Source organism: Qingrenia yutianensis (genome assembly GCF_014385105.1).
GTDB lineage: Bacteria > Bacillota > Clostridia > UMGS1810 > UMGS1810 > Qingrenia > Qingrenia yutianensis.
In genome coordinates this window covers 1-55,610 of the sequence record NZ_JACRTE010000012.1, presented here as the reverse complement: position 1 = coordinate 55,610, position 55,610 = coordinate 1, and the positions used below count along the sequence as shown (strand labels likewise).

General features: G+C 44.0%; 54 protein-coding genes, 2 tRNA genes, 1 other RNA gene and 1 pseudogene. 15 read left to right on the top strand and 43 right to left on the bottom strand.

The window, feature by feature from the left end:
* The first annotated feature begins 664 nt into the window (after positions 1 to 664).
* The 3 genes from H8706_RS09240 (at position 665) to H8706_RS09230 (ending at position 3,444) form a co-directional block, all read left to right on the top strand.
* Entirely contained in the window at positions 665 to 1,957 is a 1,293-nt protein-coding gene (locus H8706_RS09240) for an O-acetylhomoserine aminocarboxypropyltransferase/cysteine synthase family protein (RefSeq protein ID WP_262432401.1), read from the top strand.
* A gap of 35 nt (positions 1,958 to 1,992) precedes the next feature.
* The gene (cysK, locus tag H8706_RS09235) at positions 1,993 to 2,925 is read left to right on the top strand and encodes a cysteine synthase A (RefSeq protein WP_178348018.1); all 933 of its coding nucleotides are present in this window, start codon (positions 1,993 to 1,995) and stop codon (positions 2,923 to 2,925) included.
* Positions 2,926 to 3,006: 81 nt separating this feature from the next.
* Positions 3,007 to 3,444 (top strand): RrF2 family transcriptional regulator, encoded by a 438-nt coding sequence (locus H8706_RS09230; RefSeq protein ID WP_262432400.1) that lies wholly within the window; start codon positions 3,007 to 3,009, stop codon positions 3,442 to 3,444.
* 36 nt (positions 3,445 to 3,480) lie between these two features.
* Here H8706_RS09230 and H8706_RS09225 read toward each other — a convergent pair whose 3' ends face one another.
* The 18 genes from H8706_RS09225 to rsxC form a co-directional block, all read right to left on the bottom strand.
* Positions 3,481 to 4,509: an aldose epimerase family protein gene (locus tag H8706_RS09225; protein WP_262432399.1), complete on the bottom strand. Its 1,029-nt coding sequence runs from the start codon at positions 4,507 to 4,509 to the stop codon at positions 3,481 to 3,483.
* 187 nt (positions 4,510 to 4,696) lie between these two features.
* Positions 4,697 to 5,368, bottom strand: coding sequence for a carboxylesterase family protein (locus tag H8706_RS09220; RefSeq protein WP_262432398.1), 672 nt, complete (start codon positions 5,366 to 5,368; stop codon positions 4,697 to 4,699).
* Between the two features lie 29 nt (positions 5,369 to 5,397).
* On the bottom strand, positions 5,398 to 6,177 hold the full coding sequence (locus tag H8706_RS09215; RefSeq protein WP_262432397.1) for a TPM domain-containing protein: 780 nt from the start codon (positions 6,175 to 6,177) through the stop codon (positions 5,398 to 5,400).
* Between the two features lie 10 nt (positions 6,178 to 6,187).
* Complete coding sequence (locus H8706_RS09210) at positions 6,188 to 6,751, bottom strand: LemA family protein (protein ID WP_262432396.1); 564 nt, start codon at positions 6,749 to 6,751, stop codon at positions 6,188 to 6,190.
* Between the two features lie 66 nt (positions 6,752 to 6,817).
* Entirely contained in the window at positions 6,818 to 7,687 is an 870-nt protein-coding gene (locus H8706_RS09205) for a DNA-3-methyladenine glycosylase family protein (RefSeq protein WP_262432395.1), read from the bottom strand.
* 1 nt (position 7,688) lies between these two features.
* Complete coding sequence (locus tag H8706_RS09200) at positions 7,689 to 8,276, bottom strand: toprim domain-containing protein (protein ID WP_262432394.1); 588 nt, start codon at positions 8,274 to 8,276, stop codon at positions 7,689 to 7,691.
* 10 nt (positions 8,277 to 8,286) lie between these two features.
* Positions 8,287 to 9,855, bottom strand: a complete 1,569-nt coding sequence (locus tag H8706_RS09195; RefSeq protein ID WP_262432393.1) for an ABC transporter substrate-binding protein — start codon at positions 9,853 to 9,855, stop codon at positions 8,287 to 8,289.
* A 2-nt stretch (positions 9,856 to 9,857) separates the two neighbouring features.
* A complete protein-coding gene (locus tag H8706_RS09190; protein ID WP_262432392.1) occupies positions 9,858 to 10,625 on the bottom strand; it encodes a TIGR00282 family metallophosphoesterase in 768 nt (255 codons plus the stop codon).
* A 33-nt stretch (positions 10,626 to 10,658) separates the two neighbouring features.
* A complete protein-coding gene (locus H8706_RS09185; protein ID WP_178348009.1) occupies positions 10,659 to 11,225 on the bottom strand; it encodes a hypothetical protein in 567 nt (188 codons plus the stop codon).
* A 20-nt stretch (positions 11,226 to 11,245) separates the two neighbouring features.
* Positions 11,246 to 12,814, bottom strand: coding sequence for a hypothetical protein (locus H8706_RS09180; RefSeq protein ID WP_262432391.1), 1,569 nt, complete (start codon positions 12,812 to 12,814; stop codon positions 11,246 to 11,248).
* A 105-nt stretch (positions 12,815 to 12,919) separates the two neighbouring features.
* A complete protein-coding gene (locus tag H8706_RS09175; RefSeq protein WP_178348007.1) occupies positions 12,920 to 13,573 on the bottom strand; it encodes an HAD family hydrolase in 654 nt (217 codons plus the stop codon).
* Positions 13,574 to 13,587: 14 nt separating this feature from the next.
* On the bottom strand, positions 13,588 to 14,658 hold the full coding sequence (gene mnmA, locus H8706_RS09170) for a tRNA 2-thiouridine(34) synthase MnmA (protein WP_262432404.1): 1,071 nt from the start codon (positions 14,656 to 14,658) through the stop codon (positions 13,588 to 13,590).
* Positions 14,659 to 14,689: 31 nt separating this feature from the next.
* Entirely contained in the window at positions 14,690 to 15,484 is a 795-nt protein-coding gene (locus H8706_RS09165; protein ID WP_262432390.1) for an RnfABCDGE type electron transport complex subunit B, read from the bottom strand.
* 24 nt (positions 15,485 to 15,508) lie between these two features.
* Positions 15,509 to 16,090, bottom strand: a complete 582-nt coding sequence (gene rsxA, locus H8706_RS09160; protein WP_178348005.1) for an electron transport complex subunit RsxA — start codon at positions 16,088 to 16,090, stop codon at positions 15,509 to 15,511.
* Positions 16,087 to 16,698, bottom strand: coding sequence for an electron transport complex subunit RsxE (gene rsxE, locus H8706_RS09155; RefSeq protein ID WP_262432389.1), 612 nt, complete (start codon positions 16,696 to 16,698; stop codon positions 16,087 to 16,089). Before rsxE ends, rsxA begins: the two co-directional genes overlap by 4 nt.
* Complete coding sequence (locus H8706_RS09150; protein WP_262432388.1) at positions 16,699 to 17,274, bottom strand: RnfABCDGE type electron transport complex subunit G; 576 nt, start codon at positions 17,272 to 17,274, stop codon at positions 16,699 to 16,701.
* Positions 17,275 to 18,225: an RnfABCDGE type electron transport complex subunit D gene (locus H8706_RS09145; protein WP_262432387.1), complete on the bottom strand. Its 951-nt coding sequence runs from the start codon at positions 18,223 to 18,225 to the stop codon at positions 17,275 to 17,277.
* An 11-nt stretch (positions 18,226 to 18,236) separates the two neighbouring features.
* The gene (gene rsxC, locus H8706_RS09140; protein WP_262432386.1) at positions 18,237 to 19,556 is read right to left on the bottom strand and encodes an electron transport complex subunit RsxC; all 1,320 of its coding nucleotides are present in this window, start codon (positions 19,554 to 19,556) and stop codon (positions 18,237 to 18,239) included.
* A 194-nt stretch (positions 19,557 to 19,750) separates the two neighbouring features.
* Here rsxC and H8706_RS09135 point away from each other — a divergent pair, with 194 nt between their 5' ends.
* The 5 genes and pseudogenes from H8706_RS09135 to H8706_RS09115 all read left to right on the top strand — a co-directional run bounded on the left by H8706_RS09135 (position 19,751) and on the right by H8706_RS09115 (position 24,923).
* Positions 19,751 to 22,693 (top strand): acyl-CoA dehydratase activase, encoded by a 2,943-nt coding sequence (locus tag H8706_RS09135; RefSeq protein ID WP_262432385.1) that lies wholly within the window; start codon positions 19,751 to 19,753, stop codon positions 22,691 to 22,693.
* Complete coding sequence (locus H8706_RS09130; RefSeq protein ID WP_262432384.1) at positions 22,694 to 22,909, top strand: hypothetical protein; 216 nt, start codon at positions 22,694 to 22,696, stop codon at positions 22,907 to 22,909.
* A pseudogene (locus tag H8706_RS09125) lies at positions 22,831 to 23,184 on the top strand (2-hydroxyglutaryl-CoA dehydratase); the annotation flags it as partial. The gene H8706_RS09130 and the pseudogene H8706_RS09125, both read left to right, overlap by 79 nt.
* Positions 23,185 to 24,495 (top strand): 2-hydroxyacyl-CoA dehydratase, encoded by a 1,311-nt coding sequence (locus tag H8706_RS09120; RefSeq protein WP_262432383.1) that lies wholly within the window; start codon positions 23,185 to 23,187, stop codon positions 24,493 to 24,495. It begins immediately after the preceding pseudogene.
* A gap of 41 nt (positions 24,496 to 24,536) precedes the next feature.
* Positions 24,537 to 24,923, top strand: a complete 387-nt coding sequence (locus H8706_RS09115; protein WP_178347423.1) for a VOC family protein — start codon at positions 24,537 to 24,539, stop codon at positions 24,921 to 24,923.
* Positions 24,924 to 24,963: 40 nt separating this feature from the next.
* Here H8706_RS09115 and H8706_RS09110 read toward each other — a convergent pair whose 3' ends face one another.
* Positions 24,964 to 25,770, bottom strand: a complete 807-nt coding sequence (locus H8706_RS09110) for an AraC family transcriptional regulator (RefSeq protein ID WP_262432382.1) — start codon at positions 25,768 to 25,770, stop codon at positions 24,964 to 24,966.
* Positions 25,771 to 25,922: 152 nt separating this feature from the next.
* Here H8706_RS09110 and H8706_RS09105 point away from each other — a divergent pair, with 152 nt between their 5' ends.
* On the top strand, positions 25,923 to 28,262 hold the full coding sequence (locus H8706_RS09105; RefSeq protein WP_262432381.1) for a glycoside hydrolase family 2 TIM barrel-domain containing protein: 2,340 nt from the start codon (positions 25,923 to 25,925) through the stop codon (positions 28,260 to 28,262).
* 72 nt (positions 28,263 to 28,334) lie between these two features.
* Here H8706_RS09105 and H8706_RS09100 read toward each other — a convergent pair whose 3' ends face one another.
* Positions 28,335 to 28,640, bottom strand: coding sequence for an MGMT family protein (locus tag H8706_RS09100; protein ID WP_262432380.1), 306 nt, complete (start codon positions 28,638 to 28,640; stop codon positions 28,335 to 28,337).
* A gap of 57 nt (positions 28,641 to 28,697) precedes the next feature.
* The gene (locus H8706_RS09095; protein WP_262432379.1) at positions 28,698 to 29,381 is read right to left on the bottom strand and encodes a C40 family peptidase; all 684 of its coding nucleotides are present in this window, start codon (positions 29,379 to 29,381) and stop codon (positions 28,698 to 28,700) included.
* A gap of 525 nt (positions 29,382 to 29,906) precedes the next feature.
* Between H8706_RS09095 and dusB the strand changes: the two genes are divergently transcribed.
* The 5 genes from dusB to H8706_RS09070 are packed head-to-tail and all read left to right on the top strand — an operon-like array spanning position 29,907 to position 34,558.
* Positions 29,907 to 30,881 (top strand): tRNA dihydrouridine synthase DusB, encoded by a 975-nt coding sequence (dusB, locus tag H8706_RS09090; protein WP_262432378.1) that lies wholly within the window; start codon positions 29,907 to 29,909, stop codon positions 30,879 to 30,881.
* Positions 30,882 to 30,900: 19 nt separating this feature from the next.
* Positions 30,901 to 31,680 (top strand): type III pantothenate kinase, encoded by a 780-nt coding sequence (locus tag H8706_RS09085; RefSeq protein WP_262432377.1) that lies wholly within the window; start codon positions 30,901 to 30,903, stop codon positions 31,678 to 31,680.
* Entirely contained in the window at positions 31,673 to 32,140 is a 468-nt protein-coding gene (locus H8706_RS09080) for a hypothetical protein (protein WP_262432376.1), read from the top strand. Before H8706_RS09085 ends, H8706_RS09080 begins: the two co-directional genes overlap by 8 nt.
* Positions 32,137 to 33,576 carry an aminotransferase class I/II-fold pyridoxal phosphate-dependent enzyme gene (locus H8706_RS09075; RefSeq protein ID WP_262432375.1) on the top strand — a complete coding sequence of 480 codons (1,440 nt, stop codon included), beginning with the start codon at positions 32,137 to 32,139 and terminating at the stop codon, positions 33,574 to 33,576. The genes H8706_RS09080 and H8706_RS09075 overlap by 4 nt, the downstream gene beginning before the upstream one ends.
* Positions 33,577 to 33,586: 10 nt before the next feature.
* The gene (locus H8706_RS09070) at positions 33,587 to 34,558 is read left to right on the top strand and encodes a biotin--[acetyl-CoA-carboxylase] ligase (RefSeq protein WP_262432374.1); all 972 of its coding nucleotides are present in this window, start codon (positions 33,587 to 33,589) and stop codon (positions 34,556 to 34,558) included.
* Positions 34,559 to 34,630: 72 nt separating this feature from the next.
* Here H8706_RS09070 and H8706_RS09065 read toward each other — a convergent pair whose 3' ends face one another.
* From H8706_RS09065 to rpmH, 22 genes are all read right to left on the bottom strand, one after another.
* Positions 34,631 to 37,492: an S-layer homology domain-containing protein gene (locus tag H8706_RS09065; RefSeq protein WP_262432373.1), complete on the bottom strand. Its 2,862-nt coding sequence runs from the start codon at positions 37,490 to 37,492 to the stop codon at positions 34,631 to 34,633.
* A 163-nt stretch (positions 37,493 to 37,655) separates the two neighbouring features.
* Positions 37,656 to 38,405 (bottom strand): S-layer homology domain-containing protein, encoded by a 750-nt coding sequence (locus H8706_RS09060; RefSeq protein WP_262432372.1) that lies wholly within the window; start codon positions 38,403 to 38,405, stop codon positions 37,656 to 37,658.
* 41 nt (positions 38,406 to 38,446) lie between these two features.
* Positions 38,447 to 38,656: a hypothetical protein gene (locus tag H8706_RS09055; RefSeq protein WP_262432371.1), complete on the bottom strand. Its 210-nt coding sequence runs from the start codon at positions 38,654 to 38,656 to the stop codon at positions 38,447 to 38,449.
* A 406-nt stretch (positions 38,657 to 39,062) separates the two neighbouring features.
* Positions 39,063 to 39,139, bottom strand: a tRNA-Met gene (locus H8706_RS09050).
* A 128-nt stretch (positions 39,140 to 39,267) separates the two neighbouring features.
* Positions 39,268 to 39,356: transfer RNA gene (locus H8706_RS09045), tRNA-Leu, on the bottom strand.
* Positions 39,357 to 39,449: 93 nt separating this feature from the next.
* Positions 39,450 to 40,427 (bottom strand): M42 family metallopeptidase, encoded by a 978-nt coding sequence (locus H8706_RS09040; protein WP_262432370.1) that lies wholly within the window; start codon positions 40,425 to 40,427, stop codon positions 39,450 to 39,452.
* A 6-nt stretch (positions 40,428 to 40,433) separates the two neighbouring features.
* Positions 40,434 to 41,471, bottom strand: coding sequence for a M42 family metallopeptidase (locus H8706_RS09035; protein ID WP_262432369.1), 1,038 nt, complete (start codon positions 41,469 to 41,471; stop codon positions 40,434 to 40,436).
* Positions 41,465 to 42,496, bottom strand: a complete 1,032-nt coding sequence (locus H8706_RS09030) for a M20/M25/M40 family metallo-hydrolase (RefSeq protein ID WP_262432368.1) — start codon at positions 42,494 to 42,496, stop codon at positions 41,465 to 41,467. Before H8706_RS09030 ends, H8706_RS09035 begins: the two co-directional genes overlap by 7 nt.
* A gap of 42 nt (positions 42,497 to 42,538) precedes the next feature.
* Complete coding sequence (murD, locus tag H8706_RS09025) at positions 42,539 to 43,951, bottom strand: UDP-N-acetylmuramoyl-L-alanine--D-glutamate ligase (RefSeq protein ID WP_262432367.1); 1,413 nt, start codon at positions 43,949 to 43,951, stop codon at positions 42,539 to 42,541.
* A 24-nt stretch (positions 43,952 to 43,975) separates the two neighbouring features.
* Positions 43,976 to 44,335: a sulfite exporter TauE/SafE family protein gene (locus H8706_RS09020; RefSeq protein WP_262432366.1), complete on the bottom strand. Its 360-nt coding sequence runs from the start codon at positions 44,333 to 44,335 to the stop codon at positions 43,976 to 43,978.
* A complete protein-coding gene (locus H8706_RS09015) occupies positions 44,336 to 44,689 on the bottom strand; it encodes a sulfite exporter TauE/SafE family protein (protein ID WP_178348538.1) in 354 nt (117 codons plus the stop codon).
* A 114-nt stretch (positions 44,690 to 44,803) separates the two neighbouring features.
* Positions 44,804 to 45,035, bottom strand: a non-coding RNA gene (ssrS, locus tag H8706_RS09010) — 6S RNA.
* 123 nt (positions 45,036 to 45,158) lie between these two features.
* Positions 45,159 to 45,938, bottom strand: a complete 780-nt coding sequence (locus tag H8706_RS09005) for an ECF transporter S component (protein WP_262432365.1) — start codon at positions 45,936 to 45,938, stop codon at positions 45,159 to 45,161.
* A gap of 210 nt (positions 45,939 to 46,148) precedes the next feature.
* The gene (gene noc, locus H8706_RS09000) at positions 46,149 to 46,979 is read right to left on the bottom strand and encodes a nucleoid occlusion protein (RefSeq protein WP_178348536.1); all 831 of its coding nucleotides are present in this window, start codon (positions 46,977 to 46,979) and stop codon (positions 46,149 to 46,151) included.
* A gap of 113 nt (positions 46,980 to 47,092) precedes the next feature.
* On the bottom strand, positions 47,093 to 47,758 hold the full coding sequence (gene rsmG, locus H8706_RS08995; protein WP_262432403.1) for a 16S rRNA (guanine(527)-N(7))-methyltransferase RsmG: 666 nt from the start codon (positions 47,756 to 47,758) through the stop codon (positions 47,093 to 47,095).
* A 32-nt stretch (positions 47,759 to 47,790) separates the two neighbouring features.
* A complete protein-coding gene (gene mnmG / locus H8706_RS08990) occupies positions 47,791 to 49,659 on the bottom strand; it encodes a tRNA uridine-5-carboxymethylaminomethyl(34) synthesis enzyme MnmG (RefSeq protein WP_262432364.1) in 1,869 nt (622 codons plus the stop codon).
* Positions 49,660 to 49,677: 18 nt separating this feature from the next.
* A complete protein-coding gene (mnmE, locus tag H8706_RS08985) occupies positions 49,678 to 51,039 on the bottom strand; it encodes a tRNA uridine-5-carboxymethylaminomethyl(34) synthesis GTPase MnmE (protein WP_262432363.1) in 1,362 nt (453 codons plus the stop codon).
* A 124-nt stretch (positions 51,040 to 51,163) separates the two neighbouring features.
* On the bottom strand, positions 51,164 to 51,784 hold the full coding sequence (gene jag, locus H8706_RS08980) for an RNA-binding cell elongation regulator Jag/EloR (protein WP_316636914.1): 621 nt from the start codon (positions 51,782 to 51,784) through the stop codon (positions 51,164 to 51,166).
* Positions 51,785 to 51,835: 51 nt separating this feature from the next.
* Positions 51,836 to 52,693, bottom strand: a complete 858-nt coding sequence (locus H8706_RS08975; protein ID WP_394354554.1) for a YidC/Oxa1 family membrane protein insertase — start codon at positions 52,691 to 52,693, stop codon at positions 51,836 to 51,838.
* Between the two features lie 129 nt (positions 52,694 to 52,822).
* Positions 52,823 to 53,041: a membrane protein insertion efficiency factor YidD gene (gene yidD / locus H8706_RS08970; protein WP_178348532.1), complete on the bottom strand. Its 219-nt coding sequence runs from the start codon at positions 53,039 to 53,041 to the stop codon at positions 52,823 to 52,825.
* The gene (rnpA, locus tag H8706_RS08965) at positions 53,028 to 53,369 is read right to left on the bottom strand and encodes a ribonuclease P protein component (protein ID WP_262432362.1); all 342 of its coding nucleotides are present in this window, start codon (positions 53,367 to 53,369) and stop codon (positions 53,028 to 53,030) included. Before rnpA ends, yidD begins: the two co-directional genes overlap by 14 nt.
* Positions 53,370 to 53,432: 63 nt before the next feature.
* Complete coding sequence (gene rpmH, locus H8706_RS08960; RefSeq protein WP_178348530.1) at positions 53,433 to 53,567, bottom strand: 50S ribosomal protein L34; 135 nt, start codon at positions 53,565 to 53,567, stop codon at positions 53,433 to 53,435.
* 394 nt (positions 53,568 to 53,961) lie between these two features.
* Between rpmH and H8706_RS08955 the strand changes: the two genes are divergently transcribed.
* Positions 53,962 to 55,449 carry an N-acetylmuramoyl-L-alanine amidase family protein gene (locus H8706_RS08955; RefSeq protein WP_262432361.1) on the top strand — a complete coding sequence of 496 codons (1,488 nt, stop codon included), beginning with the start codon at positions 53,962 to 53,964 and terminating at the stop codon, positions 55,447 to 55,449.
* Positions 55,450 to 55,610 lie beyond the last annotated feature (161 nt).

The window sequence follows — 55,610 nt, the reverse complement described above, 5'->3', positions numbered from 1 at the left end:
TCAATAAAAGTATTTTAATGCAAATCTCATTTGCATCAACGTTTTATTTCAGTTTGTTTAGCTCATTACTAAACTTGGCTTAAAGCTTGTGTTAGCTTTAAATTTTAACTCAATTCTCTATTAACGAGAACCTCTCTTTGCTGTTCAATTTTCAAAGACCAAAATTTTAAACTGTCAATCCCAAAGCTGTTATCTTTCTAAAGCGCTGCATCAGCTGCAACTTTTATAGAATACCACATCTTTGATACTTTGTCAACACTTTTTTTCATTTTTTTGAAATTTTTTTCAAATCTTCAAAATCTCAAAAGTGCCGTCCTCAAAGGTGCTTTATCAATATACCACATCGCGGACGGCTTGTCAACACTTTTTTACAAAAAAATCAATATTTTTTAAAATATACATTATTATATCACTTATTTAGTGAAAACCGCCGAAAAAATTTTTCAAAAAATTTTGGAAAAACTATTGACAAATTGAAATAAAGGTGATAACATATCAAACAGATAGGTTTTATGTGTAATTGATTTCGGAGGTGTTTATATGAAAATGATAAGATTTTTTATGTTTCGTATGCGCCCGTGCGGTGCGAGGGATATGTGTTGACTTCATTATAATAGATAAAACTTTAAACCGAAAAATATTACATAGAAAAGAGGAAATAAAAATGGCGGAAATTAAAGATACATCAAAATGGGGATTTGAAACCAAACAACTGCACATAGGTCAGGAGCTCCCCGACCCTGCAAGTGACGCGCGTGCAGTGCCGATTTATCAGACAACTTCTTACGTATTTAAAAATTCAGCCCACGCGGCGGCGCGTTTTTCGCTTGCGGACGCCGGAAACATCTACGGCAGACTCACAAACTCCACACAGGACGTTTTTGAAAAACGAATTGCCGCACTTGAAGGCGGTGTTGCGGCGCTTGCGGTTGCATCGGGCGCGGCGGCGATAACATATACAATAGAAAATCTTGCCGAGGGCGGCGGTCATATTGTTGCGCAAAAAACAATTTACGGCGGAAGTTACAATCTTTTGGCGCACACTCTCACAAAATACGGCATTAAGACAACGTTTGTCGATATTCATAACCTCGACGAGGTTAAAAACGCGATAACTCCCGATACAAAGGCAATTTTTACCGAGGCGCTCGGCAATCCGAACAGCGATATTCCAAATGTTGAGGAACTTTCAAAAATCGCGCACGACAATAAAATTCCTCTTGTTATCGACTCGACTTTTGCAACGCCGTATCTTTTCAGACCGATTGAACACGGCGCGGACATAGTTGTTCACTCGGCGACGAAATTCATCGGCGGTCACGGCACAACGCTCGGCGGTGTTATCGTTGACAGCGGTAAATTTGACTGGGAGGCAAGCGGAAAATTCGCGTCGCTCACCGAGCCGAACCCGAGCTATCACGGCGTTTCGTTCACAAAAGCGGTCGGCGCGGCGGCGTTTGTCACAAAAATCCGTGCAATTCTTCTCCGTGATACAGGCGCGGCAATCTCGCCGTTTAATGCATTTTTGCTCTTGCAGGGTCTTGAAACCTTGTCACTGCGCGTTGAGCGTCACGCGGAAAATACAAAAAAGGTGCTTGATTTTCTTGCAAATCACCCAAAAGTTGAAAAAGTTAACCACCCTGCGCTGCCCGACCACCCCGATCACATGCTTTATGAAAAATATTACCCCAACGGCGGAGGTTCGATTTTCACATTCGATATAAAAGGCGGTGCGAAAGAGGCACAGGAATTTATCGACAAGCTTGAAATTTTCTCACTTCTCGCAAACGTTGCGGACGTGAAATCGCTGGTAATTCACCCGGCGTCAACCACACATTCCCAGCTTTCGGAATCAGAGCTTGCCGAGCAGGGAATTAAGCCCAACACAATAAGGCTTTCAATCGGAACGGAAACGGCAATCGACATTATCGCCGACCTTGAACAGGCGTTTAATTAAATATAAATTTAAAAATATAATTAGGAGGGTTTAATATGAAAATTTATGAAAAAGTTACTGATTTAATCGGCGGTACACCGCTTATGGAGCTTAAAAATTACGAAGAAAAGAAAAATCTTGACGCAAAAATTCTTGCAAAGCTTGAATATTTCAACCCTGCCGGAAGCGTTAAAGACAGAATTGCAAAAAAAATGCTTGATGAGGCAGAAAAGAGCGGACTTTTGAAACCCGACTCGGTAATTATCGAGCCGACAAGCGGAAACACAGGTATAGGTCTTGCGTCGGTTGCGGCGTCGCGCGGATACAAAATAATCCTCACAATGCCCGAAACAATGAGCGTTGAAAGACGAAATCTTCTCAAAGCGTACGGTGCGCAGATTGTTCTCACCGACGGTGCAAAAGGTATGAAAGGCGCGATTGCAAAGGCTGACGAACTTGCGGCAGAAACACCGCACAGCTTTATTCCCAGCCAGTTTACAAATATGTCAAACCCGGCGGCACACATTGAAACGACCGGTCCCGAAATTTGGAACGACACCGACGGAAAGGTTGACATTTTTGTGGCAGGCGTCGGCACAGGCGGTACAGTATCGGGCGTCGGCGAATATTTGAAGTCGAAAAATCCGAACGTTAAGGTTGTTGCGGTTGAGCCTGCAACCTCGCCCGTTCTTTCAAAAGGTGTGGCGGGTCCGCATAAAATTCAAGGCATCGGCGCAGGATTTGTGCCCGAAACGCTCAACACAAAAATTTACGACGAAATTATCGCGGTTGAAAATGAGGACGCTTTTGAAACAGGCAGATTTATCGCACGCAACGAAGGTGTGCTTGTGGGAATTTCGTCGGGCGCGGCAGTATTTGCGGCAACCGAGCTTGCAAAACGTCCCGAAAACAAGGGTAAAATAATCGTTGCTCTGCTCCCCGACACAGGCGACAGATACCTTTCAACACCGATGTTTTCAGAGGAATAATAACAATTTTAAGTCACTCGGCAATCAGTCTGCAAAAACGCGGACTGATTTTGCCGTTAATTATGAATTGAGGTTAAAAATATGAAAATTTCAACAAAAGGCAGATATGCCGTGCGAATGATGCTCGACCTTGCGGAACACGGCGAGGGGCGGTATGTCGCGCTTAAAGAAATAGCGGAACGTCAGGGAATTTCAAAAAAATATCTCGAACAGATTGTCACAATTTTGAACAAATCGGATTTTCTTATGAAAAACCGCGGATTTCAGGGCGGATACAAGCTTGCAAAAACGCCCGATAAATACACGGTCGGCGAAATTCTGCGCCTTACCGAAGGGTCGCTCGCGCCCGTTTCGTGCCTTGAACATCAGCCGAACCAGTGTTCGCGCGCGTCGGTCTGTCCCACCTTGTTTATATGGAAAGGACTGGGCGACGTTATAAACAATTATCTCGACAGCATCACCTTGCAGGACGTTTTGGACAAGCAAATCGAAATCTATTCAAACGATTATATGATATAAACAAAAAGGACTTCACGCAGAAGTCCTTTTTGTTTATTATATGAATTTATATGCCGAAACGGTGTCGTATTTCTCGCCTTTTCTAACAAACACGCTCGGAAAATACGGAATATTTGCCGCATTGGGAAATTTCTGCGTTTCAAGGCAAAAACCGTAATGCGTATCATAAACCGCGCCGTCCTTGCAAACTCTATCCTTTTCAATTCCGTTGCCGGTGTATAGCTGAACGCCGGGAAGGTCAGTGTAACATTCCATTGTTATACCGCTTATATCGCCCTTTGCAACAGCATATTTTCTGTAACCCGTGCCGTCAAGAACAAAGTTGTGGTCAAATCCGTTAAACATTTTAACCTGTTCAAAATCCGCATCAAGACCGTCTTTGAGCACTTTTCCGTTTCTGAAATCAAACGGCGTATTTTCAACCGAAAGAATTTCGCCGTACGGATAGCAGTCCTTTGTGTTTGGTGTGAAGAACGGTGCCGAAATCTGAAGCGTATGATTTTTCGCACTTCCGCTCGCGTGACCGTTGAGGTTAAAATACGAATGGTTTGTAAGATTGATTACCGTGTCCGCATCCGACTCCGCCTCGTAGTGAATTTTGAGCGCGTTGTCATTTGTCACGGTATATGTCACCTTAACATTTACATTTCCCGGGAAACCCTCACAGCCGTCGGGGTCGAACAGCATAAGTTCAAGACTCGGCTCGCAACCGTCAATTTCCCTTGCGTCCCACACACGCTTGTTGTATCCTTTGTCACCGCCGTGAAGATTGCAAACTCCGTGGTCGTTTTTTGCAAGCGTGTATTTTTTGCCGTTAAGACTAAATTCACCGCCGAAAATTCTGTTTGAATTTCTGCCGATAAGCGCGCCGTAACAACCCTTGTTGTCGAGATATTCTTCGATGCTGTCCCTGCCGAGAACAACGTCGGTGCTCTTGTATTCAAGCGTGCGCACAATTCCGCCGTAGGTTATTATCTCGGCAGATAAATCACCGCTTTTGTTTGTAAGACGGTACGCAAAAACGTCTTTACCGTCAGTCTTTCCGAAATTTCTTTTTGTAATCATAATAATCTCCATTCCGCCGCCCTGCGTTGACACAAATAGTAATGAAAATCTCCCATCGCAGGGCAAGAAATGATAAGAGATTATTACGCCCATGTGCGTTTTCCGAGCAAAGCGAGGAAATTTTCGCACGGGCATTTAATCCTGCCGGAGGCTAACGTGAAAGAAACTTTCACGTTAATCTCCTTAATCATCCGAATTTTTTGCTGTCCGAATAGCCGTCGGCATAATCTGATGCGCCTCTTTTTTCGTGAGACAAAAGCCACTCAAAAACTTCGTAATTTTTGTATGTATCGCTCCAAGCGTCGTGACCGTTTTCGGGATAAATTGTAAGGCGCGCGTCACCGCCGCATTTTTTCGCCGCGTCAACCATTTTAACGCTTTCCTCGCATTTTACAGAATTGTCTTTACCGCCGTGAAATGCCCAGACCGGCGTATTTTTAAGACGCCCCGCATTCCAGTACATTCCGCCGCCGCAGATAGGCACAATCGCCGCGAATGTGTCGGGCAGACTCATAGCAATCTGCCACGTGCCGTAACCTCCCATACTTGGGCCCATTGCATAAATTTTCTTTTTGTCGGTAAACTTTTCGTCCGAAATTTTCTGCACAAATCTTTCAAGTGTTTCAAACATATCAAACCAAGTGTTTTCGCTGCAAAGAGGTGCATACACAACAAACGGAAAATCCTCGTATTTTGACGTAATCTCAAAGAACGGATTTACTTCAAGAGCCGTTGTATCGTTTCCTCTGCTCCCCGCACCGTGAAGAAATAACATAACGGGGTATTTTTTATTCTCGTCAAAATCCTTGGGAAACCTCAAAAGATATGTCATATTCTCAAACTTCATTTTTTCAATCATCTTATGTCACACTCCGTTTATAAATTAAATTAAAATCCTCTCGAACTTCCGCCTCCGCCGAAGCTTCCGCCCCCTCCGAAGCTTCCGCCCCCTCCGAAGCTTCCGCCCGATGAGCCGCCAGAAAATCCACCGAAACCTCCGCCGATACGGGGTCCGCCGTAAAATCTGCCGCCTCCGCCGTTTCCGCCGTTTCCGCCTCCTTTCTTAATAACCGAAATGCAGATTATAACTATGCAAAACAGCGCAACAATTATAAATCCGACGTTTACATCATCCCCGTCGTCGGTTTGCTCAGCCGGTTTCGAGCCGTCGGGTACTTCGATGCCGTATTCCGCACAAACCTCGCCGACGATTGCCTTGTAAAGGTTTAAAATTCCCTCGTCAAAATTGTCGTCTTTAAGATACGGTACGGCATAGTTGTCAATAAGTCTGCCCGACTTTGAATCGGGAATTGCACCCTCCAGACCGTAACCCACCTCAACGTCGATTTGTCTTTCGCCGAGCGACAATAAAATCAAAACGCCGTTGTTTTTTTCACTGCCGATTTTCCAACCGCGCCCGAGCTCAATCGCATATTCGCGCACATCTTTGCCGTCAAGACTCTCCACCGTAGCCGCAACAATCTGCGCGCCCGTTTGGTCATAAAGCGCCTTGGACTGCGAAATTATATAGTTTTCCGTTTCGTCCGACAAAATGTTTGCATAGTCCGCCGCATAAAACTCGTCTGTCGGCGACGGCATATCCGCATATGCGCAAACGCACGACAAAATCAAAATCACGCTTACGGCAAATATAACAATTTTTTTCATAATTTACCTCTTAAAAATTGACCTGCGGAGCGGATTTTGCGCCGTCTGCCGCCTCAAAATATTCCGCTTTTTCAAAGCCGAAAAGATTTGCGATTATAACTTTCGGGAAAGTTTTAATCTGAGTGTTGTATGTCTTTGCCGCGTCGTTGTAGTCTTTACGCGCAACAGCAATTCTGTTTTCGGTACCTGCAAGTTCGTCGGTGAGCGCCGTAAACTGCGTGTCCGCTTTAAGGTCGGGATAGTTTTCCGCAATCATCAAAAGTCTGCTTACCGCGCTTGTAAGTTCGGAGTCTGCCTCTGCCGCCTCTTCTTTTGTGGACGCGCCTGCAAGACGCGCTCTTGCGTCGGAAACCGCGCCGAAAACTTCGCTCTCGTGTGCCGCATAGCCTTTAACCGTGTTTACAATGTTCGGAATAAGGTCAATTCTTCTTTGAAGCTGTGTTTCAATAGCCGAATACTGCGTGTCGACGTTTTCCCTCTGCGTAACAAGCGAATTGTACGTTTCCACGCACGAAAACGCGATAATCGCAATCACGGCAATAACCGCAATGAGTATAATTGTTCCTTTTTTCATTTTAACCGCTCCTTTAAATTTAATAAAATTATTATACAATATTCAGTTTTGCAATTCAACACTTTTTTAGCCGATCAGCTTATTTTCCCTCGCGTAATAAAACAAATACTGCTGAGCAAAGCCTGCGTAATCGGAAAATTTCTCACTGCTGAATTTCAAAATTTCTTTCATAGTCGCATTCTCGCCGAGATAAAGCGACCGCATAATTCTGCCTATCCACACGTCAATCGGAAAAGCGCCGTGCTTTTTAAGCGAGAATAAAAGCACACAGTCGGCAACTTTCGGACCGACACCTTTAATCTTCAAAAGCTCTTTACGCGCGCTCTGTATATCTGCATCAAAAAGCGAATTTAAGTCAACCTCGCCGTTTTTCAATTTTTTTGACGCGTCGAGAATGTACTCGGCACGGTATCCCGCTTTAAGCGGTGCAAGGTCGCTTTCGGTAAGCTGTGCGAGCGTCTCGCAGGTCGGAAAAGCATAATAAGTTTTGCCGTTAAATTCGATCTTTTCGCCGAATAGTTCCGACATTTTCGTGATTATTCTTTTAATCCGCGGAATCGAATTCTGCGTTGAAATAATAAACGAAATAAGACACTCAAACGGTTCCTGATTTAAAATTCTTATTCCTCCGCCGAATTTTATCGCCTTTTTCAGGCTGTCGTCCGACGAAAGCGTATTTTTAATCGCACCGTAATCGGTGTTAAAATCGAAATAGTCACACCAAATATCATTAAAATCTTTTTTTGTGGTGTTGTAAATTTCAACATTGCCGTTTTCGGTTTGTTTCACCAAAACCGCGCGTCCGTGCGCAATGCCGATAAATCCGCCGTCCGCCTCGTCCCAGCGGAAACACTGACCGCACATAAACGTGTGAACGGGGTTAAAATCGTGTAAATCCTCCAATATAATTTTACCTTTTTCCTCGGTAATTTTCATATTATTCACCGCCTTTTATCAGCTTAATCTGCGATTTATATTCGTCATAATCATATAAACTATTGATAACGTCCAAAAGCATATTTGCCGAAATTCTGTGAGGCAAATCAAGCTCTTTTGTGAGCATTTTTCGATATTTAAAACTGTTTTCGCCGCCGCTTAAGCCGTCCGCAAAGAGGTCGGCTTTGGTGACAAACCGTCTGTTTTTGTCATTTTCCGACACACCGCATTTTTCGATTGCCGATTTTATAATGTCGTTGCCAACACCCTCGACGCCCAAAAATCCTTCCTTCGACGGCGCACTCTTGCGCTTTTCTTTGCCCTCTATTTCGGGAATGTACGCGTGCTTTACAACGCCCGATTTAACAATATTTTTTATAAAATTTCTTATCACAAACCCTGCCCTGTCGCAGTCGGTGAAAACAATAATTCCGCGCGACCGTGCAAGCTTTTGAATGATCATTTGCGTGTTTCGGTTTTTAAAAATATCAAAACCGCCCGTCGGCACGATAACGGTGTCGAAAATATTTGCAAGTTTAACCTTGTCGTAAATTCCCTCAACAACTATTGCCTCTTTAATTTTAATCATAAAAATTCCCTTAATATTTTATAAAACTCTGCAAAATTCCGCGGTAACGCGAATTTCTCCAAACGGTAAAATTCTTCACACTGCCGTGACACAAAGTTGCATATGAATCGTAGCAAAGCGCAATGCACGGCGCAAGAGAAATGTATAAATTGTTGAACTCGCGCATTTTTTCGTTTGCGTTTTCGGTATCCGCACCGTTCAAAATGTTTGCAAGCTCGGTGTAAATTTCATACGGAACCTCGTATTTTCCGTTAAAATCAAGTTTGGACGCAAGGTTATCACAGCATCTGATTTTTTCCTTTGTAAGCAAAATATCGTAATCCTTTTCTGTAAACGCGGTTTGGTAATCCTCGTTCGAAAGACGTTTGATGTTAAGCGATATTTTCGCTTTCTTGGCACTCTGTGCAAGAATATCGGCAATTTTCATAATTTTGTCGTCGTCAGCGTCGGCAAGAACGCTGAACGAAAGCGAGAAAACCTCGTCGTCAACAGTCTTTTCGTAAATGCCGTTTTTATCCTTGTCGGTAAGCCCGGCGTCTTTGGCATAACCTGCCGTGTTGTCAAGGTCAAACTCGTCGGTGTAAACCATACCGTAATTATACATCGGGTTTAAAATACTGTTTGTCGCATATGCGTGCGTCTGAAAAACCTTCTGCACCATATCATCCCTGTCAATCATCGAAAGCATCATTCGTCTTACGTTAACATCGCAAAGAAGTGCGTTTTCGTAGTTGAACGCAAGAAAATAAAACCAATCTCCGCCGTATTCCGACACGGTAAAATCGTTCGTAAACGATACATCGCCCCACACAAATTCGTCCGACGTAATCGCCGAAACTTCATTTCCGTTAAATGCGCTCACCGCAACCGGCGAATTTTTCAAAAGCTTCACCGTGATGCTGTCCGCATACGGAAAATCGGGATTGTAATATTCCGCATTTTTCACAAGACGCATTTCCTTTTGCTTAAACGCGTTTGCGTCAAATTCAAACGCACCGCACCCGTTGGGCTGATAATGCGCATTTTCGTTAAATGATTTTATGTCGGTGCTTTTGCTGATAATCGGAAAATCAAGGCACGAAACAAAGTTGAACTGCAGTGATTTGAGATTGAAAACAACGTCGTTTCCGTCTTTTGAATAGCCTTTTATATTATCAAAAATATACAAAAAATTAGGTGCATATTCCGCAATATATTTAAGCGTGAAAATAACGTCGTCCGCACCGAACACTGCACCGCTGTGGAACTTCACATTGTCTTTCAGCATTACGCGAACGGTTAAACCGCCGTTTTCAAACTTGTATGCCGATGCAAGACAAGGCTCCTCCTCACCGCGCTCACGCACCGCAAAAAGCGGTTCGTAAACAAGCGACATAATATCGTAGTTTTCCCTTATTTCGGTAAGAAACGGATTAAGCGTGTCGGGGTAATACGAAAACAGATTTATATTTTGCCCGTACAACGGCTTTTCGCCGTCCGCAACGGGTATTTTTGTGACCTCTTTTTTGCACGAGGACACCAAAAAAATCATAATAAAAATCAAAAAAAGGCAAATCGGCTTTTTTGAAAATTTAAACATTTTTATTCCCTTATCCGCACAATTTCAGTGCATTTATTCGTTTTATCGTCAATTTTAAAAACCGCACCGCGCATCTCGCATTTGCCGTCGGCAAGCGAAAAACGTTCGGGCATCTGTGTCATAAATCGTCTTATTATAATGTCTTTTTTAACGCCGAGGACGGAGTCCGTAACGCCAGTCATACCGATGTCGGTGATAAATCCCGTACCGCCGGGAAGTATCCTTTCGTCCGCCGTCTGCACGTGCGTGTGAGTGCCGTAAACAACCGTCGCATACGAGTCGAGATAATTTGCAAGCGCGCTTTTTTCGCTGGTCGCCTCCGCGTGGAAATCGACAATAATTATATCGCATTCGTCTTTGATTTGACGGATTTTGCGCATAACCGTTTTAAACGGGCAGTCGACGTTTAACAGATTAAGCCGTCCGATAGCGTTTATAACAGCAATTTTCTTGCCTTTTTTCTCTTTTATAATGCACCCCTCGCCCACCGTTCGCTCGGGGTAGTTTATCGGTCTTATAACGCTCATATTGAGAAGAAGATTTACGACGTCCTTTTTTGAAAACGCGTGATTTCCGAGCGTGATAACATCGGCACCGCTGTTAAAAATTTTCTGCGCTGTTTCGCGCGTGATACCGTTTCCCACCGCGGAGTTTTCGCCGTTCGCAATTACAAAATCAATATTATGCTCACCGCATACCTTTTTAATTTTAGCCGACGCATAATCAACACCGAAATTTCCCACGATGTCGCCTATTGCAAGAATGTTCATTATATAAGCGTCCTTTCCGCCGTTTTATCTTTTTTATCGTTTTCCGGCTGTCTTAAGCGCACAGTCGCACTGTTCTCCGCCGTAAAGAGTACGTCCGCAATACGGACATTTTTCCGTTTTAACCGCATTTTGCGGTCTTTCCTTAACCTGATTGTTCATAAGAAAATCGTTTACAATTTTCTCGTTTTCCGCTTTTATATCATCTTCTCCGTCATACGACAGAATTTTTGCCGCACACAAAATACAAAGCATTGCCGACTCCGCCGCGCACACCGCAAGTCCAAACCCGTTTCCGAATCCGTAAACAAGCGAAAAAACGAAAAACGCGCCGAGCAGAAAGAAAAGCACAAAGCTCAAATACACCGTCCATTGAGTCGGTCTTTTAGCAAGCGACGAAAAAAGCGCAAAAAGCGGAACAACCGCCATTAAAAGCGAAAAGGCAAACGTCTGCGGAATTTCTCCTCCCATAAGCGGTATGAAAAGAAAGTTCATTCCCAAAACGGTTTTGCCCGCAATTATCAGCTGAATGGGCAGAAACAGGCTTACAAAATAAGCCTCGCACATAAATATTGAAAAATACCGTAAAAATTTTTTCTTCATATCAAATCACCGCAATACGTCTAATTTTTAGCCGAAACCTCGCCTTTGCTTTTTAAAAATGCAAGCATCATATACATAAAAATCGGATATGCCACGCAAAGCGCAATGAATTTTGAATATCCGCTTCCGATTGTGTTCATAAGCGATATAACACTGCTGTAATAGCCTATTGTATTTATAATTTTGTTGTATGCAAGCATTGACACGATAATAAGCGCGATTGCCGACATAAGATACATATTTGCACCTGCAATTTTTCTGCGCATCATAAGTATAATGCCGATAAGCGCAAACACACTCACCGCCAGAACCGCGATAACATACGGAAGCATTGCACCGCTTATGTCGGTCGGCATAACAAAGTAAAGCATTATGCAAAGCGCGATTGCAAAAAGGTCTGTAACCAGCGCAAGATAGGAAAACGTGTCAAACCAAACCTGCATTTTGTCGTATTTCGTACCGCCCGACGCCATATGCCCGAAAACCGAAACAATAAGCATTACCGCAAGATATGCAAGCGTGCAAAGCTGTTTTGCGCTTTTGGGCGGAACGGGGCGCGCAAACACCAGATAAACCGCCAAAAATACTGCCGAAAACATAATTCCGTAGATGAATTTGCGTATTCCCTTTTTTTCAAAAAACGCAAAGCACATACCTGCAAATGTTGTTGCAAGAAGCACCGCGTCAACTATTGAAAACGTCATTGTATCGCTTGATTCCGCAGGATTGAGCGCAGGGAAAAACAGGCTTACAAGTCCCAAAAGAAACATTATTCCCAAAACCCATTTCAAGAATTTTGCCAATTTTGTGTCTTCCTTTCGTACGGGCTGTATGTTCTGCGCGGCGGCCATATACCGCAAATATGCTTCGGACGGCGCATCATCTTCGTTAACTTCAGACTCATTTTCTTCAGCCGCCGGCTTATTTCCGCCCGTTTCGGCGTTTTGAATATTCTCAACATTTTCGGAATTTTCCGAAACTTCGGTTTCTTCGGTATTTGCAATTTTTTCACCCTCGCCGGGGTTGTCCGCACTTTTTTCGGACACTTGCGCATTGTCGGAATTTTCCTCATTTTCGTGCGCGCGAACAGCATTTTCACGGTTTATTTCAATCTGACGTTTTATCATCGCGATATCCTCCGCGCTGATAACCCTCGTTTCGCCGTCCGCGGAAATGTCACCGTCCGCAAATTCAGAATTGTAAATGTTAATTTTAATATTTCCCAAATCGTCGGAACTGCCGTTGTTTACGGAATTTGCGTCATTTTTTACAGCATTTTCCGCATTGCTCTTTCCCGAGCCGAAAATGCTGTCATCCTTATTTTCGCGAAGATGTCTGCTCTGCTCGTAAAGCGCCTCAATTCCGCTTTTTATCTCGCGCCGTGCGATTTCTTCACCCTCGGTATCGGCAGAAAAATTCACACTGCCTTTCGTATTTGTATATAAAGCGTCGCTTTTTTGCTCCGTTTTGCTTTCAGCTTTTTCCTTCGGTGCGCCGTCGTCCTCCGAAAAAATGAGCGGTGTACCGCAGTAATCACAGCAAACGCCGTTAGTTACCTCTCTTTTGCAGAAACTGCAAATTTTAGCCATCTGAAATACCCTCTTTTCAGCCGTATTGCATTAAAATCCAACAAATATTTATTGTCATACTTAATAACAATTTATTGTATCATATAAAACAAAAGGTGTCAATGATTATATACCGACACCTTTTAAAATATCTTCAAAATTTTCCAGCGAAAACGCGTAATAATCTGCCGTTTCGCGCATTTTATCCTCATATTGCTTTGACGTTTCGTCATACACCGCAGCAACCTTCATACCGGCAGTTTTCGCCGTTGTCACCGCAACAAGATTGTCGTCCAGCACAACGCAGTTTTTCACGTCGGTGCCAAGACGCTCCGCCGCCTCTTTGTATAGGCGCGGATTTGTTTTCGGCATACCGAAATCGTCGCACGACCAGTGATTGTCAAAATAGCCGTAAAGTTCAAGCCTTTTCAGGCAGATGTCAAAAACAGGGTGCGGACTTGCCGTGAGAACGTTCAACGAATAACCCTTGTTTTTCAGAAGTTCGAGTGCCTCCTTAACGCCCTTTTTCGCAGGAACGTTGTATGTGTATTCCCTCACCGCAATATCGCCGATATATTTTAAAATGTCCTCCGCGCTCATATCAAGACCGAGTGTAATAAGATAATCCGCGGTTTTTTCGTTTCCGAGCGGAGTTATAATTTCGATAAGATTGCCGGGATACGAAACGCCGTTTTTTTCAAGAAGTTCTATAACCGCCTTTGCCCACATAGTCATAGAATCCACCAGAACGCCGTCAAAATCAAATAAAAATTTATACATAAGATGTTCTCCTTTTATCTTGCCTTTTCGATTGTCGCACCGCCCACAACAATGTCATCATCATAAAAAACAATAGCCTGTCCGGGCGCCGCGGCACAGCGCGTGTTCTCAAATTCTGCCGTAACCGTGTTTTCGTCCACCTGCATAACGCGCGCCCGTTCGGGTTTTGCGCTGTAACGCATTTTGCACATAAGATACGTCGGCTCATAGAGATTGTCAACCGAAATGAAATTCGGATTTTTTGCGGTTATCAGTTTTTTGTACTGCTTGCCGTTTTCGCCGAGCGTTACGGTGTTGTGCTTCGGGTCGATATTTGTAACGAACATCGGCTTTCCGAACGTCATACCGAGTCCTTTTCGCTGACCGATTGTGTAATGCGTAATTCCCTTGTGACGTCCGATTTTGTTGCCTTTTTCGTCGATAAAATCGCCCTCGGGCAAAACTTTTCCCGTCTTTTCTTCAATAAATTTCGCATAGTCGTTGTCCGACACAAAACAGATTTCCTGCGAGTCGGGCTTATCCGCAACCGCAAGACCTATTTCGCGCGCGATTTCGCGGATTTTCTCTTTCGGATAGTCACCCAACGGCATAACAATCTTTGAAAGCTGTTCCTGTGTGAGGTTGTAAAGCGCATACGACTGGTCTTTGCGGTCGAATTTCGAGCGTTTCAAAAGATAACGTCCGCTGTCATCATCATATTCAACCTTTGCGTAATGCCCCGTCGCAACGCAGTCCATTCCCATAGACAGCGCCTTGTCCAGCATAGCCTCAAATTTAACATATTTGTTGCAGGCAATGCACGGGTTGGGCGTGCGCCCGAGAAGATATTCCTCCGCAAAATAATCTATAACCCTTTTTTCAAAAATATCTTTAAAATTGAGAACATAATACGAAATTCCGAGTTTGTTTGCCACTCTTCGCGCGTCCTCAACCGCAGAAAGCGAACAGCAGCCGCCGTTTCGTATAACCTCACATTCGTCCTTGTCGGGCCAAATCTGCATTGTCACGCCGTAAACCTCATATCCCTGTTCCTTGAGAAGATAAGCGGCAACAGACGAATCGACACCGCCGCTCATACCCAGCATTACCTTTTTCTTCACGTTAACACCTCAAAATTTATATATTGTATGAAATAACTTTCTTCGGACAGACCTTGACGCACGCACCGCAGTTTATGCAAAGGTCTGAATTTATCGACGCAAGGTTGTTTATAACCGTAACCGCGCCGTGCGGACAGTTTTTCTCGCACATTTTGCACCCGATACAGCCTGCCGAGCAATAGATTTTCACCTGTGCGCCCTTGTCGGCGGATTTGCACAAAACCGCGGTTTTCTGCTCCTCAACCTCAAGGCTGATTACGTTTTTCGGACATTCCTCCGCACACGCTCCGCAGCCCGTGCATTTTTCTCTGTCCACAACCGCAATGCCTTTTTCAATGCTTATTGCACCGAATTTGCATACCTTTACGCACGAACCCAAGCCCATACAGCCGTAATCGCACATTTTCGGACCTCCGCCGAGATTAAACGCCTCTCTGCAATCGTTCAACCCCTCGGGATTGTACTTGTCAACAGCTTTTTCCGCACAGCCCGAACACCTTACAACCGCTTTTTTCTTAACAACCTTCTCGGCTCTTATTCCGAGAACCTTTGAAATTTCGCTTACTTGTTTTTCGTTTACAAGATTGCACCGCGTGATTTTCTCGCCGTTTTCAACAATCGCCTCGGCAAGCGCACTGCAGCCCGTAAAACCGCATCCTCCGCAGTTTGCGCCGGGAAGAAGCTCGGCAACCTTGTCGATATTTTCGTTTTTGTCAACCTTAAATTTTATCGACGCATAACCCAAAAGCGCGCCGAATATAAGTCCCAGACCGCCGATAAAAAGCGCCGGTATTAAAATATCAGAAAACATATTCGTCCTCCCAATCCGTATTTGTTAAAACGACATTCCCGAAAATCCCAAAAACGCCATCGAAATAAGTCCCGCCGTGATAAGCGCGATGGGAAATCCCTTGAGCGGTTCGGGAATGTTTGAATGTTCAAGCCTTTCTCTTACGCCGGCAAAAAGCACAATCGCAAGCGTAAAGCCGATTGCCGAGCAAAACGAAAACCAAACCGTTTCGGCAAGATTGTAACCGCGCTCGATGTTTATAAGCGCCGAACCCAAAACCGCGCAGTTTGTAGTGATAAGCGGAAGATAAATTCCGAGCGCGCTGTACAGCGACGGCACGGTTTTTGCCACAAACATTTCAACAAACTGCACCAAAAACGCGATTACCAAAATAAACGCGAGCGTCTGCAAATATTCCGCGTGAATGGGGACCAGCACGTAATAATACGTAAGATATGTAAGCGTGGACGCAAAAACCATAACGAACGTTACCGCCATACCCATACCTACCGCAGTGCTTGTCTTTTTTGACACTCCCAAAAACGGGCAAATTCCCAAAAATTTTACCAATACAAAGTTTTCGGACAAAATCGCCAAAAATGCTATTGAAATAAATTTTGCTATCATTTCGCGCTTCCCCCTTTTCTTTTTAGGGCAATTGCGTTTTTAACCGCTAAAATCGTGCCGAGCGTGATGAACGCGCCTGGCTGAAGAATAAACATAATCGCAGGTTTAAATCCGCTTCCGAACAAAGGCAAATCAAAGATTGTACCGTTGCCGAGAATTTCGCGCACCGCACCGAGGAGCGACAGCGCCATTGTAAAACCGAGTCCCATAAAAAGACCGTCCGCCATACTCTCCAAAACTCCGTTTTTCGACGCAAAGCTCTCGGCACGCGCCAAAATAATACAGTTAACAACGATAAGCGGAATAAACATTCCGAGCGAATTTGAAATTGACGGCAAAAACGCTTTCAAAAGCATTTCGATAACCGTTACAAATGCCGCTATAACCACAATGTATGATGCAATTCTGACCTTTGACGGAATAAATTTTCTCAAAAGCGAAATCGCCATATTCGAGCCGATTAAAACGAATGTTGACGCAATGCCCATACCGAGCGCGTTTTTAACCGACGTTGTGGTCGCAAGCGTCGGGCACATTCCGATAAGCTGAACAAAAGTTGGATTTTCGGCAAAAAGACCGTTTTTTGCAATTTTTGTAAACCTGTTCATCTATTCCGCCTCCTTTATTTTTTCAACCGCCTCAATCGCCGAGTTTGCTCCGTCCGCAACGGCATTTGAAGTTATTGTCGCGCCCGAAAGCGCCTGAATTTCATTGTTTTCTTTTTTTGGCGCGCTCTTTTTGACGGTAACAGTTTTTGTAAGTCCCTCAAACTGGCTTCTGAAACTTTCCTTTGACGCGTTTTTTCCGAGTCCCGCCGTTTCGGACGACGATACAATGTCAATACCGGTAAGCTTTAAATCGTTATCGACGCCGACCATAATTTCCATCTCTCCGCCGTAGCCCGACGGTGCAACCGAAACACAGTATCCGACGCATTTTCCGCCGTCGGTGCCTTTGTATACGTTTTTAACAATGCCGTCCGCCTTAAAGTCTGAAACCTCCTCAAACTCTTTTGCCGACGATAAAACATTCTGCCGTGCCTTTTGCGTATTTTCCGCGTTAATAGCCTGAATTTTGTCGTATGTCGCGCTGTTGCACCACGCAAGCACCGCAACCGAAACAAAAACTATCAAAAACAAAATAACGCCCGGCATTACAATTTCTTTCACATTGCTGTTTTTCAATTATAACGCCTCCTTCTGCGCATTTTTCGCTTTTTTAACATATCCGAATTTTTTCGGAACCGCAAATTTGTCGATAAGCGGAGTTAAAATGTTCGCCATAAGTATTGCGTATGTAACGCCCTCGGGATAACCGCCGAATTTTCGTATTACCGCCGTAACAAGCGCCGCAAAAATTGCGTATATTGCCTGTCCTTTCGCGGTTACGGGACTTGTAACGTAATCGGTCGCCATAAAAATGCCTGCCAGAATTACACCGCCCGAAAGAACGGAAAACAAAAATCCGTCACCGAAAAGCGCGCCGAAAATTCCGACGCCTGCTATGTAGCAAACAGGAATTACAAAATCAATTCTCTTTTTAACAAGAAGATAAATTCCGCCGATAATAAGACAGACCGCCGAAACCTCGCCGATACAGCCGGGAATTTTGCCGATAAAAAGTTCAAAATACGACGGTTTAATCTCACTTACAAGCGGTGTTGCGCTCGACACAGCTTCGCCCGAAAAAAGATTTGTAAAAGGCAAAGTGTAGTTTGTCATATCAACCGGCCAGCACGCAAGCAGAAACGCTCTCGCCGCAAGCGCCGGATTTACGATATTCTGACCCAAACCGCCGAAAAATCCCTTTACTATAACAATCGCAAAAAAGTCGCCGATTATAACAATCCACAGAGGAATTGACGGAGGCAGACAAAACGCCAGAAGCACGCCCGTCACTGCCGCGCTCATATCGCCGACAGTGTTTTTCTTTTTCAAAAGCATATTCCATAAACTCTCAAACGCAACAGAACAGGCAACCGAAACCAGCACCGCAAAAAGCGCGCGCACGCCGAAGAAATACACACCTGCCGCAAGCGCCGGAATAAGCGCAATCAGCACATCGAGCATTGTTTCGGAAACGTTTTCCTTACTGCGTATGTGAGGAGCATATGACACATAAAGTTTATTTTCCACTTTTATCCCTCCTATTTCGCGTTTCTTCGCCTTGCAATAACCGCCGCTTTTGCACGTTTTATGCTTTGCAGAGGATTTTGATTGCTTTGGCAGAGATACGAACAGACACCGCATTCGATACAGTCGGTGATGTTGTATTTTTCGCACATATCAAGGTCCATAGCCGACGCGTAAATATTAAGCTCCAGCGGCATAAGGCGCATAGGACATTTTTTTACGCACTCACCGCACCGTATGCACGGCGAAACCTCTTTTTCGTGCATTTCGCTTTTGTCAAACGCCAAAATTGCCGACGTTGCCTTAACTGTCGGAACGGACAAATCAAACTGCGCAATCCCCATCATAGGACCGCCCATAATAACCTTTCCCACATCGCCGATAAAACCGCCCGCGTTTTCTATAACGTGCATAAAATCGGTGCCGACCGGAACTCGGAAATTTCTCGGTGTGTCAATTCCGCTTCCCGAAACGGTCACAACTCTCGACATAACAGGCTGGTGCATTGTAAGCGCAAAATACACCGCCGTGCAGGTGTCTACGTTGTCCACTATAACCCCTGCGTCGGCAGGGAGTCCGCCCGACGGAACCTCTCTCTTGCACACCGCGTAAATAAGGTGTTTTTCGCTTCCCTGCGGATATTTCGTCTTAAGACGCACAACCGAAATGTTCTTTTCGTTCTGCACAGCTTTTTGCATAACTTCTATCGCGTCGGGCTTGTTTTCCTCAATCGCGATAATGCCGTTTTCCGCGCCGGTAATGCCCAAAATAAGCTTTAAGCCCTCAACAACCTCGCGCGGTGTTTCCAGCATAACGCGGTGGTCGGAGGTAAGGTAAGGCTCGCACTCCGCACCGTTTACGATAACATAATCAATTTTCTTGTTCGGATTAAGCTTGATATGCGTCGGAAAAGCCGCACCGCCGAGGCCTACAATTCCTGCCTCGCGTATGAATTTAAGCTTTTCGTCCTTTGTAAGCTTGTCTATGCCGTCACGCCTGTAAATATCCGGCGACAAACGGTAAAGATTGTCATTTTCCACAACAATGCTTTCAACCATATTGCCGTTGGGGTGACGTCTTTTTTCAATCGCGATAACCTTTCCCGAAACAGACGAATGTATCGGCGCGCTGACAAACGCGTCGCTGTCCGCGATTTTCTGCCCTTTCAAAACGTCGCCGCCTACCTTCACAATCGGCACGCACGGCGCTCCGATATGCTGAACGACGGGATAGACCATCATTTTGGACGGTGAAATTTCAATAATCTTGTTATCTTTTGTGCTTTTTTTGCAATCGTCGGGGTGAATACCGCCCCGAAACGTAAAAGCTTTCAACAAAACCGCCTCCTTAAAACACTTTTAAAAACACTGTTATTCAAATAATTGTACCATAAATCGCAAACAAAATCAATGATAAATTTGTTTTTTCGGAAAAATTTATCACACAAAATTCATTTGACATTTTGACAAAAAAATGTTACAATATGTTATTGTTTGTTTTTTGAATATATAAAGGAAACGTGAAGTGTATGGAGCATAATTATTCGCTCGGCATCGACATCGGCTCAACCACCGCAAAACTGGTGCTGACCGACGGCGGCAGAGTTGTGTATGAAAATTACAGACGGCATTTTTCAAAGGTAAGGCAAACCGCATATGATATGCTTTGCGAAATGCGTCCGCACCTTGATGTCGAATATCTTACCGCGGCGGTTTCGGGTTCGGCAGGGCTCGGCGTTGCAAATTCCGCAGGACTTTTGTTTATACAGGAGGTTTACGCCACGGGTGAAACTGTGTCGCACCTCGAACCCGACACAAGCGTTGTAATTGAGCTTGGCGGAGAGGACGCAAAGGTTATTTTTTACAAAGGCGGAATTGACGAACGTATGAACGGCACCTGTGCCGGAGGAACGGGCGCGTTTATCGACCAAATGGCGGTTTTGCTTGATATGACGGTTGACGAAATGGACAGGGAAAGCCTTAAGGCAACGAGAATTTACCCCATTGCGTCGCGGTGCGGAGTTTTCGCAAAAACCGACATTCAGCCCCTTTTAAACCAGGGCGCAAAAAAATCGGACATCGCGGCAAGCATTTATCAGGCTGTGGTAAATCAAACCATTTCGGGACTTGTTCAAGGCAGAAAAATCGACGGAAAAGTTATGTTTCTCGGCGGTCCGCTCTACTACTGCGACGGCCTTAAAAAACGTTTTGCCGAAACGCTGAAACTCTCAAAAGAAAATGCTGTTTTCCCCGAATATTCGCGCTTTTCGGTTGCTATGGGCGCGGCAATGTTCGCCCAAGGAAAAGACAGAATTTCGTTTTCAGCTCTTTTGGACAAAATTCAAAAAAGCGCCAATGACGGCGAGGCAAAATTCGACCGTCTGCCTCCCCTTTTTGCTAACGAAAAGGAATACGAAGAATTTTCGGCGCGCCACAGCAAGGCGAAAGTTGCGATGTGCGATATAAATACATACGAAGGTGATGCGTATCTCGGCATAGACTGCGGAAGCACCACCACAAAACTTGTTCTTATAAACGGCAAAAAAGAAGTGCTGTATTCGTTTTACAGCTCAAACAAGGGCAATCCCGTGTCGCTTGTTCTGGAGGAACTTATAAAAATACGCAAAATGTGCGCGGACAAAATAAACATTCTCGGCGCGTCGGTCACAGGCTACGGCGAGGAACTTATAAAGCACGCTTTTCACACCGACGAGGGTGTTGTCGAAACAATAGCGCATTTTACTGCAGCACGGCATTTCAAACCCGACGTCGATTTTATTCTCGACATCGGCGGTCAGGACATTAAATGCTTTAAGATACATAACGGCGCAATCGACAGTATTATGCTTAACGAGGCGTGTTCGTCGGGATGCGGTTCGTTTATCGAAACGTTCGCAAAATCTATGGGATTTGAGGCAAGCGAGTTTGCAAAAAAAGGTCTTTTTGCAAAAAATCCCGTAAATCTCGGCTCGCGCTGTACCGTGTTTATGAATTCGTCGGTCAAGCAGTCGCAGAAAGACGGCGCAAGCGTTGAGGACATTTCGGCAGGACTTTCGGTCAGTGTCGTGAAAAATGCGGTTTACAAGGTTATCCGTGCGTCGAGCGCGGCGGAACTCGGAAAATGTATCGTCGTTCAGGGCGGAACATTCTACAACGACGCGGTTTTGCGCGCATTTGAAAACGAGGTCGGCGCAAACGTTATCCGCCCCGCCATTGCAGGACTTATGGGGGCTTACGGCGCGGCACTGCACGTTATGAACAGCAAAAATAGTACACTTTTGACGCTTGAAGAACTTGAACATTTCACGCATACGTCAAAACCTGCCGTATGCGGAGGCTGTGCAAACAAATGCCGTCTTACGATAAACATTTTCTCGGACGGAAAGAAATTTATATCGGGCAATCAGTGCCAGAAAGGCGCCGGAATACCCAATTCCGAAATTCTGCCCAATTTGTACGAATGGAAAAGAAACTACCTAAAGAGCCTTGTCCCCAAAGAGGGAAAACGCGGAAAAATCGGACTTCCGACGGCGCTCTCAATGTATGAACTCGCACCGCTTTGGTATGAATTTTTTAATTCGCTCGGATTTGAAGTGCATTTTTCTAAGCTTTCCACGCGCGGAACATACGAAAGAGGTCAGCTCACCATTCCGTCCGACACCGCGTGCTATCCGGCAAAAATTATGCACGGGCACATTGAAGAACTTATCGGAGACGGATTGAAAGTAATTTTTTATCCGTCGCTCACATACAATGTTGATGAGAAAAAGAGTGCAAATCACTATAACTGCCCCGTTGTAGCATATTACGCGGAGCTTCTCAACTCAAATATGGAGGATTTGAAAAAGGTTAACTTTATCTATCCGTATCTTGATGTTACCTCGCCGAAGGCGCTTGCGAAAACCTTTTCAAAAACGCTAAAAAGCCTTGATAATTCGATAACCGACCGTGAGATAAAACAAGCGGCTAAAAACGGATTTAAGGCATATAACGACTATAAAACAGCGCTTTATGCCGAGGGCGAAAAAGCGGTTGAATATGCACGTGCGCACAAAAAACGCATTATGGTGCTCGCAGGCAGACCGTATCACATCGACCCCGAAATCGGGCACGGCATAGACAAGCTTGCCAATACGCTCGGTTTTGCGGTGGTCAGCGAGGACAGCATATGCAATGACATTCCGCGCCAAAATGTAACCGTTCTCGACCAGTGGACATTTCATTCGCGTCTGTACCGCGCGGCGGCATATGCGTCGCAAAACAGCGATGTTGAACTCGTTCAGCTTGTTTCGTTCGGGTGCGGTGTCGACGCTATAACCACCGACGAGGTGCGCGCAATACTCGAGGGCAATCACAAGCATTACACACAGCTTAAAATCGACGAAATAACCAACCTCGGCGCAGTTAAAATAAGGCTTCGCAGTCTTATAGGCGCACTCGAAGAATGTGAAAAAATAAGTGAGGAAAAATAAATGGCGGAAAACTACATACCCTTTACAAAAGAGATGAAAAAGGATTATACAATCCTCATTCCGAATATGCTTCCGACGCACTTTAAGCTTATTATGAGCGTGCTTAAAACCTACGGCTACAAAACCGAGCTTTTGGAAACAAGCTTGCCAATACGCTCGGTTTTGCGGTGGTCAGCGAGGACAGCATATGCAATGACATTCCGCGCCAAAATGTAACCGTTCTCGACCAGTGGACATTTCATTCGCGTCTGTACCGCGCGGCGGCATATGCGTCGCAAAACAGCGATGTTGAACTCGTTCAGCTTGTTTCGTTCGGGTGCGGTGTCGACGCTATAACCACCGACGAGGTGCGCGCAATACTCGAGGGCAATCACAAGCATTACACACAGCTTAAAATCGACGAAATAACCAACCTCGGCGCAGTTAAAATAAGGCTTCGCAGTCTTATAGGCGCACTCGAAGAATGTGAAAAAATAAGTGAGGAAAAATAAATGGCGGAAAACTACATACCCTTTACAAAAGAGATGAAAAAGGATTATACAATCCTCATTCCGAATATGCTTCCGACGCACTTTAAGCTTATTATGAGCGTGCTTAAAACCTACGGCTACAAAACCGAGCTTTTGGAAACGAGCGGAACAAAAATTTCCGAAACAGGTCTTAAATATACGCACAACGACACCTGCTATCCTGCAATTCTGGTTATCGGGCAGTTTTTAAGTGCACTTTTGTCGGGCAAATACGATACTCACAAGGTTGCGCTCATTATGTTTCAGACAGGCGGGGGGTGCCGTGCGTCAAACTATATTTATCTCATAAGAAAGGCGCTCAAAAAGGCAAACCTCGGCTATATTCCCGTAATTTCGCTGTCGCTTGCCGGCATAGAAAAACATCCCGGCTTTACGTTAGGCCCGAAAATGCTTAAAAATATGCTTTACGCAACGCTCTACGGCGATCTTATGATGAGCCTTGCCAACCAGATAAAGCCGTATGAAATAACCAGGGGCGACGCCGACAGACTGACAGAAAAATGGACAAACATTCTCGGCGGCGAGCTTGGAATGAAAGGACATACAAATTACCGAAAAATTAAGCAAAATTACAAAAAAATAATTGACGACTTTGCAAAAATAAAGGTTGAACACAAAGACACGGTTAAGGTCGGAATAGTTGGCGAGATTTTTGTAAAATACTCACCTCTTGCAAACAACGGCCTTGAAAAATTTCTTCTTTCCGAGGGCGCGGAACCCGTCGTCCCGGGACTTTACGACTTTTTGATGTACTGCGTTTACAACACTCTCAACGAATGTGTGCTTTACAAAAAAAATACGGCGGTTTATCCGATATATAAATTCATTTACCGCATTTTGTGCAAAAAGAAACGCGACGTAATCGAGATTATCAAAAAGAACGGAATTTTTGAGGCTTGGACGCCGTTTGAAGAAATAGTTGCCCTTGCGCCCGACCTTATCAATACCGCGGTGAAGATGGGCGAAGGTTGGCTTCTCACCGCAGAAATGCTGGAACTCGGCAAGTCGGGCTGTACGAATATCGTCTGCACACAGCCGTTCGGATGTCTGCCCAATCACATCTGCGGAAAAGGTATGATGAAACCGATTAAAGAAAAAAATCCGAATATAAATATTGTTGCGATAGACTACGACGCGGGCGCGAGCAGAGTTAACCAGGAAAACCGATTAAAACTTATGCTTTTCAACGCGCGCAGAGTGAAAGAAGAAATAAAATCAAACGAAGCAAAATCCGCGGTAAAATCTTCAAATGCCGCGGCGGAAAAAGTATAAAAGCGTATGCTTTTAATAAATTTTTAAGGAGAGATTAACTTATGAAAATCGGCATCGAACACATTGCGATATACGCAAAAGACACGAAAAAACTTTCAGACTGGTACAAAAATTTGTTTGACGGCGAAATTGTTTACGACAACAAAAAAGGTACATATTTTGTTGCATTTTCCGACAAAAGTATGATTGAATTCTGCACCGCAGACTCGGAAAACGTTCCGACAGCGCTCACTGTTCCCGGAATAAGACACATCGCATTTTCGGTTGAACCCGACGAATTTGACGCTTTGGTTAAAAAGGTTACCGAAACGGGTGCGGAAATTTTAAAAGACGCCGTCGTAAACGAAAAAGGTATCGGAACAATGTTTTTCCGCGATATTGAGGGAAATATTCTTCACCTTATTTCGCGCAAAACTCCGCTCGTTTAATAAAAAATATGTCATAGTTTAACCCCGTCTTTTGACGGGGTTATTTTGTTTTTGTTCTGTATTCGGTCGGTGAAAGGTGTATGTATTTTTTAAAAATTCTGCTGAAATAAAGCGCGTTGTCATACCCCACTCTTTCGGCAATTTCCGAAACAGAGAGATTTGAAAATTTCAAAAGTTCGCGCGCTTTTTCCATTTTCAGTTTAATAAAATATCTGCTCGGCACTTCGCCCGTCACTTCTTTGAACTTATGTGAAAATCTGCTTTGGCTCAATGCGCACATTTTCGCGTACGGTTCGGAATTGTACGGAATGTCAAAGCTTATGTTCATAAGCATAATAACGCGCTCAATGTCGCTTACGTCCTGCACTGTATGTATGTGCCTTGAAAGCAAAGTAAGAAGATAAATCAGAAGTGCGTTTTCAGCCGAATGGTGCATATAGTGTTTTAGGTGAAATTCGCGTATAAGCTCCTCAAATATCGCCGTGCCGTTGTCGGAAAGTCTGCTTTGATACGCACCCGGTTTTATATTTAATTCCGACAAAATTTCCGCCGATGCTCTGCCCGAAAAGTGTATCCACAGCGTTGTACAACCCGTTTCGTCAAACGAATATTCCTGTGTTTGATAAGGATAATAAAGCACAAAATTTCCGTCGGTTAACGTGTATTCTTTCCCGTCAAACACGGCATTGCATCTGCCCGACTTCACATACAGAAGGTGATAGTCGCTTCTGCCGTTTTTTCGCAGAATTTTATATCCCGTATTAAAAAGCTTTCCGCACGAATTTATGTTTAAATATTTATCCGAAAAGAAATCGTATTTTTCGTTTTTTGCAATAACCGTATTCATAAAATCCGCCTCCGTTACAAACTATTATAGCATAACGAAAATTTAAAATCAATAGCTGTTTTGTGCATATATTCAGCAAAAAACTGCATTGTTTGTTTATATGATATTTGCTATATTAAAATTAACAAATATGATGTAAACGGAGGCAAAAAATGAGAGAAAAAATTTTGTTTAACGACGGCTGGAAATTTCACTGCGGTGACCTGCCTGCTCGGAACACGGTTATGAAAGGCCCCGACTATATGGGCGCGAAAACCGAGCGAATGATGATAGGTCCCGCGTCGTGCTATTACAGCGACAATTCAGATTCGTTCGAGCTTGGCAACACAAGTCCCGACTTATGGCTGGACGTAAATCTTCCGCACGATTACATAATTGAGCAGACACCGAGCAAAGAAAATCCGCAGGCGCTCGGATATTTTAAATATGAAAACGCGTGGTACAGAAAGCATTTTTCGCTTGATGCGTCCGACAAAAACAAGCGCATAACGCTTTATTTTGAGGGCGTTGCCACAAATGCAACGGTGTATTTAAACGGTTGTCTTATGAAACACAATTTTTGCGGTTACACGCCGTTTGAGGTTGACATTACCGACAACGTTTATTTTGACCGCGAAAACATTCTTGCCGTGTATACCGACTCGTCATCGCACGAGGGCTGGTGGTATCAGGGCGGCGGAATTTACCGCAATGTCTGGCTTATAAAAACCGCCGAAATTGCCGTTGATCTTTGGGGTATTTATGTCAATCCGCAAAAAACGGACAGCGAAAACTGGGACGTAAACATTGAAACAACAGTTTTAAACTGTGCATATGACAATGCAGATTTTACCCTGAAATCAGCACTTTGCACATTGGACAACAGCGAAATTATGCATACCGAAGATAATTTAAGCATTGATTGCAAAAGCAAAATAACGGCAAATCAAAAACTAAATATCGCAAATCCTTTAATCTGGGACACAGATACGCCTAATATGTATAAAATCGTTACAAAAATATTTTCAAACGGCACGCTTATTGACCAAACCGAAACGAAATTCGGGTTCAGAACGTTTAAATTCGACTGCGAAAATGGATTTATTTTAAACGGCAGACAGGTGAAATTAAAAGGCGTGTGCGCGCACCAGGATTACGGTCTGACGGGCAAGGCAGTACCCGACAACGTTTACAAATACCGCATTGAAATGATTAAAGAAATGGGCGCAAACGCGTACAGGACGTCACACTATCCGCACGCCGAGGCGACTATGGACGCGTTGGACGAAAACGGTATTCTCGTTATGGACGAAACGCGCTGGTACGACTCGACCGATGAGGGAATTGCACAGCTTGAAACGCTTATAAAACGCGACAGAAACCGACCGTCGGTAATTTTGTGGTCGGTGGGAAACGAAGAACCCAAGCACCTCACCGAGCAGGGCAGACGAATTGCAAAAACTATGATTGCATCGGTGAAAAAGCTCGACAAATCGCGCCCTGTGACAACTGCAATTTCAAACGACCCGCTTGATGCGACAGTTCTTGATTTGGCGGACGTTATCGGCATAAACTACAATCTTCAGCATTACGAAAATCTGCATAAAATGCACCCCGATAAACCTTTTGTGGTGACAGAATGCTGTGCAACGGGCACGACAAGAGGACATTATTTTGACGACAACACCGAGCGCAGTTTTGCGTCGGCATACGACAAAGATACAAACAAGTGGTTTTTGGGAAGAGAGAAAACCTGGAAATACGTTGCCGAGCGCGACTGGATTGCCGGAAGTTTTCAATGGATTGCATTTGAACACCGCGGAGAATGCGTGTGGCCCCGACTCTGCTCCATCTCGGGCGCAATTGATATGTATCTGCAAAAAAAGGACGCGTTTTATCAAAACAAATCGCACTGGTCTGACGAGCCTATGGTGCACATTCTTCCGCACTGGAATTTCAGCGGTCTTGAGGGCGAAATTATAAAAGTGTGGATTTACACAAACTGTGACGAAGCGGAACTTATGTTAAACGGAAAATCGCTCGGCGCGAAAAAAATTGAAAAATACGGACACGGTGAATGGAATGTTCCGTATGAAAAGGGCGAAATCAGAGCAATCGGCAAAATAAACGGAAAAATTGTGTCCGAAGAAAAGATTGAAACGACGGGCAAACCCGTGAAATTAAAACTTACGCTTGACAACAAAATCGAATATGCAAACGGCAGGGATTTGGCGCTTTTAACCTGTGTTTGTGTTGACGAAAACGGCAGAGAAGTTCCCGATGCGGAGGCATTTATCAAATTTTCCGCAAACAAGCTCGGCGCAGTCGTCGGCACTGGTTCGGATATTTCCGACCATATTCCGCCAAGCTGTCCCGACAGAAAAATGCGCGCCGGAAAATGCTCGGCAGCGGTGCGCGTCGGAAACGGCGAGGGCGTTTTGAAAGTGTATGCTTTCAGCGAAAATTTAGATACGGCGGTTATTGATATTCCGCTTAAAAAGGCGAAGAATTAACATAAAAAAACGACGGTGCAAAGCCTTTCTCGGTAAGAAAGTATTGGCTTTCAGCCGTCGTTTTTTGTTTTATTACGAATGCCACTGAAATTTTTCAAGATTGACAATAAAATCGTCGTTAACTTCAACACTCTCTTTTTCGAGGAGCGCCTTTTGTACTTCTTTTCCGCCGAAAGCAAAGCTCGGCGCAAGCGCCCCGAAACGGTTCACAACGCGATGACACGGAATAACTCCCGGCTCGGGGTTAAAATGCAGTGCATACCCCACCGCGCGCGACGCTCTGGGAGAACCGCACAACGCCGCAATCTGACCGTACGTTGCAACCTTTCCTTTCGGAATTTGCTTAACTTTACCGTAAACAACATTATAAAAACTCATATTATTCTCCCTCAAAAAAACAAAGGCAAACCGAACAATTTCAGTTTGCCTCGCTTTTTACTTAAATATTCTCCTTGCACCTACATATCCGTAATTGTAATATCCGGACGACATTGAAACAATTTCAACGCTTTTGCCCGTCTGCGGTGAATGAATAAACTGGTTGTCACCAACATAGATACCGACATGTGAAATGTAGCCGTCAAGAGTTCTCGAAAAAAGTACTATATCACCCGGCATAAGATCAGAACGTTCAACAACATAACCGTTTTTGCTCTGGTCTGCCGCAACTCTGTTGAGCGTCACACCGAAGTTTTTGTAAACATAATACACAAAACCCGAGCAGTCAAACCCCGACGGTGACGCACCGCCGTAAACATAAGGTGTGCCGAGGTAATTTTTTGCAAATTCAACAACTTCTTCGCCGAGAGTCCCGCGCTTTTCGGCGCCGTTTCCGTCGCGAGAAGTAAGATACGATGTTCTCAAAAGAATGTAGTCACTGTGGACATAAGCAGGAATACTGTTGTAATCAATTTTATACCAATTTCCGTCGGCCGCAAGAATGTCCACCGTCTGACCGTTGTAAAGCGAACCTACAACGTTGTCCGCAATTTGAGGCTGACTTCTCACATTGAGAACATCTGCCGTAACAACACCCTTTTCATTATCCGCAAAAGCGGTTACAGTCAATAACGAAACAGTAAACAAAGCTGCCAAAATACCTATTATTGTTTTTTTCATATGTATCCTCCAATTTGTGTTTTGATTTGAGTTCCCCCTCAAATCATCACTGTGATTAAGAGTATATCATACTTTTTAACATTTGTCAAACTTTTTTAACATTTTTTTAATAATTTTTGAAAGTTTGTTATAAAATTTGTTAATTCGGCATAGTTCAACGTCGAAAAAAATAGTATTTTTGCACAAAACATCGACTGATTTTTGTTAAATTGCTTTTGCTTTTACATCATTTGTTAAAATATTTTCTTATAATACATAAGAATGCCGTGCAAAGCGGAAAGCGTATCGGCACGGCAATTTAACCGTCATAGGTGCATCGATATTATCAAAACGGGCAAAAACTCATTCGCCTTGTCCGCAAAATTTTTAATCATACATACCGCCTCAAAGAAAATTTTATCAAATTGCAAAATAACTGTCAATAAAATATGATTGGCTGATAATATTAAAAAATTTAATAAAGGTTTTTTCAAAAATTGGCGCAAAGATATTGCCAATTTTAAAAAAATGCGGTATAGTATATATATGAATAAAAATAACAGCGATATAAAAATAGGAAACGTAAAACTGAAAAACAGAGTGTTTGCGGCGCCTATGGCAGGTGTGAGCGACCTTGCATTCAGGCGCGTATGCCGAAAATACGGCGCGTCGCTTGCATACAGCGAGATGATAAGCTCAAAAGCGCTTTTTTACAACGACCGCAAAACGCTTGAAATAATTAAAACGGACGAATTTGACAAACCGCTTGCGGTGCAGATTTTCGGCAGCGACGAAAAAATCATGGCACAAACGGCATATAAGGCATTGTCGACGGGCGCGGACATTTTGGACATCAATATGGGTTGCCCTGCGCCGAAAGTTGTAAAATGCGGTGACGGCAGTGCGCTTTTGAAGGATACGTCAAAAATCGCAAAAATCGTGTCGGAGGTAAAAATGGCGGTCAATGTTCCCGTAACGGTGAAAATCAGGAGCGGATTTGACACGGTAACCGCAGTTGAAACGGCAAAAATAATCGAACAGAGCGGTGCGGACGCGATATGCATTCACCCGAGAACGCGCGAAATGTATTATTCGGGAAAAGCCGATTGGAGCATTATAAAAGATGTTAAAAACGCGGTGAAAATTCCCGTTATCGGCAACGGCGATATTCAGTCGCCGTACGACGCGGAAAAAATGTTTGACGAAACAAACTGCGATTTTATCATGGTCGGCAGAGGCGCACAGGGAAATCCGTTTATTTTCGGGCAGATTTTAAGCTATCTTGAAACTGGAGAGTTTCGCGAAATGCCGCCGTCCGAGCGTCTTGAAACGCTTATTTGGCAGCTTGATATGCTAATTGCCGACAAAGGCGAATATATCGGTTCGCAGGAGGCGCGCAAGCACGTTGCGTGGTATACAAAAGGGCTTAAAAATTCTGCGGAGATAAGGTATAAAGTCAACACCTCGCGCAGTTTTGCCGAGCTTAAAAATTGCATAACGGAATACTTTTCTTCATTATAAAAATTCGGAGGTTATAAAAATGCTTCTTGTTACAGACGTTGGAAATACACACATAACTATGGGTGTTTATGACGGCGATAATCTTAAAGTAAGCTGGAGAATTGCCACAAATAAAGACAAATCAGCGGACGAAATCGGAATTATGCTTCTCAATTTCTTCAAGTTTGACAATATCGACTACAAAAAAATTGAAAATGTCATCATTTCGTCGGTTGTTCCGCCGATTATGTATTCACTCACGCACGCAATGCGCAAATATCTAGGCATTGAGCCGATTATCGTCGACAGCAACGTTAAATCAAAGCTTAAAATAAAATACGACAACAAAAACGAAGTGGGCGCAGACCGCATTGTTAACGCAATCGGCGCGATAAGCATTTACAAAGTACCTATGCTGATTGTGGATTTCGGCACGGCGACGACTTTTTGCGCGATAAACGAAAAGTACGAATATCTCGGCGGTGCGATTATGCCGGGCGTTAAAATTTCGATGGAGGCGCTTTTTGAAAAAACCGCAAAGCTTCCGAGAATTGAAATATCAAAACCTGACCGTTCAATCGGCACCAACACCGTAAATTCAATGCGTTCGGGCGTATACTACGGCTATGTTGGCAGTGTCGATTATATTGTTCAGAAAATGAAAGACGAACTTAATGCTCCCGATGCGGAGGTTATCGCGACTGGCGGACTTGCGCGAATGATTGCCGAGGAGTCGAAAACCATAACGCACATTGATTCGTCGCTCACTCTTAAGGGACTTTTGGAAATTTTTAAACAGGGAGATTACAAAAATGTATAAAGAAGTGTCAAAATCGCACGTAAACAGTGCGCTCGCGCTGGTTGTGACGGTCGCACTGATTTTTATTGTTATGACTGTTTCAAACAATTTTATTTATCCGCATAACAAAATGCTTGCGGACACCGTGAATATGCTGTTTTTCGGATTTTCGGTATACTTTTTTATGCGTTTTCAGGTCACTGCTTTTGAATATAAAATCGAAAACAACACATTTAACGTCACAAGACTGGGAAACAAAAACAATCCGCAGTTACTTATGTCGGTGACAATGCTCGATATTGAAAATTTCGGAAAATACGACAGAGAAAAGGCACAAGGTACATCGGTGCTGAACTACTGCGGAGAAATAAAACGCGCAAACCGATATTCGTTTAATGTAACCATTAACGAAAAGCGCTATACAGTGGTTTTTCAGCCCTCCGAAATACTTATTAAAATGCTTGATGAGGTGACGGCGTGAAATTTACCGAATATATAAATGACGGACTTAAAAAATATGCATACAGCAAAAAAATATCGTTTCAAACACCTGCGCACAAGGGAAAACTTGACATTATGACCGAGGATTTTTTCGGTATGGATATGGGCGAGCTTGACGTTGTAAAAGGTATGCCCAACCCGACCGCGTACGTTAAAATGAGTCAAAATCAGCTTGCGCGCATTTACGGCTCGGAGCGCAGTTTTTATCTTTTGAACGGCGCAAGCACGGGAATTTTAGCGTCACTCACGCTTTGCCTTAAGCAAAACGATATGATTATCGTAGACAGAAACTGCCACAAATCGGTGATAAATGCGATAATTCTTTTGGGACTTCTCCCGATTTTCGTTGAGCCGACGTATATGCACCGTTTCGGTTTCGGCGGCGGTTTTGACTACGACGCTTTGGAACGCACGGTTGCGACTTTTCCTAACGCAAAGGCAATTTTAATCACTTCGCCGAACTATTACGGCGCGGTATGCGATATTGAAAAAATAACCACCCTCGCCCACACAAACAATATGTTTATGATTGTTGACGAGGCGCACGGCGCACATTTTAATTTTTGCGATAAACTTCCCAAATCGGCGGCGGCGCTCGGTGCGGATTTTGTGGTTCACAGCGCGTCAAAAACGCTCGGAGGTCTTAACGGCTCGGCATTTTTGCACGTTAACTGCAACAATTTTTTAAATAAAGAAATTCTCGCCGCAATTTCTATGTATCAGACGTCCAGCTCGTCTTACGCGGCTATGGCGGCGCTTGAAAAGGCGGTTTTCGAGGCGGATGAATATTCGGAAAAATACGAAAAAATGCTCCGCGCCGTGTCGGAGGCGGCGGAATATGTAAACAACAATTCAAACGCGTACTGGCTGGACGACGAAATCGTCGGAACGGCGGACGTTTTTGCGTATGACAAAACGCGTATCGTCGTGAACTTTGCGTTTTCGGGTGTGAGCGGTTATGACGCGGCACAGGTGCTTAATTCCCGTTTTGACATAAAAGTTGAACTTTGCGACGACTTAAATATCGTGTGCATTTTTACGCCGTACAACAAACTATCGGACGTTAAAAAGCTTGCGAAAGCGATTGTTACCATAGCGGGCAAAACGGTTGGAATAAAAGAGCTTTCCGACCGTCCGTCAAAGGGTGTCACCCACGCTATGAAACTCACTCCTCGCGACGCATTTTTTGCCGACGCAGAACCTGTTGAACTTAAAGACGCGCTCGGCAGAGTGTCTAAAAATATCGTGTGCAAATATCCGCCGGGAATACCCATTCTGATCCCCGGCGACGTTATATCGAGCGAGCATATCAGAGCGGTGCTCGAAATTCTCGACAGCGGTGCGGAAATTTCGGGCATACGCGAGGATTTTACAATAGATGTTGTAAAACGCAGAAATTCAGGCGAAGAAAATTGAGTGTGAAAAAATGAGTGTAAAAGAAAATATACTTAAAATATTTAATGAAAACCGAGGCGAAAGCTTTTCAGGACAGGAACTTGCAAAAAGGCTTAACGTGTCGCGCAACGCCGTGTGGAAAGCGGTCGGCGAGCTGAAAAAGGACGGCTACCGTTTTGACGCGGTGAGCGGAAGAGGCTACGCGCTTTTGTGCGACAACGACGTTCTCGAAAAAGACGGAATTTATAACAATCTCAAAAACAAGGATTTTTACTATATTGACGTTTTTGATAAAGTAAATTCGACAAATAAAATTGCCCGTCAAAGAGCGTCGGACGGCGAAAAAGAGGGATATGTGTGCATTGCCTCGTCGCAGACCGAAGGCAGAGGACGTATGGGCAGAAACTTTTTTTCGCCCGACAAATCGGGACTTTATTTAAGCGTAATTCTGCGCCCCCGAATATCGGTTCAGTCCTCGGCGCTCATCACAACCGCGGCGGCATCGGCAGTTGCGCGTGCCATTGATTTTTTAAGCGGTGAAAATTCAAAAATAAAATGGGTTAACGATATTTTTGTAAACGGAAAAAAAGTGTGCGGAATACTTACCGAGGCATCAACCGCGGTTGAAGAAGGCAGACTCGACTATGCAGTTTTGGGTATCGGCGTTAACGTTTATGCGCCGAGCGGAGGATTTCCGAAAGAAATCGAAAACATTGCAGGGTGCGTGTTTGACAAGCAAAAAAGCGATATGAAAAACCGTCTTACAGCAAAAATTCTCGACAATTTTTATGAGTATTACAAAAATCTCGAAAGCCGTGAATTTGTTGAATATTATAAAGAAAAACAGCTTGCCGTCGGCAAAGATATAACCGTCATTTCGGCAGGTGCTCGGTACACGGCACATTGCACGGGGATAACCGACGATTGCAGTCTTATCGCAAAAAAAGAAAACGGCGAAACGGTGATTTTATCGTCGGGCGAAATAAGCATAAGAATAAAATAGAACGCAAAAAGCGGCTGCAGCAAAACGATTTAAAAAATTGTTTTGCTGCAGCCGCTTTTATTTTATAATTTTTTATTTTACTTCATATTCGGTTGAACAAATAGAGTTCATATCTTTGTCGTAAAGCGTTGCGGTAACGGTACCGCTCGGAGTAAAGTTCTTGGGATAAATCGCCCTGTACTCTCCGGCGCCGTTGGTTATTACCCTCCTATTTCCCGTGCTTATAACCTCGCCGTTTTCTTTAGCCTCGAAACCGACGTTATAAGTGTTTTCATCAATAACCGTGATGCAAACACTGCCGTCTTTATATTTAATGCCGTACTCGAATTTTTCTTCAAGCTTGGGAATTATAACTTTGACATCGCCGTATTCGGAGGTGTATCTCTCAAAACCGTCGCGCGACGTTGTTGCGCTTATAGACTGCGTTTTCTTCCATACAGATGTATCCGAAAGTTCGGGGATAGTAACTTCTTCTTTAACGCTCGGATATCCGTCAAGTTCGCGGACCGCCTTGCCCGTTTCTGACGCTGTGGGTTCTTTGGTTATGGTCCAGCCGCTCCACCAGTGAGCGTAAAGCGTCACACTGCTTCCGTTTATGTCATCAAGTGACTCAATTTTTTCTCCGCCGTCCTTTGCGGTGTACCAACCGCCGAAAGTATAGCCTTTTCTCGTCAGCTCATCAAGCGAACCGCCGCCGTTTGTCCAGTAGTCGTTAAGATACTCCAGGCTTGCCGTTTTTACTCCGCTGTAGTTGGGGTCAAATACAACCGAGCGTTTCTTGGTGCTCGTCGGAATGGGAATTGACGCGTCCGCCTTTGTCATATAATGCGCACCGTTCTTATAATAATCTCTCGAAGGCTCAATGTTATTGCCGTTTTGAACCAGTCTGTCAAAGATAATATTCTTTACGCCTTTAACGGTGTAATTGTAGTATTCGCCCGTTTCTATGCAATAGAGATACATCGGATATTCGCTTGTAGAATTGTTCGGTTTAGCGAAGCATAAGAATTTTCCGTCGTCCGTCATAATCGCCGACGTCGGATTAACACCGTCCTTCGCGCTTGACGATGTTATCGGTTCGCTTAAATCGGAGGTAGTCTTAACCGCAGTTCCGTCAACATAATAAAACTTGTTAATTCTTTCGTCCCATATAAGCGGTGCATGATATTTATGCAAAATCTGGTTGTCATCATACTTTGTATCCGTACAGTGCAAATTGTATCCTATGTGATCCTTCAGCTTGGCATCACTCACCAGGAAGTAGGTATGCATTGTTCTTCCCTTAACATCGGGAACCGGGTCATCAAAAGTTACATCAACGTGATACTTTTTGCCGTCAATCGTTACGCGGTTCCACGCATGCGCTGTTTCCATACTGGCTTTTCCTACGTAACCGTAAACATACTCCGCCTCAATGCCGACACGGCTTAAAAGGTCGCTGTATGCACGGGCGTAGCCGCTGCACACTGCCCAACCGTTTACCATTGCGCCGTACTCGCTGTGAACATATTCTTTCGACACTGTTTCATCATATTGGCAGTTCAGCAAAAGCCAATCGTGAAGCAAAAGCGCCTTTTGAAGCTGTGTCAGATCACTGCCGAGATTGTCGCCCAGCGCCTCGCGGAGAGCTTTTTTAACGGCTGTTTCATATTTTGCAGTATCATACTTTGCTTTATTCTGCGTGTTTTGCTTAACTTCCTCCAGCGATGAATCGTCTGTTTTGGTGTTGTCGTTCTTTGTTGTATTATCCTTTGTTGTTTCATCGGTTTTGGTATTTTTATCATTTTTCGAAGTATCGGTTTTCTCGTCGGTTTTGCCTGTTTCGGTTGTTTTATCTGTTTCGGTCGGGTTAATTACCGGTACGTCCGTTTTATTTTCCTGATTGTTGTTTTCTTGATTATTGTTCTCGGGCGTCTTGATTGTGTTATCGTCTTTCGTAACATCGAACACGGAAAGAGCACGGTTTAAAAAGGTCACTATCTGTCCTCTTGTGCAGGTATCGACGGGCGAAAAAGTCGTTGCCGACGTTCCGCTTGTCACGCCGTTGTTAACCGCCCACGCAACCGCCTGCGCATAATCCGCATTTGCGTTTACATCGGAAAATTTATCGGAAATCTCTGTTTTGGGACTTCCTGCGTTTTTCCAAAGATAGATAACGGTAAACGCCCTTGTGCAGGGTGTGTCCGGCTCGAAATTACTTCCCGAAACCATATCCTTGCCTTTTGCCCAACTCGACGCGTCAGCAAAATAGTCTTCGGAATTTACATCGCCGAACGGTACCGGCGAATTGCTTTTCGGACTGCCTACCGCTCTCCACAAAAATGTAAGTATCTGCGCGCGTGTGCAGGTGTCGTCGGGTGAAAATGTCGTTGCAGATGTTCCCGACGTAATTTTTTTATCCACCGCCCATTTAACTGCGTTTGCATAGTAAGCACTGTCTGCAACGTCGGAAAATCCGCTTTTTGTGCTTACAGCTTTAACTGCGGTGTTTGTGACGGACGGTGCAGTCGGCGCAGTAACGGGTTTGTCAGCCGAGAGATTCCAGCCGAATTTAACCGTAACATTCGCACCGTTGTTTTTCACTCTGTGTATCTTGTATCCGTTCATTGTTGCCGATATTTTGTCAGCCTTTGCAAAAGTTCCGTCAAAGCCTTCTTTTATGCCGACATCTATTGTAACGGTGTATGTTTTGCCCTCAATAAAAACATCGTCCGACGGCGACCACTTGACGCTGATTACCTCTAATCCCGAACCATCCGTCACTGTTGCCGTATACGACGGCGCCTCGCCTGCCTTCGGTTTTGCCAGCGTCAGGTCAATGGCTGTAACCTCGCTTGACGCAAAAACCGAAAGCGGAATAAGGCTTGCAAGCATACAAACCGTCAAAATACCGCATAACAATTTTTTTAACTTTGCTTCCACTTGTGCTTCCACTTGTACTTCCCCCTGTTTTGTTACGAATTCACGTATTTATTATATACCGTACATCAATGTGCGATGCAAGTGTTTTTTTGCTGTTTTTTGTGAAAATTCTTATAAAAAATACTGCCCTTATAAAAGAGCAGTATTTTTCTGATACTTCTTTGCGGAATACTGTTTATTTCCAACTTTCCGCGCCGTTAATTTTTTCAAATCCGTGCGTATTTGATGCCTCCGCAACATCTCCGCAGTACCACTTCCAAGACGGAACATCGTCAAACAGCGTTATACCGTCCCTGTGCGCGTTGATGTATTCGATGTCTGCCTTTCTTCCGAGCATATTGTTGACAATTTTTGCAGCGGAGGAACGTTCGAGCAAATCGTCGGGACTGAATGTGCCGTCGTCATTTCCCGAAATCCAGCCGAGAGATGCGGCGCTTGAAATTTCCTTTGCCGCCCAGTGATCCTGTGCAACATCGGTGAATGTCACAGTTCCTTTTGCATCAATATCGGTAAACCTCATTGCCGCCGCAATAAATTCCGCACGCGTTATTTCGCCGTCGGGGTCGAGGCGGTTGCCGCCCGTTCCCTTTATGATGCCCATATTTGCAAGAGCCGTAACAGCGTCATAATACCAAGCGTCAGTTCCCACATCATCAAATGCGCTTTCGCCCGAACCGCCGCCGCTGCTTTTTCTGTAAACAACAACTTCAGAAGTAACGGAGCCGTTTCCCTGATAATTTTCACTGCCGATACCGTCAAAACCGCTGTAATCAATCACAACGGTGTATGTACCGGTGTTTTTTGTAATATCGCCGAACGAAACGTCTTTTCCGTCCGCATTTTTTGCGGTAATCTTTGCATTTGCCAAAGAAAGATTTTCGTTTTTGAGTGTGCCGTCTATTTCATATAAAACATTTTCGCTCAAAACCGAGCCGGCACTCACGCGCGCATCTTTCGGTTTAACCGTCAGGCCGAGCGGAGTGATATTAAGCGTTCCGCAAGCAACGTTTCGTTTGTCAAAAGCGGTTTTGCGTCATATATCTTGCTTTTGTCCAACGCTTTCACCGAAACAGGCTTTTTGGTGATTTCAACAGTTGCCCTTTCCGTGAACAGCCTGGTTACATAACCGTTAAACATAACCTCAATACGGTAATAATATTCACCGCTTTCCGACACATTTTTAGCGCTGTATCATTATACGGCTCCGACGGAACGGGTATCGCGTCGGACGAGCCGTTCGGTACAAAATACCACCGGTATCTTTCAGCGGTCATATTGTCGGGAGGCGTATATCCTATACTGTGCGAATATCCGTCATACTCGCCTCTATACTTTAACGGTGTGGACAGTGTATCTATCTCAAAGAGATTAGGACACGCACAGGTTTCTACAACGGCAAATATATATGCTCACATTATGGAAGAAGCAGACCAAAGAAGCGCTGATATTTTATCTGATATATTTCTTAAAAAAGCGTGATTTTTTATATCGAGTTGAATTATTGTTGAATTATTCGCCTGTTTTTGAATATAGCAAAAACCGCCTAACATTGCACAAATGGCTTTGTTAAGCGGTTTTTCATTGGGTGCAGGGGCCGGATTTGAACCAACGACCTTCGGGTTATGAGCCCGACGAGCTACCAGACTGCTCCACCCTGCGATACATATTAAATTATAGACACTTCTTTTTGCAAATATACCATTTTTTAAAATAATATTCCGCAAAATTTACCGACAAACTTCACTGCTCCAAACACTGCTTTTGGGTACCAACCTCAAGCACAACAATGGTGCCGGAGACCGGAATCGAACCGGTACGGGAAACTAATCCCACAGGATTTTAAGTCCTGGGCGTCTGCCAGTTCCGCCACTCCGGCGAAATTTATCGTGCTCAATTATAATACCACAAAACAGTATATGTTGTCAAGTAAATTTTGCGTTTTTTTCAAATTTTTTAAATTTTTTGTTTTTTATTCAAATTCAAGGCTCGAAACAAGCTCAACCGCGCTTTCAATATCGCCCGTATCTGCCGTTTCGCACGGTGTGTTTGCATATCGCACGGGAATTGACACCGCTCCCGACTTTACACCGCTTTTCGAAAGGTGAACGCTTCCGACATCGCTTCTGCCGTTTTCCGCAACGGCAATCTGATATTTTATCTTATTTTTTTCGGCACATTTTACAATCTGCTCCCTAACCTCTTTGTTCGCTATAAACGACGCATCTTTAACTTTCACCGCAATGCCGTTCCCGAGCGCAATGTCCGAAACTTTTCCCTCGGGCGTATCGCCTGTGCAAACAGTGTCAACCGCAACGGCATAATCGGGTTCAATGTCAAATGCCGAGGTTTTAGCACCGCGCAGTCCCACCGTATTCTGTGCTGAAAATACAAAATATAAATCATTTTTGTTGTTTTTTATATTTTTAATTGCATTTATAAGAACATACGCGCCAGCTCTGCCGTTAAGCGCCTTGCAGTTTACCTTATCGCCGAGTTTGACAAAATTCTGCATAAGCACCGCAGTATCGCCGACCGAAACACATTTTTCGGCATCTTCACGGCTCTTTGCACCTATGTCAACAAACAAATTCGAGTCCTCAATATCCTTTATATCCTTAACACTTTCTTCGTGTGCAACAACGCCGGCAGTGCCGTTTTTAAACACAACCCTGCGGTAAAGCATAAAATACTTGTCTGCACCGCCGATAAAACCAAAACGTATAAAACCGTTATCGTCAATGTGCGTCGCTGTAATGCCGATTTCATCAACGTGGGCAATATACATAACTTTTTTTTCGTTTCCCTTTTTGTGCGCGATAAGATTTCCCATAACATCAGTATAAATCTCGTCCGCATATCCTTTTATTTCGTCCGCGATAATATTGCAGATTCCGCTCTCGTCACCCGACGGCGCATATGCCTCGCAGAGTTTTTTCAGAAGTTCCATAATGATTTAAAACCTCACTTTCATATCCAAATCAAATTTGTGAAGATTTTTAAGCACACCGCGCGCAAGCTTTACCATATCGGCAATATCGCTTTTTTTCGCGACGCTTATCGGTGAATGAATATATCTTGTCGGGAGCGAAATAACCGCCGTTGCACAGCCGTCCGACGCAGTCGATACACTGCCGGCATCGTTTCCACCCATCACAGTTTTTTTATACTGATATTTCAGTCCCTCGTTTTTCGCGGTAATTTCTATAAATTCGTTGTATTTTTTGTTTGAAATCGACGCCCTGTCCATAATCGAAAGCGCAGGGCCGTCACCGAGCACGGTAACCTGTTTATGCTTCGGAACACCGTCAACGTCCGCCGCGTTTGTACCCTCAAGCACAAGGCAGGTATCGGCATTGAGCCTGTGCGAAACAATTTTCGCACCGCGAAGTCCCACTTCCTCCTGAACGGTAAAGCAAAAATAAATATCCTCGTCGTATTCGTCTTTTATAAGCTCCAAAAGGGTGTAAACCCCTACTCTGTCGTCCAGAGCTTTTGCTTTGATTTTGTCGGTTCCGAACTCGGTATATTTTGAACAAAACGTTGCGTAATCGCCGATTTTCACGCGTTTTTCCGCATCAGCTTTATCTTTCGCGCCAATATCAATATACATATTTTTCTTTTTAATAAGGCTTTCGCGCTCGTCTTTGCTCTGCAAATGCACCGCTTTGACGCCCAAAATGCCTTTAACCTTATTTTCGCCGATTTCCACACGCTGTGTAAGCAGAATTTGGTCGCTTATACCGCCGACCTCTTCAAATTTCAAAAATCCGTTTTCGGTGATTTTGGTGATAATAAATCCCACCTCATCCATATGCGCCGCAAGCATATGAGTGAGTTTTCCGCCTTTTCTGCCCTTTTTGAAAGCAATGACATTGCCCATTGTGTCAATTTTAATATCGGTTGCATACGGCTTTATATTTTTAACGATAAATTCGGCGAGCAAATCCTCATCGCCCGACACCGCGTTTATCTCGGTAAGCGTTTTCAGCATAAAGCGTCACCTGCCTTTTTCAAACCTTTTAAAAATTGTGCAATCGCGTTTGCGGTTTCTTTTACATCATCAACGCACACCGTTTCGTACGGAGTGTGCATATACCGCAGCGGAATTGAAAAAAGCGCTGTCGGAACGCCGTTTTTGCAAATCTGCATTGCCCACGCGTCGGTACCGGTGTTGCCCCCGCACGCCTCAATATTGTATTTAATTTTGTTTTCGTCCATAGACTTTATTATATTTTTTGCAAGTTTTTTTGAAATGTTCGGTCCGACCTCAAAAACCGTGCCGTCACCGAGCGGAAATGTGTTTTCCGACGCATCGGGAGTGTCGCCGTGGCAAACGTCTGTCGCAACGGCAAAATCGGGGTCAATTCCGTATGTGACCGTCGTACTTCCGCGGAGTCCTACCTCCTCTTGAACCGCGCCGACAACATACAAATCAAACGGAAGTTTTGTTTCGTCAAGCTGACTTAAAACCTCCAAAAGCACGCTGACGCTTGTTCTGTCGTCCTGCGATTTTGACGCAATATGTCTTTTGCCGAGCATTGTAAATTCGGCATTAAACGTCACGGTATCGCCGACGCTTACAACCTTTTCCGCCTCGGACTTTGACATACCGATGTCGATAAAAAGCTTTTCTTTCGGTATCACGCTTGATAATTCCTTTGCCGAAAGAAGGTGCGGTGCAATAGCGCCCACAACGCCGAAAAGGTCTTTTTTGCCGTGAACGGTAACTTCATTTCCGGGCAAAATGCGCGTGTCGATACCGCCGATATTGGTAAACTTCAAAAATCCTTCATCGGTGATTTTTGTAACCATAAGCCCGATTTCGTCAATATGCACCTCTATCATAACTTTTCCGTCACCGTGACCTTTTTTTAAGCCGATAACGCTTCCGAGCGCGTCGGTATAAACAGTATCGCAGTATTTTTCAAACATACCTTTGACCGCCTCGGCAACGTTTTGCTCGTTTCCCGACACACCGCAAAGGCTTGTAAGTTTTTCTATGTTCTGTTCAATCATAAAATTCTCCGTTCCGCCGTCAAATCGGCGGCGCAATTTTTCCTATAATTCCTCTTTGCCCAAAAGCGCCACAATTTCTTTGAATGCGTTTCCGCGCTCTTCAAAATTTTTGAACATATCGAAGCTTGCGCACGCGGGCGACAAAAGCACAGCGTCGCCGTCATCTGCAAGCGAATATGCCGATTTAACCGCTTCTTCAAGCGTATAACACGTGATAATCGGTTCGCCCGTTCCGTGCTTTTCGCAGGTCTTTTCTATCTCGGTGCGGATTTTTTCTGCTGTAGCGCCCACCAAAACAACCGCTTTTGTTTTTTCAACAACAATCTCGCCGAAACCGTCGAACGGAATTTTTTTGTCGTAACCGCCGGCGATAAGTATAACCTTATTCTTAAACGCGCGAAGTCCTGCCGCGGTGCGCGTGGGCGAGCTTGCAATGGAGTCATTGTAGAATTTAACTCCGTTAAACTCGCGTATAAGCTCCAGTCTGTGCGGAACACCGCCGAAGGTGCGCGCAACTTTTGAAACTGTTTCTTTTTTTACCAATCCCTGAACCGCACATATTGCCGCAAGGTAGTTGTCAACATTGTGCTCACCGGGGAGCTTAATGTCCGCCTTGCGCAAAATCGGCTCGTCGTCAAAATATATTTTGCTTCTGTAAACATATGCGCCGTGCTTGGGACGCTCGCGGAGAGAAAATTTCACAACCTCGCCCGACGCCTCGTTTTCAAATGCGTCGGTGATTTCGTTTTCCATATTTACAATAAGCTTGTCGTCCATACTCTGATGCGTAAAAATATTCTTTTTCGCATTGATATACTCGTTCATATCCTTGTGATAATCAAGGTGATTGGGTGCAATGTTTGTCACAACCGCGATGTTGGGACTGTGCACCATACTCTGAAGCTGAAAGCTTGAAAGCTCCAAAATAACAATATCGTCAGGCGTGATAAGCTCAACGTCGGCTAAAAGCGGTCTGCCGATATTTCCGCCGACGTAGCAGTTATACCCCTCTGTTTTGAGCATTTCATAAATAAGCGTGGTGGTTGTCGTTTTGCCGTCGCTTCCCGTCACGCCGATTGTTTTGCACGGGCAAATACTCACAAAAATCTCCATTTCGCTCGTCACAATGACATTGTTTTCCGCCGCGCGCACAAGCTGGGGAGTGTTCGGGTGTATACCGGGTGTTTTTATAATTATTTCCATACCGTCAAGACGGTCGAGATAGTCCTCGCCCAGCACCATACCTTTAGTGTTTTTCTTGAGAATTTCAAGGGTACCGTCGTCAAATTTATCCGCAGTGCGCCTGTCAAACGCCGTGACATACGCGCCGAGACCGTTTAAAAATTCAATAAGCGGAAGATTGCTCACACCGACACCCAAAACGCCGACATTCTTGCCGAGTACCTCATTTTTAAAAAGTTCAAATTTAGGATTTTTAACAGAATTTTGCGTCACAATAAATCGCCCCTTAAAATGTTTTTAGCTATCGCTTTTTTTCGTCATAATCTGGCTTATGCCCATCAAAAACAGAAAGACCGCAAATATGCGCCTTAAAAGCTTTGTCGGCATATTAACCGCAATAAATGAACCCAAAACTGCGCCGATTATGCCGAAAACCGTTATCGGCACGGCGGTTTTGAATTCTATGTTTTTGTTTTTTATATGAATAACCAGCGCCGCTATGGCAGTTGGTATAAAATAATACAAATTCGTGCACTGCGCAGTGTGCTGTTCAATTTTCAAAAAGAAGGTCAGCGCAGGTATAAGCACCGCTCCTCCGCCTATTCCCATACCGCTTATAACGCCCGACAAAAGCCCCGCAATAACCGATACAAGCATTTAAAACACCATCCTCACCGCCGCAATTATAAGGAATACACCGAATATGCGTGCGAGAATGTACGGTTTAATTTTTTTAAGCACCCACGCACCGATTAAACCGCCGAACACACCGCCGAGCGATGTTTGCCACACAAGCGGAAAATTGAAAAATCCCCTTTTTGTGTAGAAAAATATGCTTATAACCGTAAGCGGAAGAATTATTGCAATGGCGCTTGCGTGCGCTTTGGTTTTTTTGATGCCGAGAAATTTTTCCATACACGGCACGGCAACCGTTCCGCCGCCCGAACCGAAAAGTCCGTTGCAAAGCCCCGCCGTTATGCCTATAACGGCAAACTTTAAATATTTTTTCAAATTTCATCACCCCATACTAATATTAGGAGTGAAAGGTAAAAATATTCAAAAGATAAAATATTAAAATTCCAAACAAAACAGCCATACCCAAAAGGTCTGGCTGTAATTTTTAAAAATTACCCCACCGAGCCGTAAAGTGGTCAAAAGACCGCAGGATACATTTCTAACCTGTAATTAAACAGGTGGACAACTGCCTTCTTGTTTATTGTTCCCTCGCTTGGCGCACGCGGTAAAAAGTTGCCTTTTTCCGCGCGGGCGTGGTTTACAGCCGCAAGAAGAGTCAGAATTCCTTTTTAGATGTGTTGGTTAAAATATAATCCGTTATTCACGCACTAAGCAGGGTGTTTTTAGCTTATATTCCAGCTTGCCGAAGATGTTATCATCTTGCGCAGTATTAGTATAGCATATTGAAAACTCATTTTCAATAGTATTTTTAACATTTTTTCAAATTTTAATCCCATTTTAAAAATTAAACAATCTCTTTTGCGAACGGCATTTTTGATATAAGGCGCAGAAAATATGCGCTTGCATATGCCTGAATAACCGTCGCAATTATCTCCTCGGTAACACGCGGAATATAAAAAATGAAAAACGCAAGATTTTTAAGCGGAGGTATAAACATTCGCAAAACAAATGTATTGAGCGTGGTAACGGTTAAATTTGATATTAGAAGCACCAAAAGAAGCTTTATAAATTTTTCGTCAAAATCGGGATTTTTGCGGAGAACAAGTCCGTCAAACGCAAATATCGCCGCACCTGCAAGCGATACCGCCAAAAGTCCCCGCGTTACAAACCAGTACCTTTTTTCGCCCATAGACTTTATAATTACACTGTATGCGTTATCTTTAAAAAACGTTACAAACACGCAGTTTATTATACCCAAAATTCCGAGAACAACAACCGCGGACAAAAATATTTTTTTAAATTTTTCCGCATTGATTTTGTCTGCCTTTTTCCATAAAAATCCGCACATAAGTCCGCCGAGCGCGGCAGTTACTGTCAAAAGCGGTATGTATGCACCCTCGGGCTTTATAAACGCCGGTATAACGTCGTTTAAAACAGATGACATCGCGCCGATGACGGGACCGAACATAAGCGCAGGCAGTTTTGAAAAGAAAACCGAAAGCGAAATTCTCATTCCGCCTGCGCCGGCAAACGGAAGCATTATGCTTGCCGTGCACTTTAGGGCTGCCGTAACCGCAATAATAAGCGCGGTAAACACTATTTTTCGCGTAACATTTTTTTGCATTAAAAAAACTCCCTTTCTTTTGAGCAGGAGCATACAGAGTATATATAAAAATCAATACATACAGTGGATGGAACGTTAAATCGCAAGAAAATTCTTTTCGTTTAAAGACTCTACTCCCATTCTTTAACACTTTAGGCACAGCGTGTATGCCAACGCTTAACGTCTGCTCTGCAATATATTGATTTTATCACTATCTGTTTAAAATGTCAATTAAAAACTCACTTTTTTGGGAATTTTTATAATATATTCGTAAAATCCGTCACATTCGTTCTGTTCCGACACCGCGTCTATGCCCGATTCGCGCATAACGCTTACCGCTTTTTTGATGGTGTTGGCAAAAATGCGCACGTCCTTTAAAACCGCACAGCGCAAAACTTTTTTCTCCTTTTTTCCGCCCGACAGCTTAAAGAGAATTTTTTCTATAATTTCTTCGCTTTCCGACACATTGTATCCGTTTTTGACAATTCTCTGCACAACCGACCTTTGCATTTTTTCGTCGGGAAGTTTCAAAAGCGCACGCGCGTGACGCTCGGTGAGTTTATGGTCTTTTATTATCTCCTTAACGTCTTTCGGGAGTTTTAAAAGCCTTAATTTGTTCGCCACGGTCGACTGATTTTTTCCCACTTTTTTCGACAATTCCTCCTGCGTCAGGCCGTGCTCGGTGATGAGGTGAAAATATGCCTCCGCCTCCTCGAAAAATGTCAAATCCTTGCGCTGAAGATTTTCTATAAGAGCAACCACCGCGCTGTCGTTGTCGTTCATATCAACGACTATAACGGGCACTTTCTGCATTTTGAGATACGCGCACGCACGAAGCCTTCTTTCCCCGGCAATAAGTTCAAACGCGCCTTTTTTTGCCTTTCTCACCGAAAGAGGCTGAATAACACCGAAATGCTTTATCGACTCCGCAAGTTCGTATATCGACGCCAAATCAAAAACCTTTCTCGGCTGGTACGGATTGGGACGGATTTTATCAATATCCACCTCAACCACATTGTTTTTTATATCCTTGTTCTTTGCTGACGAAAAAAATCTTTCCATAAAACGCACTCCTCATTTGTAAAAGTAATCTATGTATTGATAATATCATACTTTTACAAAAAATGGAAGAAAAACCGTTCGTGAAATTACAACAAAAAAATCCGTGAAATCCCTTATTTCAACGGCTCTTTTATCGGTTTCGGGCTTTTTCTGGGGAAACGTGACGAAACGGCTGATATTTTTTTTATAAAAACAAGATTGTGTTTTAAATCCGTGGTGGGAATTTCGTAATTTTCCACCCTTTCTATCTTTCCGCCGAGAAGTTTTATTGCATTTTCGGCGTTTTCTATTTCCTCGGAAACATTCGGACCTTTAAATGCGACAAAATATCCCCCGACCTTTACAAACGGCATACAAAGCTCGGTGAGCGACGCTAAATTCGCCACCGCGCGCGACACCGCAAAGTCGTATTTTTCGCGGTGTTCCTTTGCGCGTCCCAAATCCTCCGCGCGCGAATGAACGGCGCATAAATTTTCAAGATTAAGCTCGCTTATAACTTCGTTTAAAAAATTTATCCGCTTGTTTAATGAATCGAGCATAGTTATTTTGAGGTTCCTGTTTGTTATTCCCATAACCACCGACGGAAATCCCGCACCGCAGCCGACGTCGATTATTTTTGCGCCGTCCGCAAAATCGACATAATCAAATATTGAACGGCAATCGAGAAAATGCTTTGTCGCAACGTCATATTCCCCGGTTATCGCGGTGAGGTTGATTTTCTCGTTCCACTCGGTCAAAAGCGAATAAAATTTATAAAAATCCTCGGTATTATGCGAAATTAAATCTTTAATCGTATTGATAAAAATTCCTCCTAATGCGACAAATATATCAGCAAAACGTTAATATCCGACGGCGAAACACCCGATATTCTCGACGCCTGACCGATTGAGTGAGGCTTGAATTTCGCAAGTTTCTGACGTGCCTCAAGGCGCAGTCCGTGAATTTGCGAAAAGTCAATTCCGTCGGGAATTTTCTTGTTTTCAAGCTTCTTAAACTGCTCCACCTGGTCAAGCTGTTTTTGAATGTATCCCTCGTATTTTATCTGAATATAAGCCTGTTCTTCAACGTATTTGTTAAGTTTCGGACGGTCTTTGTCTATCGGCGCCAGAATTTTATAGTCAAGCTCGGGACGCTTTATAAGCTCGCTCAAATGAACTCCCGATTTTATCGGCGAACTGTTCACGCTTTCAAGAAGTGCGTTCACCTCGGCGCTCGGCGCTATAACCGTCTCTCTTGCGCGCGCAATTTCCTTTTCTATTGCCTCTTTTTTCGCCAAAAATTTAGCATACCTTTCGTCGCTTATAAGGCCGATTTTATGACCCTTCGGCGTAAGGCGCAAATCCGCGTTGTCCTGCCTTAACAAAAGACGGTATTCACTGCGCGACGTCATCATACGGTACGGCTCCTTTGTGCCTTTAACCGTCAAATCGTCGATAAGCGTGCCGATATACCCCTCCGACCTGTCGAGAATAAACGGCTCCTCTCCTTTTATTTTAAGCGCCGCGTTAATACCGGCGATAAGTCCCTGTGCCGCCGCCTCCTCATAGCCGGAACTGCCGTTAAACTGTCCCGCGCCGTAAAGTCCGGGGAAATATTTAAATTCCAGTGTTGCATAAAGACTTGTCGCGTCAACGCAGTCGTATTCAATCGCATATGCGGTGCGCATCATTTTTGCGTTTTCAAGTCCCGGAAGCGTGTGAAGCATTTTAAGCTGAACATCCTCGGGCAAACTTGACGAGAACCCTTGCACATACATCTCGTCGGTGGTAAGCCCCATAGGCTCAATAAAAATCTGGTGCCTTTCCTTGTCCTTAAAACGCACAATTTTGTCCTCTATCGACGGGCAGTAACGCGGACCGATGCCCTCGATTTTTCCGCTGTAAATCGGCGAACGGTGAAGATTGTCCATAATAACCTTATGCGTTTCCTTGTTTGTGTATGTAAGATAGCAGCACACCTTGTTTTCACCGGGATTTTCGGTTTCAAACGAAAACGGAGTGATGTCCTCATCGCCCTTTTGAATTTCCATTTTTGAAAAATCCACGCTGTTTGCGTTAATTCGCGCCGGTGTTCCCGTTTTAAAGCGCATAAGCTCAATTTTCTTGTTTTTGAGCGCGTCGGAAAGCCTGTTCGCCGGGAAAATTCCGTCCGGACCGCTCGGGTAACTCACATCGCCCACGATTACATTTCCGCGAAGAAACGTTCCCGTCGCAATAATCGCTGCCTTGACCGCAAAACGCGCGCCGAGGTGCGTTATAACTGCCTTAACCGCGTTGTTTTCGTCAAATTCAATATCTATAATTTCCGCCTGCTTTATGTCGAGATTTTCCTGTTTTTCAAGCACACGTTTCATTTCCTGCTGATACATTCGCCTGTCAGCCTGTGCGCGCAGAGAATACACCGCAGGACCTTTTCCCTTGTTTAAAATGCGCGACTGAATGAAAGTTTTGTCGGTATTTTTGCCCATTTCACCGCCAAGAGCGTCGATTTCGCGCACAAGGTGTCCTTTTGCCGTACCGCCGATACACGGATTGCACGGCATATTTGCGATTGTGTCAAGGTTTATCGCAAATATAATGGTTTTAAGCCCGAGCCTTGCCGACGCAAGCGCCGCCTCGCACCCTGCATGACCGCCCCCGATAACCGCAACATCATATTCTCCCGCATTGTATAATTCCATTTTTCTCACCTTTTTAAGTTATTTTCCCACACAGAACGAATGAAAAATTCTGTCCACAATTTCTTCGCCCACGCTCATACCCGTCACCGCGCCGAGTTTGCTCACCGCATTTTCAATGTCCACAAAAGTCATATCGGACGGCATACCGTCCTCAAGCGTTTTGAGCGCGGAATTTATGCTTTCAAGAGCGCCTGCAAGCGCCTCTTTGTGCCGTTCGTTTATAATGGTTTCACCGCCGCCGTCCGAAATTTCGCCCATATCGAACATCTGTGCGATTTTTTCGTTAAGTGCGTCAACACCCGTTTCGTTTTTAACGGAAAATTCAATCACATTTTCTTTATCGGCACAAAAATTTTTAACGCTGTCGTTTATGCCATTCTCGCTTTTATTAACAAGAAAAACCGTTTTTTTGCCGTTTATAAGTTCAAAAATTTCGGTATCGTTTTCATCAATTTCGCGCATAGCGTCCAGCATAAAAATAACGAGTTCCGCCTCGGACGCACGTTTTTTCGACATCTCAACGCCGATTTTTTCAACTTTATCGTCGGTTGTGCGTATGCCTGCGGTATCTGACACTGCGAGCGTTACACTTCCGAGGTCGATTTGTTCTTCTATAATATCGCGCGTTGTGCCCTCAACATCGGTGACAATCGCGCGCTCGCTTCCCGAAAGAAGGTTTAAAAGCGACGATTTTCCAACGTTCGGCTTGCCGACAATAACGGTTTTTATGCCGTTTCGTATAATTCTGCCCTTGTCGGCGGTGTCGTAAAGCTTTTTCGTTTTATCGCGCAAACGGACGAGCAAATTATAATATTCCTCATCGGAGAGCGGTTCAAGTCCCTCCTCGGGAAAGTCGCTTATAACGTCGAGATTTGCCGAGAGCGACAAAAGGCCGTCACGGATTTCGTTGATTTTTTCCGAAAGACTTCCGCCGAGCTGATTTACCGCCGCGGTGTGCAGTCTGCCCGTTTTTGAATTTATAACGTCGATAACCGCCTCCGCCTCGCAAAGGTCAATTCTGCCATTCAAAAACGCGCGTTTGGTAAACTCGCCCCTGTCGGCATAAGACGCACCGTTTTTTATGAGCAGACTCAAAATTTTTCGTGCGCTCACACTTCCGCCGTGACAGTTTATTTCAACAACATCTTCTTTTGTATAGGTATTCGGCGCGCGCATAACGGTGACAAGCACTTCGTCGGTTTTTTGCGTACCGTCACATATAAATCCGTGGTGCACGGTGTGAGTTTTTGCGTCGGAAAGTTTAATTCTTCCGTTAAAAATTTTATCCGCAATTTCAATCGCATTATCACCGCTCATTCGCACAATGGCAATTCCGCCCGGCCCCTGCGCGGTTGAAATTGCAGCAATGGTTTTCTGCATAAAATTTACCGTCCTTATAATCCGAACTTTTAAGATATTCCGCAAACAAATAAAGATTGCCTTTCGGCACACGGAAAAGCCCCGTATGCCCGACAAAAAGGCAATCTTTAGCTTTTAAATCAAACTATTTTCTGTTATAGGCGATTACAACTTTTCTGTTAGGTGACTGCCCTACACTGTATGTTGTTACAAATTCGTTGTCCTGAAGCGACGCGTGGATAATTCGTCTTTCGTACGAATTCATCGGCTCAAGCGTCACATTATGTCTTGTTTTCGCAACTTTAGACGCAAGCTTTGCCGCAAGACTTTCCAAAGTTTTAACTCTCTTTTCTCTGTAACCCTCGGTGTCAAGGCTGACCTTTACAAAATCGCCGTCGCCGGTGTTAACATTAAGGCTTGTAAGATGCTGCAAAGCGTCGAGCGTTTCGCCTCTTTTGCCGATTACAACGCCCATATCGTCACCCTCAAGCTCAACCTTTAAAACATCGCCGTCAAGCTCGGTGCTGATTTTAACATTCAATCCCCAAACATCAAAAAGTCCCGATAAAAAGTCAACTGCTTTGTTCTGCGGTGTGCATTTAAGGCTTACACGCACTTTTGCGTCTTTGCTTCCCATACCGAGAAAGCCTTTCGAGCCTTCCTCCAAAACTTCAACGTCAACATCTTCTTTTTTAGCATTAAGTTCGGCAAGAGCCGCGTTTACAGCGTCATCTACCGTTTTGCCGACCATTTCGATTGTTTTCACGACAATCACTCCCCATTAAATCAATATAGCAATTAAAAATATGATAAAGCATTACTTTCTTTTCTGTTTCAGTTTGCGCCTTTCTTTGCGCGCTTTTTCCTTTTCGTCCTCAACAGCCTTAACTTCTTCTTTGAATTTTTCGCCGTATTTGTTGTTAAGGTACATCTGCTGAAGAATTGAAAGAATGTTGCTCAATCCCCAGTAAAAACCGAGCGCCGCCGAGTAGCTGAAAGCAATCCAGCCTGTGAAAAACGGCATAAAATACATCATAGACTTATTCATGGCCTGTGCCTGGTCGCCGTTGTTGCCCTGTTTTGTATCTTCAGGATTTAAAACCCTTTTCGGCTTTTCGTCCTCTTTCTTTTCAGCTTTTTTGGTACCCGACGTGTTCATCGTAATGTAACTGCTCAAAAACGTCGTTAAGCCTGCAAAAATCGGGATAATCCAAAGTATGTTCGGCTTTGCAAGGCCCTGCCACGGAACGAGCGAAAGGTCAAAACCTTTGAAAAGTTCAAAGTCGATAAGTCCCGACTTTGTAGCCGCGACAATCTGTGCCGCCGAGTTGAAATTTTTACTTTTGCCGAGCATATCCGCGGCATACTGCATTGCGAGCGACCAGCTTTCGCTTGCCGACATCTGGAGCATAAACGTGAGCGGATATGAGATAACCTGATAAAGGCACAAAAGTATCGGCATCTGAATAAGCATAGGCAGACATCCGCCGGCAGGGCTTACATTATGCTCTTTGTAGAGTTTCATCTGCTCCTGCTGCATTTTCTGCGGGTCGTTTTTATACTTATCCTGCAATTCTTTAAGCTTCGGCTGAACCTGCTGCATTTTTACCATTGATTTCTGCTGTTTTGCGCTGAGCGGCAGCAAAACAAGCTTTACCAAAACGGTGAAAATCACAAGTGCAATACCGTAGTTGTTTACAAATCCGTATATAAAATTTAAAATAAAACCAAGTCCGTGTGAAATTCCTCTGAAAATGTTAATTCCAATCGCCTCCGTGCGCGGTATTTTTTGCGCAATGTCTGATTATTTAAGCGGATCGTAACCGCCTTTGAATAACGGATTGCATCGGAGTATTCTCTTTACTGCAAGAAAACCTCCTTTAAATGCTCCGTATTTCTTCACCGCCGAAATTGCATACTGCGAACAAGTCGGATAAAACCTACAGCACGGTTTTTTCAGCGGAGAAATGTATTTTCGGTAAAACAAAATAAGCCGGATTACGGCTTTGTCAATTATTTTCATCTTTAAACAAGCCTGCTTTTTCAAAACATTCGTTCATAGCATTTTTAACGGTTTCAAGGCTTGCCGACGCGGTTTTGACGCGCGCGGCAAATATTATGTTCATACCGCCTTTTATACGCGGTGCAAAGCCTCTGTAAGCTTCTCTTATAAGCCGCTTTGCCCTGTTTCTCAAATGCGCCTTGCCTATTGCGGTAGACGCTGTAATGCCGTATTTTGTAGTGCTTGTCCTGTTTTTGTAACAGTGCATAACAAGAGCGGGCGTAACAACCTTTTTACCTCGGTTGTACGCATATCTGAACTCTCTGTTAAGCTTAACGGTTCCCTTCAAGCAAAAGCCTCCTAATGCTTAAAAAGACCACAAAACGCTTGTGGCCTTTCAGAGTTTACTTTATTACGCAGACAAAACTTTTCTACCCTTTAATCTTCTGCGAGCTAAAACTTTTCTGCCATTGCTTGTTGACATTCTTTTTCTGAAGCCGTGAACTTTGCTTCTGTGTCTTACATTCGGCTGATATGTTCTTTTCATTTAAAACGCACCTCCCTAAAGTTTACCTATATAAACAAACCCAAGCAAGTATACCAAACCCAAGCGAGGCTTGTCATATTTTACAAATCGTTATTTATTATACAATAAAAAAAAGCTTTTGTCAATATTTAATTCACGTAAATTTGCATTATTTTTTAATTAGGCATCAGAGGACTGAACCCAGTATGGTTCTATCCTCTGATGCCTTGCCGAAAGAAAGCAATCCGAACCCGCCTCTCAAAATCGGAGTTTGGATTATTTTCTTTCGGCTAAATGTTACATTTTCTTTGCATATTTAATATTTTGTCGAAAAATGCGCGGTTTTGTGATAAAATATACAGGCATACGGAGTTATTCTCCAATGCTATGTTTATCGGAATTTAAGGAGAAATCTATGAAAAAATTATTTTTATTCATTATAACGTCAGCCTTGTTTTTGACATCAACGGCACTCGCGCAAGATGACATTTCGCTTTATATAAACGGAAGCAAAATAAACTGTGACGTTGCACCGCAGCTTGTAAACGACAGAACCCTTTGCCCCACCCGTGCAATTTTCGACGCATTCGGCGCATCGGTGGAATGGGACGGTGCAAACAAACAGGTTACGGTAAAAAAGGACGGCAGTGAAATTCTCCTCACCGTCGGAGCTAAAACCGCATATGTCAACTCAAAAGCTGTATCGCTCGACTGTGCGCCGACGATAATTTCGGACAGATGTATGGTGCCTATACGCTTTATAAGCGAAGCTCTCGGATGTGAGGTAAAATGGGAGGAAAAAACAAAAAGCGTGCTTATTACATATAATAACGATTCAGCCGGCAGCGGAAACAATACCGAAAATACCGTAATTTCGGATATTAAACTCGCTCAGAACGGCGATGACAAAAGCGTTTTTGAAATTAAATACAACGGTACAAAAGAGCCGAACACGTCCTTTCTTTCGTATTCAAACTGCATAGTTATGGATTTTGAAAACACTTCGCTTGCGTTTGCAGATTCCAAAGTTACCGTTGACAACTCATTTGTAAAAGAAGTTCGTTACGCACAGCACGAGGACTACGCAAGAGTTGTTATAGAATGTAAAAATGTTCAGCCATATACAACGTCATTTGCAAACGGAATATTTACGGTAAATGTCGGCAGTGCGTCAACCGCGGTTGTAACTCCGTCAAATCCCGTAACACCTGCAAATCCCGTGACGCCCGATAATCCGCAGGAACCCGGCGTCACTATGACCGACAAGGAATTTACAAAAACCCGAAACGAAAACAATCTTTGCGTTGTTATTGATGCCGGACACGGCGGAAAAGACCCCGGCGCGGTTTACAAAAACGCAAACGGCGTGATTGAGCTTGCCGAAAAAGACGTTAACCTCACCATTGCGAACAGAGTTTACGACATTCTTCTTTCGGAGGGCGTAAACGTTAAATACACACGAAACACCGACCAATTCCTTGAACTTAAAGAAATTACCGATATTGCTAATAATTACGACGCCGACCTTTTTGTAAGCGTTCATATAAACGCTATGGAAAACAGCCCCGATGTAAGCGGTATGATGGTGCTTTACAACGGCGACGCTCTGGGTGACAAATACGGAATAAACTCAAAAGAAGTTGCGGTTAACATTGACAAGCAAATCGCCGCTGCGGTCAATATCAAGGACAGAGGAATTGTTTCGCGGCCCGGTTTATGGGTTTTGAGAAAAACAAATATGCCTGCGGTTTTGATTGAGTGTGCATTTATTTCAAATGCAAACGACAGGGCGATTATGACCGACGAAACGGCACTCAATGCATATGCGCGCTCCATTGCGGACGGCATAAAACAGTCGCTCGAAACAATGAAACAAAATATCATCAAAGCTAAAAACGAATAGAAATTATAAAAAACTTAAAGCGTATTCTTCAAAAAAGAATACGGGTATTTCCCCGATTTTGTGTAAACTCCAAAATGATAATATAATTTAAGTGTTTTTCGAAGGATGAAATCCATATTTCGGGATTTCATCCTTCAGCTCATATATAGCATAAAAGCACA

What these genes read in the sequence shown, in the direction of transcription:
- H8706_RS09070 (WP_262432374.1), top strand. Translation starts at nt 33,587, where the DNA reads ATGAGTGTAAAAGAAAATATACTTAAAATATTTAATGAAAACCGAGGC.
- H8706_RS09175 (WP_178348007.1), bottom strand. Translation starts at nt 13,573, where the DNA reads ATGTATAAATTTTTATTTGATTTTGACGGCGTTCTGGTGGATTCTATG.
- mnmG (WP_262432364.1), bottom strand. Translation starts at nt 49,659, where the DNA reads ATGGAATTATACAATGCGGGAGAATATGATGTTGCGGTTATCGGGGGC.
- H8706_RS09035 (WP_262432369.1), bottom strand. Translation starts at nt 41,471, where the DNA reads ATGCTGAAAACGCTTACCGAGATAAACGCGGTGTCGGGCGATGAGGAT.
- H8706_RS09230 (WP_262432400.1), top strand. Translation starts at nt 3,007, where the DNA reads ATGAAAATTTCAACAAAAGGCAGATATGCCGTGCGAATGATGCTCGAC.
- H8706_RS09120 (WP_262432383.1), top strand. Translation starts at nt 23,185, where the DNA reads ATGGCGGAAAACTACATACCCTTTACAAAAGAGATGAAAAAGGATTAT.
- H8706_RS09110 (WP_262432382.1), bottom strand. Translation starts at nt 25,770, where the DNA reads ATGAATACGGTTATTGCAAAAAACGAAAAATACGATTTCTTTTCGGAT.
- H8706_RS09115 (WP_178347423.1), top strand. Translation starts at nt 24,537, where the DNA reads ATGAAAATCGGCATCGAACACATTGCGATATACGCAAAAGACACGAAA.
- dusB (WP_262432378.1), top strand. Translation starts at nt 29,907, where the DNA reads ATGAATAAAAATAACAGCGATATAAAAATAGGAAACGTAAAACTGAAA.
- rsxE (WP_262432389.1), bottom strand. Translation starts at nt 16,698, where the DNA reads ATGAACAGGTTTACAAAAATTGCAAAAAACGGTCTTTTTGCCGAAAAT.
- H8706_RS09130 (WP_262432384.1), top strand. Translation starts at nt 22,694, where the DNA reads ATGGCGGAAAACTACATACCCTTTACAAAAGAGATGAAAAAGGATTAT.
- H8706_RS09100 (WP_262432380.1), bottom strand. Translation starts at nt 28,640, where the DNA reads ATGAGTTTTTATAATGTTGTTTACGGTAAAGTTAAGCAAATTCCGAAA.
- H8706_RS09085 (WP_262432377.1), top strand. Translation starts at nt 30,901, where the DNA reads ATGCTTCTTGTTACAGACGTTGGAAATACACACATAACTATGGGTGTT.
- noc (WP_178348536.1), bottom strand. Translation starts at nt 46,979, where the DNA reads ATGGAAAGATTTTTTTCGTCAGCAAAGAACAAGGATATAAAAAACAAT.
- H8706_RS09080 (WP_262432376.1), top strand. Translation starts at nt 31,673, where the DNA reads ATGTATAAAGAAGTGTCAAAATCGCACGTAAACAGTGCGCTCGCGCTG.
- mnmA (WP_262432404.1), bottom strand. Translation starts at nt 14,658, where the DNA reads ATGCTGGGTATGAGCGGCGGTGTCGATTCGTCTGTTGCCGCTTATCTT.
- H8706_RS09030 (WP_262432368.1), bottom strand. Translation starts at nt 42,496, where the DNA reads ATGATTGAACAGAACATAGAAAAACTTACAAGCCTTTGCGGTGTGTCG.
- H8706_RS09040 (WP_262432370.1), bottom strand. Translation starts at nt 40,427, where the DNA reads ATGGAACTTCTGAAAAAACTCTGCGAGGCATATGCGCCGTCGGGTGAC.
- yidD (WP_178348532.1), bottom strand. Translation starts at nt 53,041, where the DNA reads ATGAAAATAATTGACAAAGCCGTAATCCGGCTTATTTTGTTTTACCGA.
- H8706_RS09095 (WP_262432379.1), bottom strand. Translation starts at nt 29,381, where the DNA reads ATGAAAAAAACAATAATAGGTATTTTGGCAGCTTTGTTTACTGTTTCG.
- H8706_RS09200 (WP_262432394.1), bottom strand. Translation starts at nt 8,276, where the DNA reads ATGATTAAAATTAAAGAGGCAATAGTTGTTGAGGGAATTTACGACAAG.
- H8706_RS09225 (WP_262432399.1), bottom strand. Translation starts at nt 4,509, where the DNA reads ATGATTACAAAAAGAAATTTCGGAAAGACTGACGGTAAAGACGTTTTT.
- H8706_RS08955 (WP_262432361.1), top strand. Translation starts at nt 53,962, where the DNA reads ATGAAAAAATTATTTTTATTCATTATAACGTCAGCCTTGTTTTTGACA.
- H8706_RS09180 (WP_262432391.1), bottom strand. Translation starts at nt 12,814, where the DNA reads ATGGCTAAAATTTGCAGTTTCTGCAAAAGAGAGGTAACTAACGGCGTT.
- H8706_RS09165 (WP_262432390.1), bottom strand. Translation starts at nt 15,484, where the DNA reads ATGTTTTCTGATATTTTAATACCGGCGCTTTTTATCGGCGGTCTGGGA.
- H8706_RS09005 (WP_262432365.1), bottom strand. Translation starts at nt 45,938, where the DNA reads ATGCAAAAAAATGTTACGCGAAAAATAGTGTTTACCGCGCTTATTATT.
- H8706_RS09185 (WP_178348009.1), bottom strand. Translation starts at nt 11,225, where the DNA reads ATGAAGAAAAAATTTTTACGGTATTTTTCAATATTTATGTGCGAGGCT.
- H8706_RS09205 (WP_262432395.1), bottom strand. Translation starts at nt 7,687, where the DNA reads ATGAAAATTACCGAGGAAAAAGGTAAAATTATATTGGAGGATTTACAC.
- H8706_RS09220 (WP_262432398.1), bottom strand. Translation starts at nt 5,368, where the DNA reads ATGATTGAAAAAATGAAGTTTGAGAATATGACATATCTTTTGAGGTTT.
- cysK (WP_178348018.1), top strand. Translation starts at nt 1,993, where the DNA reads ATGAAAATTTATGAAAAAGTTACTGATTTAATCGGCGGTACACCGCTT.
- mnmE (WP_262432363.1), bottom strand. Translation starts at nt 51,039, where the DNA reads ATGCAGAAAACCATTGCTGCAATTTCAACCGCGCAGGGGCCGGGCGGA.
- H8706_RS09190 (WP_262432392.1), bottom strand. Translation starts at nt 10,625, where the DNA reads ATGAACATTCTTGCAATAGGCGACATCGTGGGAAATTTCGGTGTTGAT.
- H8706_RS09105 (WP_262432381.1), top strand. Translation starts at nt 25,923, where the DNA reads ATGAGAGAAAAAATTTTGTTTAACGACGGCTGGAAATTTCACTGCGGT.
- H8706_RS09210 (WP_262432396.1), bottom strand. Translation starts at nt 6,751, where the DNA reads ATGAAAAAAGGAACAATTATACTCATTGCGGTTATTGCCGTGATTGCG.
- H8706_RS09195 (WP_262432393.1), bottom strand. Translation starts at nt 9,855, where the DNA reads ATGTTTAAATTTTCAAAAAAGCCGATTTGCCTTTTTTTGATTTTTATT.
- H8706_RS09215 (WP_262432397.1), bottom strand. Translation starts at nt 6,177, where the DNA reads ATGAAAAAAATTGTTATATTTGCCGTAAGCGTGATTTTGATTTTGTCG.
- H8706_RS09135 (WP_262432385.1), top strand. Translation starts at nt 19,751, where the DNA reads ATGGAGCATAATTATTCGCTCGGCATCGACATCGGCTCAACCACCGCA.
- H8706_RS09020 (WP_262432366.1), bottom strand. Translation starts at nt 44,335, where the DNA reads ATGCTTGTATCGGTTATTGCGGGGCTTTTGTCGGGCGTTATAAGCGGT.
- rpmH (WP_178348530.1), bottom strand. Translation starts at nt 53,567, where the DNA reads ATGAAAAGAACATATCAGCCGAATGTAAGACACAGAAGCAAAGTTCAC.
- rsxA (WP_178348005.1), bottom strand. Translation starts at nt 16,090, where the DNA reads ATGATAGCAAAATTTATTTCAATAGCATTTTTGGCGATTTTGTCCGAA.
- H8706_RS09240 (WP_262432401.1), top strand. Translation starts at nt 665, where the DNA reads ATGGCGGAAATTAAAGATACATCAAAATGGGGATTTGAAACCAAACAA.